General features: G+C 44.4%; 53 protein-coding genes (2 of these 53 only partly in view). 21 read left to right on the forward strand and 32 right to left on the reverse strand.

The genetic code is table 11. The features are described 5' to 3' along the window. From AC3CKG_RS18990 to AC3CKG_RS19015, 6 genes are all read right to left on the reverse strand, one after another. On the reverse strand, positions 1 to 232 hold the 5' portion of the coding sequence (locus tag AC3CKG_RS18990) for an ABC transporter permease subunit (protein WP_488529799.1). It extends 1,505 nt beyond the left edge of the window; 232 of the gene's 1,737 nt are visible here — the first part of the coding sequence; it begins with the start codon at positions 230 to 232; its stop codon lies off the left edge, out of view. A 4-nt stretch (positions 233 to 236) separates the two neighbouring features. Next, positions 237 to 1,748, reverse strand: a complete 1,512-nt coding sequence (locus AC3CKG_RS18995; RefSeq protein ID WP_488529800.1) for an ABC transporter substrate-binding protein — start codon at positions 1,746 to 1,748, stop codon at positions 237 to 239. A gap of 46 nt (positions 1,749 to 1,794) precedes the next feature. Continuing rightward, the gene (locus tag AC3CKG_RS19000; RefSeq protein WP_488529801.1) at positions 1,795 to 2,646 is read right to left on the reverse strand and encodes an ABC transporter ATP-binding protein; all 852 of its coding nucleotides are present in this window, start codon (positions 2,644 to 2,646) and stop codon (positions 1,795 to 1,797) included. Beyond that, positions 2,643 to 3,401 (reverse strand): ATP-binding cassette domain-containing protein, encoded by a 759-nt coding sequence (locus tag AC3CKG_RS19005; RefSeq protein WP_488529802.1) that lies wholly within the window; start codon positions 3,399 to 3,401, stop codon positions 2,643 to 2,645. The genes AC3CKG_RS19000 and AC3CKG_RS19005 overlap by 4 nt, the downstream gene beginning before the upstream one ends. Positions 3,402 to 3,615: 214 nt before the next feature. After that, the gene (locus AC3CKG_RS19010; protein WP_488529803.1) at positions 3,616 to 4,929 is read right to left on the reverse strand and encodes an MATE family efflux transporter; all 1,314 of its coding nucleotides are present in this window, start codon (positions 4,927 to 4,929) and stop codon (positions 3,616 to 3,618) included. A gap of 254 nt (positions 4,930 to 5,183) precedes the next feature. After that, positions 5,184 to 6,053 (reverse strand): AraC family transcriptional regulator, encoded by an 870-nt coding sequence (locus tag AC3CKG_RS19015; protein WP_488529804.1) that lies wholly within the window; start codon positions 6,051 to 6,053, stop codon positions 5,184 to 5,186. 115 nt (positions 6,054 to 6,168) lie between these two features. Here AC3CKG_RS19015 and AC3CKG_RS19020 point away from each other — a divergent pair, with 115 nt between their 5' ends. The 3 genes from AC3CKG_RS19020 to AC3CKG_RS19030 all read left to right on the forward strand — a co-directional run bounded on the left by AC3CKG_RS19020 (position 6,169) and on the right by AC3CKG_RS19030 (position 9,078). Beyond that, positions 6,169 to 7,317, forward strand: a complete 1,149-nt coding sequence (locus AC3CKG_RS19020; protein WP_017111367.1) for an aminotransferase-like domain-containing protein — start codon at positions 6,169 to 6,171, stop codon at positions 7,315 to 7,317. A 312-nt stretch (positions 7,318 to 7,629) separates the two neighbouring features. Further along, positions 7,630 to 8,619, forward strand: coding sequence for an oxygen-dependent tRNA uridine(34) hydroxylase TrhO (gene trhO / locus AC3CKG_RS19025; protein ID WP_065679380.1), 990 nt, complete (start codon positions 7,630 to 7,632; stop codon positions 8,617 to 8,619). Positions 8,620 to 8,820: 201 nt separating this feature from the next. Then, on the forward strand, positions 8,821 to 9,078 hold the full coding sequence (locus AC3CKG_RS19030) for an HP1242/YdcH family protein (RefSeq protein WP_009846137.1): 258 nt from the start codon (positions 8,821 to 8,823) through the stop codon (positions 9,076 to 9,078). 78 nt (positions 9,079 to 9,156) lie between these two features. Here the strand turns inward: AC3CKG_RS19030 and AC3CKG_RS19035 are convergent, their stop codons facing one another. Beyond that, positions 9,157 to 10,428, reverse strand: a complete 1,272-nt coding sequence (locus AC3CKG_RS19035; protein ID WP_372204815.1) for a histidine kinase dimerization/phospho-acceptor domain-containing protein — start codon at positions 10,426 to 10,428, stop codon at positions 9,157 to 9,159. Next, on the reverse strand, positions 10,400 to 11,068 hold the full coding sequence (locus AC3CKG_RS19040; RefSeq protein ID WP_050651245.1) for a response regulator transcription factor: 669 nt from the start codon (positions 11,066 to 11,068) through the stop codon (positions 10,400 to 10,402). The genes AC3CKG_RS19035 and AC3CKG_RS19040 overlap by 29 nt, the downstream gene beginning before the upstream one ends. Positions 11,069 to 11,152: 84 nt before the next feature. Between AC3CKG_RS19040 and AC3CKG_RS19045 the strand changes: the two genes are divergently transcribed. Together AC3CKG_RS19045 and AC3CKG_RS19050 are read left to right on the forward strand one after the other, a co-directional pair. Then, positions 11,153 to 12,331: a DUF5666 domain-containing protein gene (locus tag AC3CKG_RS19045; RefSeq protein WP_488529805.1), complete on the forward strand. Its 1,179-nt coding sequence runs from the start codon at positions 11,153 to 11,155 to the stop codon at positions 12,329 to 12,331. A 167-nt stretch (positions 12,332 to 12,498) separates the two neighbouring features. Beyond that, positions 12,499 to 12,954 carry a GNAT family N-acetyltransferase gene (locus AC3CKG_RS19050; protein ID WP_280620041.1) on the forward strand — a complete coding sequence of 152 codons (456 nt, stop codon included), beginning with the start codon at positions 12,499 to 12,501 and terminating at the stop codon, positions 12,952 to 12,954. Positions 12,955 to 12,998: 44 nt separating this feature from the next. Here the strand turns inward: AC3CKG_RS19050 and AC3CKG_RS19055 are convergent, their stop codons facing one another. The 7 genes from AC3CKG_RS19055 to AC3CKG_RS19085 form a co-directional block, all read right to left on the reverse strand. Further along, on the reverse strand, positions 12,999 to 15,914 hold the full coding sequence (locus AC3CKG_RS19055; protein WP_488529806.1) for an alkaline phosphatase family protein: 2,916 nt from the start codon (positions 15,912 to 15,914) through the stop codon (positions 12,999 to 13,001). Positions 15,915 to 16,116: 202 nt separating this feature from the next. Next, on the reverse strand, positions 16,117 to 17,322 hold the full coding sequence (gene manA, locus AC3CKG_RS19060; protein ID WP_488529807.1) for a mannose-6-phosphate isomerase, class I: 1,206 nt from the start codon (positions 17,320 to 17,322) through the stop codon (positions 16,117 to 16,119). A 267-nt stretch (positions 17,323 to 17,589) separates the two neighbouring features. After that, the gene (gene uhpC / locus AC3CKG_RS19065) at positions 17,590 to 18,930 is read right to left on the reverse strand and encodes an MFS transporter (protein WP_104211338.1); all 1,341 of its coding nucleotides are present in this window, start codon (positions 18,928 to 18,930) and stop codon (positions 17,590 to 17,592) included. Between the two features lie 8 nt (positions 18,931 to 18,938). Continuing rightward, positions 18,939 to 20,435, reverse strand: a complete 1,497-nt coding sequence (gene uhpB / locus AC3CKG_RS19070) for a signal transduction histidine-protein kinase/phosphatase UhpB (RefSeq protein ID WP_065105110.1) — start codon at positions 20,433 to 20,435, stop codon at positions 18,939 to 18,941. After that, entirely contained in the window at positions 20,435 to 21,043 is a 609-nt protein-coding gene (uhpA, locus tag AC3CKG_RS19075) for a response regulator transcription factor UhpA (RefSeq protein WP_065105109.1), read from the reverse strand. The genes uhpB and uhpA overlap by 1 nt, the downstream gene beginning before the upstream one ends. 147 nt (positions 21,044 to 21,190) lie before the next feature. Continuing rightward, positions 21,191 to 22,585 (reverse strand): hexose-6-phosphate:phosphate antiporter UhpT, encoded by a 1,395-nt coding sequence (gene uhpT, locus AC3CKG_RS19080; RefSeq protein WP_099165936.1) that lies wholly within the window; start codon positions 22,583 to 22,585, stop codon positions 21,191 to 21,193. 402 nt (positions 22,586 to 22,987) lie between these two features. Further along, a complete protein-coding gene (locus AC3CKG_RS19085) occupies positions 22,988 to 23,326 on the reverse strand; it encodes a DUF1840 domain-containing protein (protein ID WP_102362737.1) in 339 nt (112 codons plus the stop codon). Between the two features lie 315 nt (positions 23,327 to 23,641). Between AC3CKG_RS19085 and AC3CKG_RS19090 the strand changes: the two genes are divergently transcribed. Next, positions 23,642 to 24,832, forward strand: coding sequence for a GGDEF domain-containing protein (locus AC3CKG_RS19090; protein WP_065111952.1), 1,191 nt, complete (start codon positions 23,642 to 23,644; stop codon positions 24,830 to 24,832). A 28-nt stretch (positions 24,833 to 24,860) separates the two neighbouring features. Here the strand turns inward: AC3CKG_RS19090 and AC3CKG_RS19095 are convergent, their stop codons facing one another. Continuing rightward, complete coding sequence (locus tag AC3CKG_RS19095) at positions 24,861 to 25,142, reverse strand: hypothetical protein (RefSeq protein ID WP_029225699.1); 282 nt, start codon at positions 25,140 to 25,142, stop codon at positions 24,861 to 24,863. A gap of 158 nt (positions 25,143 to 25,300) precedes the next feature. Here AC3CKG_RS19095 and AC3CKG_RS19100 point away from each other — a divergent pair, with 158 nt between their 5' ends. Then, positions 25,301 to 26,173, forward strand: coding sequence for a pirin family protein (locus AC3CKG_RS19100; protein WP_102280219.1), 873 nt, complete (start codon positions 25,301 to 25,303; stop codon positions 26,171 to 26,173). 199 nt (positions 26,174 to 26,372) lie between these two features. Here the strand turns inward: AC3CKG_RS19100 and ppnP are convergent, their stop codons facing one another. Further along, positions 26,373 to 26,654, reverse strand: a complete 282-nt coding sequence (gene ppnP / locus AC3CKG_RS19105) for a pyrimidine/purine nucleoside phosphorylase (RefSeq protein ID WP_102437359.1) — start codon at positions 26,652 to 26,654, stop codon at positions 26,373 to 26,375. Positions 26,655 to 26,963: 309 nt separating this feature from the next. Here ppnP and AC3CKG_RS19110 point away from each other — a divergent pair, with 309 nt between their 5' ends. Further along, the gene (locus tag AC3CKG_RS19110; RefSeq protein WP_488529808.1) at positions 26,964 to 27,428 is read left to right on the forward strand and encodes a DUF2850 domain-containing protein; all 465 of its coding nucleotides are present in this window, start codon (positions 26,964 to 26,966) and stop codon (positions 27,426 to 27,428) included. A 386-nt stretch (positions 27,429 to 27,814) separates the two neighbouring features. Then, positions 27,815 to 30,349: a glycosyl hydrolase family 18 protein gene (locus tag AC3CKG_RS19115; protein ID WP_488529809.1), complete on the forward strand. Its 2,535-nt coding sequence runs from the start codon at positions 27,815 to 27,817 to the stop codon at positions 30,347 to 30,349. A gap of 136 nt (positions 30,350 to 30,485) precedes the next feature. Here the strand turns inward: AC3CKG_RS19115 and AC3CKG_RS19120 are convergent, their stop codons facing one another. Together AC3CKG_RS19120 and AC3CKG_RS19125 are read right to left on the reverse strand one after the other, a co-directional pair. Beyond that, positions 30,486 to 31,334, reverse strand: coding sequence for an alpha/beta hydrolase (locus AC3CKG_RS19120; RefSeq protein WP_488529810.1), 849 nt, complete (start codon positions 31,332 to 31,334; stop codon positions 30,486 to 30,488). 200 nt (positions 31,335 to 31,534) lie between these two features. Then, complete coding sequence (locus AC3CKG_RS19125; protein WP_017082983.1) at positions 31,535 to 32,128, reverse strand: TetR/AcrR family transcriptional regulator; 594 nt, start codon at positions 32,126 to 32,128, stop codon at positions 31,535 to 31,537. Between the two features lie 426 nt (positions 32,129 to 32,554). Here AC3CKG_RS19125 and AC3CKG_RS19130 point away from each other — a divergent pair, with 426 nt between their 5' ends. Both AC3CKG_RS19130 and AC3CKG_RS19135 read left to right on the forward strand, forming a co-directional pair. Then, entirely contained in the window at positions 32,555 to 33,511 is a 957-nt protein-coding gene (locus AC3CKG_RS19130) for an AEC family transporter (RefSeq protein ID WP_099165943.1), read from the forward strand. Between the two features lie 122 nt (positions 33,512 to 33,633). After that, positions 33,634 to 34,674, forward strand: coding sequence for an acyltransferase (locus tag AC3CKG_RS19135; RefSeq protein ID WP_102340375.1), 1,041 nt, complete (start codon positions 33,634 to 33,636; stop codon positions 34,672 to 34,674). 142 nt (positions 34,675 to 34,816) lie between these two features. Here the strand turns inward: AC3CKG_RS19135 and AC3CKG_RS19140 are convergent, their stop codons facing one another. Beyond that, positions 34,817 to 35,695 (reverse strand): 6-pyruvoyl trahydropterin synthase family protein, encoded by an 879-nt coding sequence (locus AC3CKG_RS19140; RefSeq protein WP_102513768.1) that lies wholly within the window; start codon positions 35,693 to 35,695, stop codon positions 34,817 to 34,819. 230 nt (positions 35,696 to 35,925) lie between these two features. Continuing rightward, positions 35,926 to 36,750 (reverse strand): AraC family transcriptional regulator, encoded by an 825-nt coding sequence (locus tag AC3CKG_RS19145; protein WP_017111348.1) that lies wholly within the window; start codon positions 36,748 to 36,750, stop codon positions 35,926 to 35,928. A gap of 110 nt (positions 36,751 to 36,860) precedes the next feature. Here AC3CKG_RS19145 and AC3CKG_RS19150 point away from each other — a divergent pair, with 110 nt between their 5' ends. Together AC3CKG_RS19150 and AC3CKG_RS19155 are read left to right on the forward strand one after the other, a co-directional pair. Beyond that, the gene (locus AC3CKG_RS19150) at positions 36,861 to 37,337 is read left to right on the forward strand and encodes a YHS domain-containing (seleno)protein (RefSeq protein WP_065111758.1); all 477 of its coding nucleotides are present in this window, start codon (positions 36,861 to 36,863) and stop codon (positions 37,335 to 37,337) included. A 247-nt stretch (positions 37,338 to 37,584) separates the two neighbouring features. Beyond that, on the forward strand, positions 37,585 to 38,220 hold the full coding sequence (locus AC3CKG_RS19155; protein WP_017111346.1) for an START domain-containing protein: 636 nt from the start codon (positions 37,585 to 37,587) through the stop codon (positions 38,218 to 38,220). 43 nt (positions 38,221 to 38,263) lie between these two features. Here the strand turns inward: AC3CKG_RS19155 and AC3CKG_RS19160 are convergent, their stop codons facing one another. The 4 genes from AC3CKG_RS19160 to AC3CKG_RS19175 form a co-directional block, all read right to left on the reverse strand. Beyond that, positions 38,264 to 38,794: a DNA mismatch repair protein gene (locus tag AC3CKG_RS19160; protein ID WP_102513766.1), complete on the reverse strand. Its 531-nt coding sequence runs from the start codon at positions 38,792 to 38,794 to the stop codon at positions 38,264 to 38,266. An 8-nt stretch (positions 38,795 to 38,802) separates the two neighbouring features. Beyond that, on the reverse strand, positions 38,803 to 39,189 hold the full coding sequence (locus AC3CKG_RS19165) for an MAPEG family protein (protein ID WP_004732742.1): 387 nt from the start codon (positions 39,187 to 39,189) through the stop codon (positions 38,803 to 38,805). 626 nt (positions 39,190 to 39,815) lie between these two features. Beyond that, positions 39,816 to 40,283 (reverse strand): YjiG family protein, encoded by a 468-nt coding sequence (locus AC3CKG_RS19170; protein WP_004732741.1) that lies wholly within the window; start codon positions 40,281 to 40,283, stop codon positions 39,816 to 39,818. Then, positions 40,283 to 41,020, reverse strand: coding sequence for a nucleoside recognition domain-containing protein (locus AC3CKG_RS19175; RefSeq protein ID WP_004732740.1), 738 nt, complete (start codon positions 41,018 to 41,020; stop codon positions 40,283 to 40,285). The genes AC3CKG_RS19170 and AC3CKG_RS19175 overlap by 1 nt, the downstream gene beginning before the upstream one ends. Positions 41,021 to 41,544: 524 nt before the next feature. On the opposite strand from AC3CKG_RS19175, the gene AC3CKG_RS19180 reads away from it, so the two are divergent. Both AC3CKG_RS19180 and nhaD read left to right on the forward strand, forming a co-directional pair. Beyond that, positions 41,545 to 41,724 (forward strand): hypothetical protein, encoded by a 180-nt coding sequence (locus AC3CKG_RS19180; RefSeq protein ID WP_133146506.1) that lies wholly within the window; start codon positions 41,545 to 41,547, stop codon positions 41,722 to 41,724. Between the two features lie 211 nt (positions 41,725 to 41,935). Continuing rightward, positions 41,936 to 43,375, forward strand: coding sequence for a sodium:proton antiporter NhaD (gene nhaD / locus AC3CKG_RS19185; protein WP_076667343.1), 1,440 nt, complete (start codon positions 41,936 to 41,938; stop codon positions 43,373 to 43,375). Positions 43,376 to 43,403: 28 nt separating this feature from the next. Here the strand turns inward: nhaD and AC3CKG_RS19190 are convergent, their stop codons facing one another. The 3 genes from AC3CKG_RS19190 to AC3CKG_RS19200 all read right to left on the reverse strand — a co-directional run bounded on the left by AC3CKG_RS19190 (position 43,404) and on the right by AC3CKG_RS19200 (position 45,834). Next, on the reverse strand, positions 43,404 to 43,790 hold the full coding sequence (locus tag AC3CKG_RS19190) for a hypothetical protein (RefSeq protein WP_488529811.1): 387 nt from the start codon (positions 43,788 to 43,790) through the stop codon (positions 43,404 to 43,406). 159 nt (positions 43,791 to 43,949) lie between these two features. Beyond that, positions 43,950 to 44,432, reverse strand: a complete 483-nt coding sequence (locus AC3CKG_RS19195; RefSeq protein WP_488529812.1) for a methylated-DNA--[protein]-cysteine S-methyltransferase — start codon at positions 44,430 to 44,432, stop codon at positions 43,950 to 43,952. 25 nt (positions 44,433 to 44,457) lie between these two features. After that, complete coding sequence (locus AC3CKG_RS19200) at positions 44,458 to 45,834, reverse strand: AlkA N-terminal domain-containing protein (RefSeq protein ID WP_488529813.1); 1,377 nt, start codon at positions 45,832 to 45,834, stop codon at positions 44,458 to 44,460. A gap of 234 nt (positions 45,835 to 46,068) precedes the next feature. Here AC3CKG_RS19200 and AC3CKG_RS19205 point away from each other — a divergent pair, with 234 nt between their 5' ends. After that, entirely contained in the window at positions 46,069 to 46,272 is a 204-nt protein-coding gene (locus AC3CKG_RS19205; RefSeq protein WP_065111752.1) for a hypothetical protein, read from the forward strand. A gap of 141 nt (positions 46,273 to 46,413) precedes the next feature. On the opposite strand, the gene AC3CKG_RS19210 is transcribed toward AC3CKG_RS19205, so the two are convergent. Further along, entirely contained in the window at positions 46,414 to 47,304 is an 891-nt protein-coding gene (locus AC3CKG_RS19210; protein WP_029223593.1) for a LysR family transcriptional regulator, read from the reverse strand. A gap of 154 nt (positions 47,305 to 47,458) precedes the next feature. On the opposite strand from AC3CKG_RS19210, the gene AC3CKG_RS19215 reads away from it, so the two are divergent. Together AC3CKG_RS19215 and nagB are read left to right on the forward strand one after the other, a co-directional pair. Continuing rightward, positions 47,459 to 47,812, forward strand: coding sequence for a MaoP family protein (locus AC3CKG_RS19215; protein WP_017107062.1), 354 nt, complete (start codon positions 47,459 to 47,461; stop codon positions 47,810 to 47,812). Positions 47,813 to 48,415: 603 nt separating this feature from the next. Continuing rightward, on the forward strand, positions 48,416 to 49,216 hold the full coding sequence (nagB, locus tag AC3CKG_RS19220) for a glucosamine-6-phosphate deaminase (protein ID WP_017107061.1): 801 nt from the start codon (positions 48,416 to 48,418) through the stop codon (positions 49,214 to 49,216). Between the two features lie 264 nt (positions 49,217 to 49,480). Here nagB and AC3CKG_RS19225 read toward each other — a convergent pair whose 3' ends face one another. The 3 genes from AC3CKG_RS19225 to AC3CKG_RS19235 form a co-directional block, all read right to left on the reverse strand. Continuing rightward, positions 49,481 to 50,017 carry an MltR family transcriptional regulator gene (locus tag AC3CKG_RS19225; protein WP_192852389.1) on the reverse strand — a complete coding sequence of 179 codons (537 nt, stop codon included), beginning with the start codon at positions 50,015 to 50,017 and terminating at the stop codon, positions 49,481 to 49,483. A gap of 50 nt (positions 50,018 to 50,067) precedes the next feature. Further along, positions 50,068 to 51,216, reverse strand: a complete 1,149-nt coding sequence (locus AC3CKG_RS19230) for a mannitol-1-phosphate 5-dehydrogenase (protein WP_488529814.1) — start codon at positions 51,214 to 51,216, stop codon at positions 50,068 to 50,070. A 183-nt stretch (positions 51,217 to 51,399) separates the two neighbouring features. After that, on the reverse strand, positions 51,400 to 53,307 hold the full coding sequence (locus AC3CKG_RS19235) for a PTS mannitol transporter subunit IICBA (protein ID WP_488529815.1): 1,908 nt from the start codon (positions 53,305 to 53,307) through the stop codon (positions 51,400 to 51,402). 565 nt (positions 53,308 to 53,872) lie between these two features. Between AC3CKG_RS19235 and AC3CKG_RS19240 the strand changes: the two genes are divergently transcribed. From AC3CKG_RS19240 to norV, 3 genes are all read left to right on the forward strand, one after another. Further along, positions 53,873 to 54,739 (forward strand): glycerol kinase, encoded by an 867-nt coding sequence (locus AC3CKG_RS19240; protein WP_102280196.1) that lies wholly within the window; start codon positions 53,873 to 53,875, stop codon positions 54,737 to 54,739. Positions 54,740 to 55,062: 323 nt separating this feature from the next. Beyond that, on the forward strand, positions 55,063 to 55,719 hold the full coding sequence (locus AC3CKG_RS19245) for an NAD(P)H-dependent oxidoreductase (protein WP_009846099.1): 657 nt from the start codon (positions 55,063 to 55,065) through the stop codon (positions 55,717 to 55,719). Between the two features lie 547 nt (positions 55,720 to 56,266). After that, positions 56,267 to 57,671, forward strand: the 5' portion of a protein-coding gene (gene norV, locus AC3CKG_RS19250) for an anaerobic nitric oxide reductase flavorubredoxin (protein WP_372149386.1). The gene runs 101 nt beyond the window's last position; the window shows 1,405 of its 1,506 coding nt (coding positions 1-1,405); the start codon lies at positions 56,267 to 56,269; its stop codon lies beyond the right edge, outside the window.

The following is a 57,671-nucleotide window of genomic DNA, read 5'->3' on the forward strand; positions in this document are numbered from 1 at the left end:
GTTCGCTTGCCGAACGGTCAAGCTGAAGGTCAGCTCTCACCGCAGCTAAAGCTTCAGGCGTAAGCAAATGTTGTTGCCCCGCCCTCGCACGCAGAATGGATTGGCTTGGATCGATACCCGCAATGTCAGGCATCAAGCCAACAAGAATCACCACCACAATCAGTGAGGCGATTCTTGATAACCAAGGCGTCAAGAGAAATAAGGTTCGACGCAGAGTCTCAGCAGATAGCATCTATTTAGTTAGCCTGTTTCACTTGTTTGATCTGTGTAGTTTGGTCAACTAAACGGCGCTCACTTGGGTCACGAACCACATTGCTTACGCGCTCGCTTTCACCTTGAATCACACGTTCGTGAAGCAATGGAATCGCAGCAAAGTCATTCAAGATTTTTTGCTCAGCTTCGATGATCGCTTGCTGGCGCTGCGCACCTAGCGGTTGTAGGTCAGCGTGAGCCAGTGCTTTATCTACCTCTTGAGAACAGAATTGACCAAGGTTGAATGAACCCTTACAGCCAAAGTCACTCATCATGTAAGCCACCGGATCACCCGAATCTAGAACCGTTGCGCGAGAAAGGATAAACGCATCAAACTTTCCTGATAGCGCATCGTTTTCTATCTGAGCGTATTCACGGATATCCAGCTCAACCTTAAAACCTACCGCTTCAAGTTGTTGTTTAAGTAGTGCTGCCACTTCTGGAAGCTCAGCTCGGTCAGTAAAGGTACCGATAACAATGCCTTCACCGTTCGCTTTTAGCGTTTTATCAACGGCCTGACCTTCAGGTCGAATTGGCTCAGCCCAAGCAAGCGCAGGGCCTAATAAACCTTGTGCGATATCCGCGTGGTTTTCATATACAGTGCTAACGATCTGTTCTCTGTCTACCGCACCTGCTGCAACCTTACGTAAGTTGATATCGCTGAACACGCCTGACTTGTTGTTCAGGTAAAGCGTATTAGTACGAGGCATCGCTACTTCGTAAAGCAGATCAGGATCAATGGTCGCTATTTGTGAAACAGGTACCGCTTCTACGATGTCTGCCGTACCGGTTCTTAGAGCCGCAGCGCGCGCAAAACCATTCGGAACGTATTCTGCAATCACAGATTCAACCTGTGCTTTTTGACCCCAGTAGCCATCAAAACGTTTCAGTTTCGCGCTTGTTGTGCCGTTAATTTCAGTCAATTCAAATGGACCAGTACCCGCGCCTGTTGGGATAACACGACCATCTTCTTGGTACGCACTTGCTGCAAGAATCGCTAATTGAGGGCTTGATAAACGACTTGGTAGAAGAGGGTCATCAAAGCTGGTTTTGATCTCTACGCGGTAGTTGTCCATCGCTTTCACTTCTAGATCTACACCATCTAGAATGCGTGGCTTAGGTGCTGCTTCAAGCGCTTTTTGTAGAGAGTTCACCACAGAGTTTGCCGTTAACGTCGAACCATCGTGGAATTTAACGCCTTTGCGAACCGTAAATTGCCAAGTCAATGGATCAACCTGTTTCCAGTCCGTTGCCAGCATCGGCTGTGCTACCGAAGTAGGACTCAAGTTAACCAGTGTTTCAGCCGTGCTCCAACGAGATAACTTAAAAGCGTCATCGGAAAGTGGTGACAAGCCGGTTCTTGGCGGTTGCATCATCGCAACACGGATTTCAGATTTGACGGCGGCATCGCTCGACTCTGGTTGAGAGTCAAAACACCCCGTTAAAGGCAGAGCCAGCGCTAGAGCACAAGCCAGTTTGATTGAATTAAAACGCATAGTTATTTTTCTCTGTAAGCTGTATTTCGTAATAAATAAGGTTGTGTTAACAAGTAGATTTCGACAGTGGCTGAGATTCGATCAGCAACTGAGTCGCAGGATGAGCAGGTGTACCCATCACTTGTTCGGTCGGTCCAAACTCCACCATTTCGCCATGGTCAAGAACCAAAACTTCTTCACAAAGCGCTTTTGCTGCGCCTAGGTCGTGTGTCACCAAAATAAGGCGCATATCGCGCTTTTTTTTCAATGAATTCAATAAGTCCAATAACCTTTGACGATTCACCGGATCAAGGCTGCTGGTTGGCTCATCGGCGACTAAAACTGCGGGTCTAACGACAAGAGCCCGAGCAATGGCCACACGTTGAGCTTGGCCTGTAGAGAGCTGATTAGATTTCAGTGATAACAAAGTGGCTGGCAAGCCAACGTCCGATAGACTCTCTTCAATGATGCTTTCATGATTACCAGAAACATCTAGGTTGCTTAGCGGCTCGGCTAAGATCTGTCGAACGGTATAGTAAGGATTGAGGCTGGTGTGGGGTTCTTGAGGCACCAATTGAATCAAGCGACACACCGCGGCTTGTACTTTGCTATTACGAATTGGCAGCGAATGACCAAACAAGCTGATTCGCCCCACCGTCGGCTCTTTAAGGCCAAACAGCAGTTCAATCAGCGTAGATTTACCGGCACCAGAACGCCCAACAATGGCTAAACTTTTCTCTTCAACATTGAGGTCGATGTTTTGCAGCGCTTTGAACGCCTTGCCACCCAACCAACTTGGGATTGAGTAATAGTGAACACCGACATTCTCGAACTTAATCTCGATCGGAGTTTGTGTTTCTAAATCAATCACTGGCATTAACGGCGAGACTTCTGAATTTAATAATAAGGTCGATCTCATGCGATTAGGTCTCTCAATGAACAGCAGAAAGCGTGAGAGCTTGATTCAAGCGCGTGTTTTGGTGCGCCATAAGCCACCACTCCGCCATCATCGATCACCAACAACTTGTCACACGCGAGTGCGCTGTGCAGGTCATGAGTAATAAGCAGACCACCGATTTGTCGCTGCTTAACATTGTCGCGAATCAGCTTGAGTATCTCTTGCTCTGTCACCGGATCTAACGCACTGGTTGGTTCATCTGCAATGATGAGGTCGGCATTACTCAACAAGCCAATCGCAATACACACTCGTTGGCGTTGCCCTCCAGAAATTTGGCTCGGGTATAACGGCAAGATAGTTTCAGGATTAGGGAAACCAAGTTGTACTAGCAATTCGATGAGCTTGATTTTGTCTTGTGATTTGGGCTTAGTGCGAGTCCCCGTCAATGCCAAACTAAGTTGACCTTCGATTGAAACCAGAGGGTTTAAGGCTTGAAGGGCATCTTGGAAGATGACCGTAGGTCGTTGTGCTGCGGTTCTTTGCAGCATAGGCAAACCACATACGATCTCACCAGACAGAGAAATATGACCTTCAACCTCAACCGTTTCTGGCAGAAAACCCGCAATCGCGCGTGAAAGCATCGACTTACCAATACCTGATGGGCCCATGACCGCCAACAGCTCACCTCGATACACATCGAAGTGGATATCTTGGAAAAGTGTTCTCGAAGAGGTTTTGATCGTTAATTGGTCAACAGACAAAAGTGGGGCATTCACACAGGTACTCATAAGTAGATGTTATAACATAACAACTCTATCATTAAGCCTGTATGATGAAAAGCGGACATTGAGCCGGATCGCAAAAAATTTGCCTATGAAACCATCTATGGTCACAATCCGTTAGATACAAAAAAGCGCCTAACTACAAGAAACAGTCAGGCGCTTTCGTAATGATTCTATATGCCCTCAGCTTTGTGGTCGCTGTTATTACTTATGTCATTGGAAGGCATTTCCGCTTAACTTGAGCGATGAACGGATACAAGAATGCAATACGCCCAAGATAGAACAAAGTAAACGCCAACCACAGACCATGATTGCCCCACAAATCGACCGAAAACGCCTGTACAGCCAAGAATACCGCCAAGGTAGCGATGCTAGAGTCTCGAACCGGACGTGTAGTTCCTGTTCCAGTAAAGATGCCGTAAACCGTTAAACCAAAGCCAGCCACCAGCGGGAACACAATCAACCACGGTGCCATCTCTTGGTATAGCGCAACAAGCGTTGGGATATCGGTAAACAAGAAAACAATGTTGTCTTTAAATACCAAGGTCAATAACGTTAACGCAGCAATAAAACCGGCTGTCCATTGGAAATTGAGCCTTAACACACAGTCCAACATTGAAGGATTCTTCTGTCCTACCGCTTTGCCCGCGAACACACTCGATGCATTGGCAATACCATCAAACATGTAACTCACAATAAAGGTTACTTGCATTAAGATTGCGTTAGCAGCCAGAACATCGGTACCCAGTTTAGAGCCAGTACGCGCCATCATGTTGAAGAACACCAAGATACAAATTGTACGTAACAATAAGTCGGTATTCGAAGAGATGATTGTCGCCAGGTCTTTCTTGGTCATCTTCGAGCCTTGCAGGAACTCAGAGATCGAGATGTTGCTGGTCTTCATCACCAGCGTCATACCAATTGCAAAAGTAGTGATTTGTGCAATCAAGCTTGCGTAAGCGACACCAGCCACACCCAAGTCGAAATAGAGTACGAACACCGCATCCAAAACAATATTCAACACGTTACCAAACACTTGTGTGTATAAGACTTCTTTAGCTTTCGCTTGCCCCATCAACCAACCGATAATGGTGTAGTTGAGCAGCACAAAAGGCGCGCCATAAATCAAAATACTGAAGTAGATGCGCGCGTGCTCAGCCACGTTCGCTTCAGGTTCTATCACCCACATCGCACCTTGCCAGATGAGCGGTTGTATCAAAATGAAGATCAAGCCCACCAAACCAGATAGTACAAATGGACGCATCAAGCTGCCCGCTAACTCAGAGCGATTGCCCTTACCCAAGGCCATCGCACTTTGCCCTGTCGTACTTACACGGAAAAAGCCAAACAACCAATACATGGTGTTCATAATGATGGTGCCGATCGCCACACCACCGATCAGTTCAGCAATGCCAAGCTGTCCAATCACGGCGGTATCTACGGCACCAAGCAGAGGCTGAGTCACCGTTGAGATGATGAAAGGGAAAGCGATTTTTAGATAATCTTTGTGGGTAGTGGTCATATTCTAACGAGTGATATTAAGAACTATTTGCAATTAGAAGGGGATGCTATCGTTTAATCCGTACGTTGTCATCATCTACTGGGGTAAATTATCAACAAAGCGCTTTTCTGTTAATTCACCTACATAGAAATGCTTGTTGTCATTGGCACTGCTAATTCGTCTCAACAAAAGAGCAAAGCTTAATTCAAGAAAACACCACAACCATCGATTAAGTGAATTTGCGCTAGCGAGCCAAATAGGTAACTTTAGGTCGGTTAGTAGAAACTCACCGGAAGATAAAAATCGAGTTCAAACACTTCATCACTGTTGAGAAAATGATTCTGATGATAATGCACATACGCAGGAGTTGAGCGCTGTTTAAAGCCAGACGTAGGTAGCCACTTTTCTAACACCATACTGATCTGTGGTAGCAGCTCACCATAACGGCCATTGAGTCGAAACACCGCATGTAAACCACCCGGAATCACCATCTGGTTCACAACACTGCGATACTTAATCGGCTCATCAATCGCGATACACGCCACATAGCGACACTGATCCATTTCAACCCAAGCAGGGTTTGAGTGATGCAAACCAAATTGACTCGAAAAGTCGCGCTGTTCTGAGTTCGCCCACGCTTTCAATATCAGCCACGCGTTGCGAATAGAGCGGTTATAGCCCGTATGTCGAACATAAGCCGCCATGCGCTCCGGTGTTTCAACGATCTTCGGTTCGGGAAACACTCGCTGCGCCACGTTCAAATAGCCCGCCGCGACTTCGGGATCTTTCAAATAGGGTTTTTCTGCTATCTGTAAGTCGTGTTTACGCCATTCTCCCGGTGACATGTTAAAGGTCGCTTTGAATGCTCGGCTGAAAGATGACACCGAACTAAAGCCACATTTGCTAGCAATCTCTACCACTGACGACGTGGTATCGAACATCAATTGATTGGCCGCATACTCCATTCGAGTGCGTCGAATGTACTGATGTAGTGACTCCCCAACCACGCTTTTAAAGGTGCGGTGGAAGTGTTGCTCTGAATAAGCCGCGATCTCAGAAAGCGCTTTTGCCGACAAAGGCTGACTGATGTCTTGGTGAATATGGAACAAAACATCATTGATTCGGGATATGTGTTGTCGTGACATTTTTCAAATAGCATAAATGGACATGTTTATGAGCATAAACGGACACGCTTGTTTTTACAATTGCCGTGTAATATCAAGCGATAGAATAAAAACGAAAAACGACGAGACACAACACATGGAAATCGCACAGTCATTACAACAGATTCAATCTTCATACATTCGAGAAATCCTCGCAGCCGCAAGCGATCCAAATGTCATTTCATTAGCCGGTGGTTTACCGGATGAGAAAACATTTCCTATCGATTTGATGAAGCCAACGCTAGAAAACCTAGCGAACATGCCTGAAGTTTTCCAATACGGTTCGACCGCGGGTTACGGCCCGTTGCTTGATCACCTTACGCAAAGCTACCAATTGCCAGAGACTCACACAGCAATGATCTGTACCGGTTCTCAGCAAGGTTTGGATTTGATTGCACGAGCGTATGTTGATCCGAATGATGTGGTTGTGATGGAAGCACCAAGCTACTTGGGTGCGATGCAAGTATTTGGCTTAGTTCAAGCAAACATTGTGACTGTGTCTCAAACAGAATTTGGCCCAAACCTAGATGAACTAGAGACGTGCTTTGCAGAGCAATCACCGAAAATGTTCTACGCCGTACCAGATTTCCATAACCCAACAGGTGTGTGCTGGGCAACAGAAACTCGTCAAAAAGTGGCTGAACTGTGTATCAAATACAACGTGGCATTCATTGAAGATGCACCATACCGAGAGCTACGCTTTACAGGCACTGAGCTGCCAATGGTTTCTTCGTTCTGCCCTGATAACTCTATCGTTCTTCGTTCATTCTCTAAGATTGCATCGCCAGGTCTACGTATTGGCGCGGTAACAGGCAAACGCAGCTACCTTGAGCCACTGATCAAAGTGAAACAAGGCGCGGACTTACACTCAAGTGTACCGATGCAAGCGCTGCTTGTTGGTCTTCTAAAACATGAAGATTTCAACCTGCACATGGAAAACATTCGCACCCTTTACAAGTCTCGTTATGAAGTGCTGTTTTCAGAACTAGAAAAACAATTGCCTGCTGACTGTGTATTAAAATCCGTTGATGGCGGAATGTTCATTTGGGTAGAAATCCCAGAGTGCGACACCTTCGAGCTGGCTAAGACTCTGCTATCGAATGGCGTAGCGGTAGTACCAAGCCCAGTATTCTATCCAAAGGCTGATGAAGCGAAAGCTGCACTGCGCTTAAACTTCACCAACGCCAACCCAGAAGAATTAACAGAAGCGGTAAAACGTTTAGCGGAAGTACTTAACCAAGCGTAATCACCGATTAAGCAAAACGGACTAGATACCAAGGCCCTGCTGTATTTTTACAGCTGGGCCTTTTTGGTTTGGGAATACGTGTTGTAATTCGAAGTAGATAAACGGTTTCATTGCATTTCCTAGCCCATAAACCACACAAATAGAAATGATAAATAGCCCTACTTTTGGTTGGTTTTTGTCCATCCTTGGCTTGGTTATACTGCGGCGGATTTTAATAAGCCAATATGAGCAAACCTGAGTGAATCAAACTCAGTCTGTATCATAAAAGGCAACGCTCTGGATTTACGTTCCAGCTCGCAGAAAGGAAAAACCATGTCTCAATATGTTGTATGTGCTTTGTATAAATTCGTAGCACTTGATGATTACCAAGAAATTCGCCAGCCACTCACTGACGTGTTAGAAGCTAACCAAATCCGCGGTACTTTGCTACTTGCAAGCGAAGGTATCAACGGTACTGTTGCAGGTAAGCGCGAATCTATCGACGCTCTTCTTAAATGGTTCAAACAAGATTCTCGTTTGGCTGATGTTGTTTACAAAGAGTCGTTCAACGAAGAACAACCATTCAACCGCACCAAGGTTAAGCTTAAGAAAGAGATCGTAACCATGGGCGTTGAGGGTATCGACCCACGCCACGTTGTCGGCACTTACGTGAAACCAAACGAGTGGAACGCTCTGATTTCTGATCCTGATGTAATTCTGGTTGATACCCGTAACGACTACGAAGTGGACATCGGCACATTCAAAAATGCTGTAAACCCAAACACAGAAACCTTCCGTGAATTCCCTCAATACGTTGAAGAAAATCTCGATCCTAAGAAGCACAAGAAAGTCGCAATGTTCTGTACTGGCGGTATTCGTTGCGAAAAATCAACAGCCTACATGAAAGAGCAAGGCTTTGATGAGGTTTACCACCTTGAAGGCGGCATTCTTAAGTACCTAGAAGAAGTACCAGAAGAAGAGAGCATGTGGGAAGGCGACTGCTACGTATTTGATGGTCGTGTTGCAGTTAACCACCAGCTAGAGAAGAGCGGCTACGATGTGTGTAATGCTTGTCGCCTGCCAATCACAGACGAAGACAAAGCGTCTGAGCACTTTGAGAAAGGCGTAAGCTGCCCTAAGTGTGTTGATAAGCACAGCGACGAGCAGAAAGCGCGTTTCCGCGAACGTGAAAAGCAAGTTCAACTGTCGAATGCTCGTGGCGAAACCCACGTAGGCGGCGATGCTGCTCACCTTATCGATCAACGTAAGAAAGAGAAGCTTGCACACAAAGAGCAGCAACGTTCTGGTAAGAAAGCGAAGTAAGCTTTCTACTTTCAACACGCATAGTTCCAAACATATAACTATAAATAGTTAGCTATATACACAAAAAAGGGCGCAAGTTCGAAGATGATTCCTCGAGTTTGTGCCCTTTTTTGATCGCTTTACGGCTTTGTGTTTTGAACCACATTTCTTTCGATAAATTGCTTCTATACTGTTAATAATTCGACTAGAGAGGAAGTGCCAATGCTCAATGAAAACCATGCCTTTATCTTAGATTTCCCAGATCTTAAATTAGACATTGTTCAGCTCAACCACGACGACGAAAAATTCAAAGCAGACATGCAGAAATACCACCAACTCGACTACGACATCCGTCAGCTAGAAATCTCTGGCAGCCCTATCGATGACGACAGCATGCACAACCTCAAAGTAGAACGCATGGAGCTAAAAGACTCGCTACACAAACAGCTCACGCGCCATCACGCGCTTAAGATCGTATAACAACTCATTATGCTAGTGTGGCTGACTTGGCCACACTACTCACCTTCTCATCGGTTTCTTTTATAATGAAACTACCGGTTACCCTGCTTGCTTATCCGCTGAGAAATCCAAGTAAGTACTGAATCGAAGCCCATCATCTTGAGTTTCAAAACTCCAACCCATTCGCTCACAAATTCGTTGCACAATCACTAGGCCACAACCATAGCCAGCATTGTAAGTCTCATTGCCATCATGACGGTTAGTGATCACTAATTGAGAACCTGTCACCACAATTCCAACATCGCCAACACTGTAGCTAAACGCATTTTTGATTAAGTTATTTAATACAATAGTAATAAAGCTCTCTGGCGCATACACAGTGACAGTCCCTTTTACGTCTAGGTTATAACTCGCATCCTGCTTGGCAAACAAAGGCGCCATTTCAAGCAGCTGATTCCGAACTTCGACTTCCAGGTCATAGTGACCGAAATGGTGCTCATCGATACTCTCTTTACCAAGCAGCAAAAACATTTCAGTCAGCACTCGCATCTGTTCACTCGCTTCTTGCAGGCGATTAATCGCTTTTAACGCAACAGGAGGTTGATTGGGTACCTTAGTTAGCAGATCAGCCGATCCTTTTATCACCATTATCGGGGTTCTAAGTTCATGAGAGGCAAATCGATTGAACTCCTCTTCCCGCTGAAAAAATCCTGAAATGTGATTCTTTGAATCTAAAAGCGTTTGCTCAATGTGTCGTGTTTCAGAGTAAGACGTCTCGACTTCAAAACTTGGCTGCTCAGGGTGCATTTGCCCAATTTTCTTTTCTATCTGATTGAGTGGCTTCGACAGCGATCGCACAACATAGATTCCATACAAAACCATAAAAATGGACGTTAAACCGCCAAGTATGAGGGTGTAATTGTGGAGACTCCATTCATACTCGTCGAGGTAGTCGTCGGCGTCATCTTGAAACAAGATATACATTAACCCTTCGCCTGATGGGTGCTCAAAGACATAAAAGTGTTTATCTTCCGTACCTAGCAAGTGTTCATAGAAACCGGGCTCTTTGTAGCGAGCTAACCAAATGGGCAATTCACTTTCACTCCAATAGGTTGAAAACTCATTTTCATTCGGCAACAACGCATCTTCGCCAAGCAACTGATATTCAGACGTATAACGATTAGCTTCGGTGTCTAGCCAGTGGTGCAGGCTGATCACTTCCATCTGGTTTTCAGCGATATAAATAACTGTCCAGAAAAGGCCAAACATGACCAAAGTCATCAAACCAAAGCTGCGACGGATTTTTCGGTAGATGCTCGGGTAATCGCCGTGGCTTAAACCGTTATGCTTTGAGTCGGTAACCTTGTCCATGAATAGTCTCTAATCGTGAATGTTCAAACCCTTTATCGAGCGCGTTACGCAGGCCATAGATATGACTTCGAAGTGCATCACTGCTTGGCGATTCATCACCCCAAACGGAATCAATAACTTCAGTTCTTGAAACAATTGATGGCGCATGACGCATAAGGACTTTTAGTATTTTTAACTGGATTCGACTCAACTTAATAAGCCTCCCTTCTCGATAAACCTCGTCGGTCTGCGAGTTGAGAGTAATATCAGCAAAACTCAGCTTTCCGATATCTTGGCGTGGTCCTCGGCTTGCCAATGCGTTGAGCCTTAAACTGAGCTCTTGCATGGCGAAAGGCTTAACCAAGTAATCATCTCCGCCCGCTTGAAAAGCCGCAATTTTGTCGTCCAACCTATCTTTAGCGGTTAAAAATAGAATTGGCGTAGGGCACTGCACCTCTTCTCTTAACTTTCTAACTGCGGAGATGCCGTCTAATTTAGGCATCATGATATCCATGATAATCACGTCATAATAATTATCAGATGCTAACTTCAACGCCGCTTCACCATGATAAGCACAATCGATCACCATCCCTTCTAACTCTAGGTAATCGGCAATGGTTTCTGCAACATTGTGGCTGTCATCAACGATCAAAACTTTCATCGATTTATTTCACCTTTCTTCACGAGTGCTTCACGTTTGAGTTTATAAGATACACCCTCAATAAACTAAATAAAGAGTATATAGATGAAAAAGTTAGCGCTGATTTCGGTTGTCGGTTTAATTCTAACTGGCTGTGGCGGTAGTGACAGTAATAGCAATGGAAGCAACGATAACAACACGCAAGCTCCATCAGCAGTTCAAGGTACTATTGACTCTGTTTCTAGCAACACCATTGTTGTAAATGGCTATAGCTATCAAGTAGACAGTGCGAACTATGCAGGCGAAGACGTGGCAATTGCAGACCTAGAAAAAAACATGATGGTCTCTATTTCATCTATTGCTCGTAGCGCTTCAACTCACACTGGCGGGACTCAAGTTGGTCTTGAGCCGACCATCGTTGGTCTTATTTCAGACACCAACCACAATAATGGCACATTTAAAGTCAATGGCATCGAATTGACCTTTACAGATCTGTCACGTGAAATTGAAAATGGTGATTGGGTGATGGTTTCTTCTTTACCGACAGCGAATGCAGGTTACAAAGTATTGTCTGTAGTGAAATTCGAGCACTCTAACTTAACAGCGTCGGTTGAAGTTGAAGGTTTGATTAGCGAGTTAGACAGCAACGCGAAAACATTCAAACTTGGCGCAAACTTAAGCGTTGATTATTCAAATGCCCACATCGATAACGATGGGAGCAACAATGGATTATCTAATGGCCTATGGGTTGAAGTGACAGGCTCAATGGCAGACTCTGTACTAACGGCCAATGAAGTGGAAGTCGAAGACTTTAACGAAGTAAGCAATGACACGGAAATAGAAGGCATTATTACTTGGGTGGCCAATGACAAATTATCATTTGATTTAAGCTACAAAGGTCGCTTTCTTGTCAATGACAATACTCGTTACGAAGATGGTAACCAATCAAGTTTGACCGTAGGTACAGAAGTCGAAGTAACAACGAAACAAGCTAACGGCGAAAATGTCGCTACCGAAATCGAATTTGAACACGACGATGATTCACAAGATTGGAATGATAATGACGTTGATTTTGAGGGTGAAGTTCAGAGTACAGATGATGAAACATTGAGCTTTACCATTAAGACAACCTCAGGCAATGAAACCGTCTACGTTAACCAAAACACTCGTTATGAAGATGGCCTAAGTTTCGATACTTTACATGGTCAACGTATTGAGGCTGAAGCTTACAAGGTTAATAACCAGTACATCGCAAGCGAAATCGAAGCAGAAGACAACGACTAACGCATAGAATATCCTTGCTATTAAGTTAAAAAGCCATGCACTACACATGGCTTTTTGATTTAAAGACAATTGAACTTCTAAGCTGATTCGGCTTCTTCAATTATGTTACTGTTTGCTTATTCAAAAGCGTTTAATAAGGAAGCTGAGTGACAATAAAAGAAGAGGATATACAATTCCAGCTCGTTTCAAATTCTGAATTCGAAGAACTGTTTGCGTTTGTTAAACAAGGGCTTTTCATACACGTCGATAGCGTTTTCGGCTGGGATGACGACTTCCAACGTAAGCGACTTTTAAACGACTACCATCCCTCTTGGTTTCATTGGGTATACCGAGGAAAAGAGAGGATTGGACTTGTGTGTTTTAAGCCTTATGACAACGCATACCATATTCATCTGCTGATCATTTCCCCTCAATACCAAGGTCATTCGCTAGGTAAACAAGTCATGTGCCTCATACATAAGAGAGCCACGGAAGAGCGACGTGAGCAAGTCACCTTGTCGAGCTTTAGAAGTAACACTCGCGCCATTAGCTTTTATCGTTCACTTGGCTACCGAGTTGTTGATGAAGGAGATGATGATTTTGTGGGATTGGCTCTCAACCTAGCTAACTCTCAGCCTCGCTAACCATAGAGAAAATACAGATAGCGAGTAGGTAGAGAGCGTTTACGTTAGCGCGCGCTTGAAATATCTAATTTCTCAATCAACGACGGGAAACCCCAACCGTTCTCGCCTTCGACCACAGGTTCTCCGGTCAAATACTCAAACAGCGTTGGCGCTAAAGATCCGTTGGCTTCGATTTTCAATTGCTGAGAGTTATCGCCAATTGGCGATCCCCAGAATCCGATAAAGGCATCTTTCTCTAAGTAATCCTCACCAGCATGACGCCCCGGTACCTTGGTGTTGTAGCCAATTCCCGCTTTAGGGAACAAGTTAACCGTGCCAGCCCTATCTTCAAGGTAGATATTAGCCAGTTGATTTACTGAATCTGGTCGAGGTGTTGGTTGCGTCAATGAAGTCCACTCAGCACTGCTACACCACGTTGTCACATCCGCCTTAACCGCTCGGTTAATACACTTTTCTACTAATTGAGAGTACTGTGAAAAATCAGCTTCGCTTGGTGATGCTAGGTATGGATTTAACCTTTGTGTATTAAGCAAAATCGGCGCTCGGTTGTCTTCCAATGACTCATAGAAAAGCTTGTCACCTTCACGTGTGATCAATTCATCGACCCGTTTTAAATCACGATTGCCAATCACACGAACAGCGCAGCGTTGTTGATCACATGTACTTTCTCTTACGACCATATAATCAAGACTTTCAGGCAAGCGTTGCGCTATCTGATTGATGATGTCGATATTCTGACCAGCTGTCGCCGCAATCGGAGACCACTGCGTGAGTTCTTGGTAAACCGGCTGAACCTGCCACCCGTGAGCCGAATTAAAGAAGTCCATCATGAAATTACCACCAGCAGTCGAGGCAACCACCACATCCAATGCCTTCGAGCTTGGGTAGCTTAGCGCATTGGTGATTTTAGGCCCTTCACCCTCGTCTGAAGATATCTTCTTAACCACAATTGGATACTCTAGCTCTGCTTGTAAGCCTTCAAATACCTGCTTTTCTGGGTTGAGCGCGTAGAACACGGGCGTTAAACCATGATCCCCAGCCATGCCCCATAGCGTTTTATCGTAAACGCCGGCACTGCGGTAGGTCGCTTCAATCTGGCGAATCCAATAGTCCAGTCGGTTGAGCTCTCCAGTAGGCATCAGAATTTCGTCACTAAAAGGACCGGTAAAGTGTGCGAAGTGATCCGGCCATGGGTTATACACCAAGGTGTAGTCTGGCATCCCTTTGCCATCTAACTCGGCAAACTGAGTAATCGACTGTTTAACCTGAGCCTTCTTTGAAAACTTAGTGAAAAAATCAAAGCCAGATATAGTCTGATACGCTTCAATATCTTCAATCAAGGCTTGACGCTTTTCTTGCAAAACCACTTCGACTTCTGAACGTTCTTGAAGCTCTTTCACGCAGCGTTTCTCACCATAATCACGCAGTGACTCACCCAATCCTAGATTTACTAACCCATCGTAAGTGGTGTGAGTATTCCAATCATATTGAGCGTTACAGTTCAGCGTTTTAAGGTAATCAAGGCGATCAAACATGGTTTGCACCTTGTTGTCTGCCATCAACACATCCAACTGAAGGGCATCATTGCCGAAGAAGTAATAAGCTCGGTCGATCTCTCGGTCAACAAAGTGGAAATTAGGGATACCCGTACCACCATTACCAGACACTTTTGCGCCCGTTTTAATAATCGGTAGGTTACGTACGCTGATTGTGGGAGTTGAAGAGATACCCACTCGGCTAATATTGTCTCGATGCTCTTGATAGAGTTTTTTGAAGAACGGAAGATAATTCGGATCACGGTAGGTTTGTTCAGACAGAACTTCCATGAACCTCACTTGTTGTTGATGCTCAGGCTCAATCACCGTTTCTAACTGAGGTTTGTATTGCGTTCGGTTTTTATGATTTTGGTAAGCCACTGAAATGAAAGGCGCATTCTCATCGACCAAACCTTCGATCAATCCTTGCTGTAAACCATCGACCGTCACTTGAACCGCAAAACGTTTGTGCTGTTGGGAATCTAAGAACTGAATGAGCGCATCAGGCTGGTCACTGAACGCTTGCTGCATCCAATCATCGAGCGCTGCTGCGCGTTCTTCTTTAAACACAAACTGTCGGTAAGCTTTAAGCAAGTTTAAGCGCACAAAATCAATAAGCGTGATGGTAAGTGCTTGTGCTTTGTTATTCGGCTTATCAGCATTTTCTGGTTTACCATCTTCTGCAATCGCCAACATTGCAGACTTCATGTCGCCGTCATCCATTCCCAATGCCGCTTTACCGATCAAATCAACGATGATCGGTTGAATCTGAGCGATGATCGCTAGATCTTCAGGGCTATTGGTTAAGTATGTGTAATTCGCAGGGAGCGTGTCCATATCCTGCCAGACACCAATTTCGAATAACGCATCGTAGATAACCACCATGTTGGCAATGAACTGTTCATCGATACGAATACCTTCATGATGTCCCGTTGCTTCAGTCGAGGTATCTGGCTCGTGATGCTCTGAGGTTGGCTTATCTCCAACATGATAGAGACTATGTTCAAAGCCCTTTAGCGCCTGCTTATCATAAACCGTCGACAAGTAAGATTTGAACACATCTTCACTGCCCAAGCCTGAATAGCGGTCGTAATAACTATAGAGAAAATAACCCAAAGGAATTGAGTACATCGGGTTAGATAACTGAGCAACGACTCTGGCTTTTGTTTTGACATCTAAAGGAAGTGCGAGAATATACGCATCTAATGTAACGCCACCAATGGTGAAAAGTGCTGCATCGCGAGTGAGTTTGGCAGAATAACTTAGGCTTGAAAGCACCTGATTTTTCAACACTTCACTGGAGCTAAACACGCCACCAATGACGGGCGTTGTTGATATATCAGCCGCACTCGGAGCTGACGCAAGCGCCAACGATAAGGCACTGAATAAACTAGCGTAACTGCGAACGTGAGAATAAGAGCTCATCAAATTTCCTTTAGATCAACACACTTCTATAAATGCAGCGTATTGTTTCAGTTTGCATTTATTAGTCAACCTATGAAAACGTTTGTTTTCTGATTCGAAGAGCTCTTATTGTTATGAAATGTTCATTCTTGCTAATATCTCTAAGACTTTACCGCATACCCAAAGCCCGAAAGCTTTCTAGTGTAATACGACAGTTATTCCCCTAGTTAAACGCTCTGGCCACTCTGCCGTTGCTACTCAATTCGTAATGACCAATATAGGCTGGGATAAACACCGATTGCCCTTTAGTAAGTGTTAAGTGCTCGCCTTTCTGACTCACTAGCGTTAGATCAGCGTCTATTGCCATTAATATTTCAGCGCCGCTTGTGATGACTTCTTCTTGATGAGGGCGATGAAAGATATTGAAATCAAAATCACTGACCGGGATATCATAGCTATCACATTGACCCAGTTTTGAGGGTGCTAATAATAAGCGTTCGAACGGGATTGGCGTAAACTCTGTACACGCAACTAACTCAGCGACATCAATGTGTTTTGGTGTTAAACCTGCTCTCAGCACGTTGTCTGAATTTGCCATGATCTCGAGCCCGGTTCCCTTGATGTAAGCATGCGGAGTGTTCGCATTCAAATACATCGCTTCACCTGGCTTTAGTGTGATCAAATTAAGCAGCAGAACACAAAATAGTCCGATATCGTTCGGGTACTGATGGCTAAGCTCAGTAACCAAAGCAAACTCAGCTTGGTCTCGATGAGACTCTGCGTAAGTCAGAAGTTGCTCTAATGCTCGGTGTTTACGTTGGTCATCTAGCGTTAGCAGATCGCGGAAAAACACTTCTAAGCCTAGAGAATCAAGGTTGTTGCCAAACTCTTCAACTAAACCAGCCAGCTCGCTCAAATCCAACTTTCTGAACAAAACTAATATTTCATTGAATTCTCGAAAGCCATTCATTGCTTGATATTCAGTGATCGCGTAAACCAATTCTGGTTTATGGTTCGAATCCTTGTAATTACGGTGTCCTGCGGTCAAAGGAATGCTGGCTTGCTCTTCTCTCGCAAAGCCAATTTCAGCTTGGCGCTTGTTTGGGTGGACCTGAACCGATAGTGCCTTTTCTGCTGCCAAGATCTTAAACAAGAACGGCAGTTCACCGAACTCCTGCGCAATATCAGTAGATAGATAGGCCGGTTTATTCTTGTTAATCAGCTCAGAGAGAGGCACCAAATGTTGGTCTAGCTTGACCATTGAACAACCTTTCGGATGCGCTCCCATCCAAACTTCCGCTTGCGGCTCTTGTGACTCATTCTTAAAGCCAAACAGTTCACGTATCGAAGAAATACTCCCCCATGCATAATTTTGGATGGTGTTTTCCATTGGGAAAAATGAGTGTTCTGAGAAGTGGCTGAGTGACATGGCGTTTTCCGTAGTGAGCCCTTTGAACACAATTCAGAGAGCTGATTTCTAATAACGTAAATAATTAGAAAGACTACAGAGAGCAGCTAGAACCCACATGAGATGAGGTCTTAGACGCAATAGGAAAAATTCTTAGAAACAGGTGAGAACCATGAAAAGCGTGAAAAGAGTCACATTTGAATGCTACGTATAAAAAACGCTGAATATAAGATAGCTGCCCAATAACCAGAGGACTATTAGCAGCTATCTTATTGACGAAGAAACCCCTTAAAAACCAGAGCGAGCCTCTGCACTTTTCTGAGGTGATTGAGCTTGTAGGAAAGGCAGTAGCAGTAACCCGATGACCGCAGCACAAGTAGAGATGGTAATGAAGAACCCACTCCAGCCATAAGTTTCTAGAACGAGCGCTAATGGGTAACCAGAGAGAGCTGCACCCATGTAAGCAAACAAGCCAACAAAGCCGGTTGCCGCCCCGGCAGAGTCTTTATGTGAGCATTCCGCGGCAGCCATGCCTATTAGCATTTGAGGGCCAAAAACAAAGAAGCCAACACAAAATAGCCCTGCAGCTTGAAACACAAAATTAGTTAATGGCATAAGCCATAAAGCAGATACCGAGAGGAAAATACCAATCGCAAACAGGATGTTCATCGGGCCACGGTTACCACCAAACAGTCTATCCGATCCCCACCCTGCAACAAGTGAACCAACGAAGCCACCAATCTCAAACAGAGATAAAGCAGCATTTGCGTTGATCAAACTGTAATGGTGTTCTTCGGTGAGATATAAATTCCCCCAATCGTTGACGGCCGTTCTTACGATGTAAACCAACACATAACTAAAAGCGAGCAACCAAATGTACTTGTTGCTGAACACGTAAGTTTTCAAGATCTCTCGATAACTTAACCCTTGCCCATGGCTCTCTTGCGCCAATTCTAGATGGTCATTGCGCCACTTCCCTACCGTCGGAAGCCCCATGGTGGTGGGCTTATCACGTAAGCGCCAACAGACGATAAGACCAATAAAAACACCAATCACACCCGGCCATATAAACCCTGATCGCCAACTGTATTGGAGAGTTAGATAGCCCACGAGAATAGGAATCAATGCCCCACCAACGTTATGTGCTGTATTCCAGATTGCCCAACGGAATCCTCTTTCAGAGCGAGAATACCAAGTAGTGAGTAGTTTAGAACATGAAGGCCAACCCCAGCCTTGGAACCATGCATTGAGCACCCAAAGTGAAATGAAAGCCGTCAACGAGCTTGAAAAGCCAAACGCGATATTGATCAAGCCTGTCGCGATTAGGCCAAGACCCATAAAGTAGCGCGGGTTTGAACGATCCGATATTGTCCCTGAGATAAATTTCGATAAGCCATAAGAAAGATAAAAGAGCGTACCAATTAAGCCGATATCGCCTTTGTCCAAACCAAGATCGGTGATCATTGCAGGCGCCGCGTAATTAAAGGTTTTACGAGTGAAGTAAAAACCGGCATAACCAACATACATACCTATCATGATGTGAAGGCGCCAGTAGCGGTAACTCTGATTGACCTCATCATCACTTAGAGTATGACGATTTGACGTTGTTGAGCGCAGAAATCCAAACATACTCGTTCTCACACTTTAGGTAATGTAACGCTGATATTGGTGCCCGAAGAGGAACCATTAGCATTGATTATCATCTTGCCACCGAGCGCCTGAACACGCTCTTGCATACCACGAACCCCCATCCCCTTGAGAAGATCTTGCGCTGTAAAACCAACGCCATTATCTGATATCTGAAGATAAGCCTGATCATCCAAAATCAGTTCAATTTTAATCTCGCTCGCACCGGCGTATTTATGGGCATTGTTTAAGGATTCTTGGCACAGTCGGAAGAGAGTGACCTTAAGCGTGTCACTCAAACATGAATAATCACCTTGCCAATTTAGCTGGATATCAACGCCGTGATCTGAAAACTCCATTTCCCGTATGAGCTGTTCAACGGAGTCCTTTAGGTCAAGGTCATCCAACATTTTAGGTCTTAGTTTTGTGAGTAGACGTTTAGTGGTGTCATAAACATTCAAAGACAATGACTCAATCGTGCCCGCACAACGAACACTCATTTCAGCGGCATCAACACGCTTAATAATGTTTGCTTGAGTGCGAATCGCCGTGATGTTCTGGCCGATTTCATCGTGTAGCTCACGAGCAATGTCACGACGAACCGATTCTTCAGCCGTGATTAACTGACGTGAAAGATTTTGATTTCTGGAGAGCTCACTGCGCAATTTCGAATTGAGATCTTTTTGCTTTTGAACCGCAAGACCCAGCAATATGCCAGTGATGGTTTGAGCAGAAAGAGATAAGAGTAAATCGGTAATTTCGAGTTTGGACGTTCCACTGTGGGCAGCTATCAGCGCAACACTGTTTAATAGAGTCGCCAGTAATGCGCCCTGCCACCCGTAGCGAACCGCCAACAAGATAATAGGAATCGCCATACAAAATGGGGCGAAGCGTCTGAGTTCATCTGGCAGGCTAGTCTGTATCAAGATACTGGCCACCAGCAATACGCTGTATAAGGCAATATGCCGAATTTTAAACTCAACAGCATTGTGAATTAAGTAAGAGCTCAACGGTGCCCACTTATTTTGAAATAGATAGTTCCAAACTAGATAACACATAGGAACGAGCATTAACCCGCCTGTGATGCTCACCAACCACACCATATAAGTTGCAGGCACATGAGAACCGACGACAGCAACATTGATCAGTGAGGTCACCATTATAATGCTGGCCATGACCAATAAGTGCCGATTTTGGTCACCGTAGTAATACCGTTTGGCAAATAGAGTAGCTGGAATGCTTAATCCGCTGGCGATTAAAACGGTTAACCATTGGGGTTCATCCAGTAATAGAGCCAAAGCGATCGCGAGCCCCCACTCTGCAACGTAAATGGCAGGCCAATATTGTGTACGAGTGTGCAGCGTCATTCCCAATCGAAGCGAGAATGGGAAAAGCAGAATGGCTAACTCAGGGTCATTAATAAAATAGAAAGCGATAACCCACAAACAAAACCATGCGCAACCCGCCATAAAAACCCCGCACAAGGAGGTGGCTAGGTAAGAGCGCATTAGTACTGTTCTTGAGTGAATAGTTTGGCTAGCTCAACGTTGTTTTTAACATTAAGTTTGTCCATGGCATTGGCACGGTGCACATGTACCGTTTTATGGCTAACCCCTAACTCGACAGCAATAGACTTTACATCGAGCCCTGTCGCCAATAATTGGCACACTTCGCTTTCTCTGCGGGTTAACTGATTTAAAGAGGCCTTATTCTTTAGTGGTGTCGCAAGCTTTATTGCGATATCTGGCGTAAGGTAACAGCCGCCATTTGCGCTCGTGTGTACGGCTTGAATTAACTCATCAGGACTGCAGCGCTTGCTCAGATAACCTTTAGCTCCTAACTCTAACGACTTTTCAACCATCGCTGGAGAGTCATGTACGCTCAACATGATGCTGGCAATGCCTGATGGAATCTCTTCCAACAAACTCAGGCCACTTTCATCTTGCATTGAAATATCCAAGATAACGACATCTGGGTGACAACTTGGTAGTCCGAGGCGCGCTTCTGCCGCAGAGCTGAATTCACCCACGACCGTAATATCAGTTTCAAGACTGAGTAATTGAGCAAAGCCAGATCGAACAATGACGTGGTCATCAACAAGCGCAACATTAATCATGATATCAACCAAAATTAAGAGTAAGAAAGAAAAATAGCCCCGATAGGAGCTATACAAAATTAAGTTTATTGATAGAGATGATACTGAATCGAACTAACGATTGGTATGATCTCACGTGCCTTAATCAAATAAAGCACGCGAGACTAATTACGCGTTTTGAGCCGCTAGGTGCATCTTCTTCGCGTGACGAATTTTCTTCTCTTCCGCAACCGCAACGAATAGCAATAACACGATACAAATGGCAGCTGACGTATCGAGTGCTGCGAATGTCCCCTTCCAACCCGTTAAGCCGAAAATTGGCGTTCCGTCTGCAATCATACCTAGACCAAGTTTGGCAAAGCTGTCACCAATTAGGTAAGCAAATGTGCCTTTCACGCCGTCAGCAACACTGATTGCTTTCTTGGGTACAAAACCTACCGCAGCAACACCAATCAGCAGTTGAGGACCGAACACTAGGAAGCCAAGTATGAACAGTGACGCTAGGTACATGAACTCGCTCGTTGCATTTTGGTAGAACTCTAGAGAGACAATAATCAATCCAAGCGATACACAAGCAACTAAAGCACGACGTCCGTTCGCAAGGTCTGATAAATAACCCCACATCAATGTGCCAACCAGAGCACCGACTTCAAACAGAGTAAAGCCTGAAATAGCCGTTTCTTTTGATAGGCCGAGCTCTTGATACGCGTAAACGGTAGACCATTGATCGATACCGATACGAACAATGTATAAAAAGATATTCGCGAAGCAGAGCAACCAGATCACTTTGTTTTTAAGAATGTACTCAACAAAGATCTCTTTTTTGGTCATTTGATTCTCTTCAGCAGCTGTATCTTCTTCGCTGATTTCTTCATCAAATAACTCTTCAACTGTACCTAAGCCGTATGCTTCTGGAGAGTCGTTACCAAAGCGCATACCAATAAAACCAACCACAATCGCGATGATAGATGGGAAAACAAACATACCAATTACGTTGCCATCAAATAGGTAGTTTGCGCCAAACAGAGCAACACCAGCTGCACCCGCACCACCCACGTTATGTGACATATTCCAAAGACCTAAATATGAACCACGCTTATTGCGAGGCGTCCATTTAGTGATCGTTGAGTAACTTGAAGGGCCACCCGTACTTTGGAAAAAACCACTCAGTGCGTAGAAGGCAACCATCATGAATAAGCTAGCGCTGCCGCCACCCATACTGAAGCTGAAGCCCAACATGGCAATACCCGAAAGGACAAGCATGAATGGCAGGAACTGCTTGGTGTTTTTACCATCGGCGTAATAGGAAACGACGGTTTTACCAATACCATAAGTAATTGAGAAACCAAGACCGATAAGACCTAGATCGGTCATTGATAACCCATAAGTAGAAATCATGTCGTTTTGCGCGACATTGAAGTTCTTACGGATTAAATACATGGTTAGATAACCAATGAACACGACTAGGTACGATTGCAGGAATGGTTTAAACCACATTTTTCTTCTAGTTTCGACCGGAAGATCCAGCGTCGGTTTTCTAACCTGATCTAGGAACTTTAACATTGTGAACTCTCTTATTTTTTGTGAGGTCTGCACGGCATAATTGCGACCATGCATTCTTTGTTAGTTGACCGTGAAATAATAAGGAGTCTAAAAATCGACCGCATGAGAGAGGGTCTTAGAATAACTAGGAAAAATTCTTAGTTCGGAATTGGGAGTCAAGAAACCGTGAACAGCATCACTTTGTTTACGGTGTGTTATCTATTGATATTACGATAACAAAAGTCGCTCATTTCAAGGCTGACGAACCTTGTAAATAAACAGAAACAAGTGAAACACTTCGCCTAAATAAAACGCCAGTATCGGTTCATCGCCATCAAACTCCATGGCGTGCCCGATACTGGCTCAACATTCATTCCTATTAAAATAGATTCGATAGGCTTGTTACGTTTTGCGCGAATCGAACTACAGTCGTTTACCGCTGCCGTCTTCCCACATTACTTCGCACTCTTCTTTGATAGCGGCTTTCAACAGTTCAACCAACGGAAAAGCTCGGCTACCGATATTGACAGGCACTTCAACAACTTCTTCTTCATTGTCGTCATCAGCATTTTCTTGCTCGACTGGTTTGCTCTGCTCTGCAGCGATCGCAGTACGTAAATTATCCAGAGCTTGAGGAACGTCTGGAGCATCAATGGCTCCCGGGATCGCACCACTATGCCCAAGCATCTTAATGAACTGAAGACCGACCTCACCAAACATCGTGACGCTAGCATGAGCCTTGCAACTAAAAGTAATTAACATAATGAGCCTCTATCAAATTTAGGTATCTACAAACTATGTTGAGTAAATCATTGGAAAGCAAGTACATAATAATCAAATCATCCCTACCAAGCTGATCTTTGAGTACCACACTCTAGAGGCGACCTGCACCGTCGGTGACGTACATCACTATTTATAATGATTTGAATATTCTTTCATATGAAAGATTGATTACAGTCACACTAAATAGCTATCTAAGTCTCCGCGTAGCTTATTATTTAATCTACTATTAATACCATTATCAAAATCTTTGGCACAAATCACATGAAAAGGCTCGTCGGCAGACACCTAGAAGAAATGGCGGACATACGATCCACCCGCAAGCAAAAAATCGTTCACTCCTTTTCACTGACTGCCGCGGCGCTATTCATTTTTTACACTTGGGCTTATTTCCAAGGCCAACATTACACGCTGTCGGTTTTCGAACTGTGTTTTGCACTTATCGCTATCTCCAATGCATTTTACGTAAGAAAAGTCATTAACCCTGAGTATTCAGAATTGATCCTGAGCGGTGTTTTGCTGGTTCAAGGGGTCATCCTATTTTTGTACAGTCACGCCATTCCTGACCGAATTCTTTGGCTCTACCCTATTCTGGCGGCGGTGATTTTTATCAATGACTTCAGAATTGGAATCATCTTTAGTACCTCATTTTGTTTGTTTATCAGCACCCTGATTACGGCAATGCCCAATAACTTTTCTTTGCCATTTAACAGCACACATCGGTTTATTCTTAGCCTGTTTACCATGAGTTTGGTGTGTCATACATCGGCCTATTACTACACAAAAGCCGTTAGCTATATTCAACGCCTCTACAAAGAAGGCATTGAAGATCTGGCCTATCGAGACCAACTTACAGGCTTGGCCAATCGTTGGAGTTTTGAACGTTGGGCGGTCGAGAAGTTAGCCACCGTGGATAGCAAACGCTCCCTCACCGCATTGGTGTTTCTGGATATCGATGATTTCAAAAGTATCAATGACAGCTATGGCCATGATGTGGGCGATAGTGTCTTGCAGCATTTTGCCAATCGCTTGAGTAACAACATTCGAACTAGAGATCGAAAGAATCATGAATACGATTATTCCATCGCACGCTTTGCTGGAGATGAGTTCGTTCTGATGCTTTATGACATTCCAACTCGAAAAGACCTCGATGGTATTCTCGATAGAATATGTGGTTTATTTGAGAGCGGCTGTCAGACTAACGAAAGAATCAAAGAGCTGACGCTCAGTGTTGGGGTTTCTTTGTATCCGCAAGATGCGACGGAATTGCATGAGTTAACAAGATGCGCTGATAAAGCGATGTATGTGGCGAAACATTCAGGAAAAAACCGATACGCTTATTATCACGACAACCCAGTATCGACCTTGATAGAAGAATTACCTGCAAACCTCTCCTGTTCAGAATCTGATTCTTCTGAACTTGAAGATTGTCTTGAAGCGAAGGTGGAAGGGAATAATGTTACGCTATTAAAAACGCGTCAACGCTAGCCATTAATATCGCTTACAATTAAGCGTACTAACCAGCCATATACATAAGCCAAAGGCTCACTAACCCGATAACAATGATCCATACAACTTGTCGTGTTCGGTTTGGGTTATTGCCTCTAGGTCTCACTACCGTTTTAAAAGCGGCTTGCTTGGCCGACTGAAGAAACGGGGCTTCAATCTCACGTTTTTTTACGCGACGTTTAACAGCGCTATTCGCAACCTCGGTAAAACGTTGGCTTTGCTCCGTTGTAAAGTCGTTATCAAAGCCCATCCGACCATGCCTTTCGCCATGTTTTTGCTGAACTGCCATAGCGTCCTCCTTGGCGGTCTACTCTATATTCAAGTATAGACATAATTTCATATTCTTACCTGTTCAAGATTTTCGAATAAGACACTCAACGCTATGCCATCTTCTTTTGAAATCAAATTACATAAACTACAGCTATTCCAGTTTATGAGGGTTTCAAAATGACGAATGTAAGAGCAGTAGATCATGTGATTGCAGCACATGCCACTTCCGATGGTGATGGCGTCAAAATCCAAAGACTCGCTGGTTTCAATAACACGCGTTTCTCTCCATTTTTGATGGTCGACGAACTTAAATCGGATGAAAGCAAGGACTATGTTGGTGGCTTTCCTCCTCACCCTCACCGTGGGATAGAAACGCTGACTTACATGCTTAAAGGTCACTTCCAACACAAGGACCACATGGGGAATGTCGGTGAACTTCGCAGCGGTGGCGCACAATGGATGGCCGCGGGTCGTGGTGTGATTCACAGTGAGATGCCGATGATGGAAGAAGGCGCATTGCACGGTTTTCAGATTTGGATAAACCAACCAGCAACACACAAAATGCAACCAGCGCAATACCATGATTTCCAGAGTGAAAGCATTGCAGAACATCAAGATGAACAAAGCGGTTTATTACGAGTGATTGCAGGTGGATTTGAGCTGTATAACCAAACTGACGATGATTCAGAGGCTTTGCGAGCGCAGGGTCCATTACAAACAACAGGTGTGCCGTTAAGCGTTGCGGATTGGCGAGCGAATTCAGGGCAAAAAGTGACGTTAGGGACTAATGTTAATCACAATGCCATGACTTACGTGTACCGAGGCAGTATTAAGATCGGCGACAAAGTCATCAACCAAGGTCAACTTGCCCTACTTACCAAGGCTGAATTGTTGTCTTTAGAAAGCCTAGAAGATTCAGGTGTACTGATTTTTTCTGGTCAGCCGATTAATGAACCTGTCGTGCACTATGGTCCGTTTGTCATGAACTCGATGGAAGAGATTGAACAGACGATTCAGGATTACAACAACGGCGTATTTGAGACTTACTGATTTACAGATGTCTGTCTTTAAGCTTTGAGATTTGAGAATTGAAGATTGAAGATATTTTGCAACGAACAACGAATTTTGGTCGTCCATTTGATGACTGTAAAAACAAGTGACACTATCCACTGCCGGTTACTATCACTTATTTAACCACGCTCTTAGAGCGTGGTTTTTTCTTATTAGTCAGAAACTAAAACACAACTTCTTATAAGTACTCACACAAATAAGCCGTTGCTTCTTTTACCTGTAGGTCGAAAGAAGAATCGCCCGCAACGTCAAAAGACTCACCAGATTGATATGTTGTCCAATCTTCATCACCAACACGCTTCACAATTAGAGCACCCTTTACAACGGTCATCTTTTCTGGAGCTGCAGTACCGAATGTGTATTCACCAGCAGCCATCACACCAACACTCACATCAGCACCTGACTGATTAAACGCTAACGACTTAACGCCACCATCAAAGTATGTATTCTCTTTAATCATTGTACTTCCTTGTTATCTTCAAATTGCAATTATTGGGCTTCAATGAATCAGCCTATGCGTAAATTCACGTGATAATTGTTTTAACCAATTCACGACATTCCTACAAGAAATAAATACGCATAGCTTAAGTCTTTTCTACAATAGAGATGCATTGACTGAACGAATGTCATCAGAAAAACTTAAAATTCGTCAAAGCAACCCATTTCTCTAGAACATTCGATCCTGCTTCTAACTCTCGCAACTATCTTTGCAAACTAAGGTTTTAATTTATAGTATTTAAGGCAGTATGAGTAAGGAAAAGACGAGAACATGGCGAAAAAGAGCACCAAAATAGCAGATCTATTTGCTAACTCGTTACGTTACATTTTCTTATTGGTTGCCGCTATTATTGCTCTCTCCGCAGGGTATTTCGCCTATCAAACCCACCAGCAATCCGTCAGTCCAAGTAATGTGTACGGCACATGGATAGAGATTGGCGCTCCACCTTACAAAACCGACATCCTGACTCTTTCCGACAATGGTGTGATGATGAACCATCGCTTCATCAGTACTTCATTTGATTTTGATGGCAAAGTTGTCACCATCAATACAGGTTCTGGGTCAACGGTTTATACGATAAGTGGTACCTACGATTCCCCTCGTTTAAAACGACTCGTTCCGAGCGTCCCTTCACAACAGTTCATTAAAGAGGGCTATGAAGACACAGCCGCGGGTGATACCCACAGTGTTATGCAGCAACGACGCGCTTCATTAGCGGAGCAATTCAAACGATAAACCCCTTATTTTTTTGAATAAGCACCGTATTTATCACGCAACCTATCTCAGCTCCATACATCCAACTCTGTGACTCCCCTTCAAATGACGATATTTTCTTATAGTTTGTCGCATCTTTTCATAACTTCATGTCGCGTAATTTCACTTATGAGATTTTCATTCTGAAGGATGTTTTATTTTATAAAACATGGACTCAGCCTCTCACTCATTAAGCAACAGAATTGTAACGAAACAATATTTTTTAGTTGTCCATCGAAAACGGATTTATTTTCAGTTATAAAATTAAAACTCTCTCGAATACTGACTGGGAAGCTCCTTCAAAACTGATTGGAGCCGTTTATGGGGCCATTTGGTTCTCGTAACCTTCAAGGAATGAGAGAAATAGTATGATTCGTATTAATACCTGTGCGGCAAGCATTGCTCTAGCGCTATCAGGTACAGCATTAGCTGCACCAACAGCACCTAGCATCGACATGTACGGTTCCAACAACCTACAGTTTTCTAAAATTGAACTCGCGATGGAAACGACTTCTGGCTATAACCAGATGGTTAAATATCACGACAAAGCAAAGGTCGACGTTAAATTCAACCAATGGAGCGGAACGTCAGGAAACACTTACAACATCTACTTTGATGGCGTTAAAGTGGCCACTGGCCCTATAACTGGCAGCCAAACGACAGCTTCATTCGAATACGGCCAAGGCGGCTTATTTCAGATGGAAATCGAAGCGTGTGACGAAACAGGCTGTGCCAAGAGTGCACCCGCTCAGATCACAATCGCAGATACCGATGGCTCACACTTAGCGCCACTTGCGATGAATGTGGACCCGAACAACAAGTCATACAACACAGATCCAAACACGGTAGTAGGTACTTACTTTGTTGAGTGGGGCATCTATGGCCGTGATTACACAGTCGATAACCTACCCGCTGACAACTTGACCCATATCCTTTACGGCTTCATCCCAATTTGTGGTCCTAATGAATCAGTAAAATCAGTAGGCGGTAACAGCTACAACGCACTCATGACAGCGTGTCAGGGCGTTAACGATTACGAAGTGGTGATTCATGACCCTTGGGCTGCTTTCCAGAAGAGTTTCCCTCAAGCAGGACACGAATACAGCTCACCTATCAAGGGTAACTACGCGATGATGATGGCGCTAAAACAGCGCAATCCAGACTTAAAAATCATTCCATCGATTGGTGGTTGGACGCTATCTGACCCGTTCTTCGATTTCACAACCAAAGCGAACCGCGACACGTTCGTCGCATCGGTTAAGAAATTCCTTAACACATGGAAATTCTACGACGGTGTAGATATCGATTGGGAATTCCCTGGTGGCGGCGGTGCTGCTCCCGATCTTGGTGACCCTGTGAATGACGGCCCTGCTTACATTGCATTGATGGCAGAACTGCGCGTTATGTTGGATGAGCTAGAAGCTGAGAACAGCCGTACTTACGAGCTAACATCAGCGATCGGTGTTGGTCACGATAAGATTGAAGACGTGAACTACGGCGATGCTATCCAATACATGGATTACATCTTCGCAATGACTTACGACTTCTACGGCGGTTGGAACAACGTGTTAGGTCACCAAACAGCACTCAACTGCGGTAACTTCATGCGCCCTGGTCAATGTGATGGCACAGGCCTTGATGAAAATGGCGAACAGTACACTGGCCCAGCTTACACCACTGACAACGGCATCCAATTGCTGCTTGAGCAAGGTGTTCCAGCGAACAAACTTGTGGTTGGTACAGCGATGTACGGTCGTGGTTGGGAAGGCGTATTACCATCATCACTTTCAGATCCAAGCGACCCGATGACTGGCGTAGGTAATGGCAAACTGACCGGCAGCTCTGCTCAGGGTGTATGGGAAGATGGCGTTATCGATTACAAAGGCATTAAAGCGAACATGCTTGGTGCAAACAACCAAGGCATCAACGGCTTTGAGTATGGCTACGACGAAATGGCAGAAGCGCCTTACGTTTGGAACCGTACTTCAGGTCAGCTAATCACATTTGATGATGACCGCTCAGTAAAAGCAAAAGGCGCATACGTTCGTAGCCTTGGCCTTGCGGGTCTATTCTCTTGGGAAATTGATGCGGATAACGGCGATATCCTGAACGCGATGCATGAAGGTCTTGCAGGTGGAACTACTGATCCTGTAAACCGTAAACCAACCGCAGCAGCGGGCGCAGACCTCTCGGTTGAAGGCCCAGCTTCTGTTTCTCTAGACGGTAGCGCTTCAAAAGACAGCGACGGTACGATTGCGAGCTATGCTTGGTCACAAGTAAGCGGAACAGCCGTAACTCTGGCCAACGCGAATGCGGCTGTTGCAAGCTTCGATGTGGTTGAAGTCGCTCAACAAGAAGTACTCACGTTCAGCCTAACGGTAACTGATAACGAAGGTGCTACTGCAACTGACACCGTTGTTGTAACGGTAACTCCTAAAGACACAGGCCCAGTCAATACAGCACCAGTTGCTGTGGTTACGGCTCCGGCTGAAGTGAATGCGGGTGATGTAGTCGTGGTTGATGCTTCGGCTTCGAGCGATGCTGACCAAGACACATTGACCTTCACGTGGGATGTACCTGCTGGTATTGATGCAACGGTTCAAGGTTCTTCAGTAAGCTTTGTGGCGGCGGAATACACGCAAGATACAACGCTGAACTTCTCTGTAACAGTCAGCGATGGCACAGAGACATCAGTCGCGGCTACTTCAATAAAAGTGCTTAAGAAAACTACTGGCGGCGGTACGTGTACTAACGCTTGGGATTCAAGTGCAGTCTACACTGGCGGCGACCAAGTGACTCAAGGCGGTAAGGTTTGGGAAGCGAAATGGTGGACAACAGGTGAAGATCCAACAACGACAGGCCAATGGGGTGTGTGGAAAGAGATCGGTCCTGCAAGCTGCTAACTAAAAATAGTGCTTAGTTAAATACTGACTAAGCATCAACTAAATCCCTAAAGCAAAGGCCAACCAGAGAATGTCTGGTTGGCCTTTTTATTATTTATTTTCTTAACTGGCGTTCTACTGACTACGCTCGTTAGGCTTAGCTAATCAAGTTATCAAAGCTCTCGAATACTTGTGGGCACTTCATTACTCGCCCATGGCCTTGGCCTTGAGTGGCAATCAAGGTAACGCGACCCATTTCATTAGCGGCACGCTGAGACACACCAAACTTAGTAAACTTGTCTTGCTCATCATGAACAATGATCGTCTGAGACTCACGAAGCGCTAGCTTTCCATAGGGATCAACAGACTGAATTGGGTAGTTAAACTGCTCTTCCACTTCACCCACGACCGCCTCAAACAACTTCATTGAGTAACCAGAACGAGCCACGCTACCAAATAGGTTTTCTAGATAATCCAACACAGGTGCAATGAGCAACAAAGGTCTGTTTTCTAATTTAACGTGCTTACACTCCAACGCAGAAGCCGTGCCCATACTGTGACCGACCAAACCTGCTACCTCACCCACTGAATCGAGAATGGCTTCAAGGCCGTTCACAAACGCAGGGATATGACCATGTACGCCATCGCTGCCACCATGAGCAGGATGATCGTAAGCCAAGGCCGTAAATCCTTTCGCGGCGATGTGTTCCATTAAAGGAAAGAACTGACTCGCGGTGCCTGACCAACCGTGGGTAAGCACCCAAACTGGACCAGTACCCAAAGAATACGTTTTTAAGACGCCATCACGACCTTTGATTTCACTCTTGATAAGCCCTTGGGGATCGGCATTTTTCTGCTCAGTACGCATTGGAGTGAGCAGCAGTTTACGTGCCGTTTTCTTTGCGTGGCTCGGCGCTAAGATGTAATGCAGATTGGTTGTAGCCCCAATTAGACTGCGCTTGAAGCTGAACTTGTTCGATGTATTAAAATAGATTTTGTCACTCATGACCGTTCCTTGTATCGCCATCATAATCTGGCGGATCGAGCTCGGCCCTAAAATCGAACGACCGTGCTATTTGTTGATATAAAAAATGGCGCTGCTGCTACTTATAGAAGTTTATCGTAGCTTTCCGCCATTTCTCTTAAAATTATTTGTCACTGTCACCTAGCTAAACTTACCTAAGCAATGCTCCGCTTAAAAACGAATTAAGCGACTTTCCAACTGGCGATTAAGCGTTGTACACCACTCCAAAAGTGGGTGTGGCTCGCTTGTTGGCCTCGTAACGAGTAGAACAAGTTCGCACTCAAATAAAGGCCATATAATTCAAAGGTTGCCTGTTTTGGATCTAAATCGGCCCTGAACTGTTTGCTCTCAACCGCTTTTGCTACCTGAATCGTCAAGTAATCAATCCACACTGAAATGGTTTTCTGCAGTGCCTTCTGAATCACAGAGGTTTCACTGCCAGCGTCTTTCCAAGCATCAATAAACATGCAGCTGCCTTGGAATGAATGATTCCAACCCAGCCAGTTATCGAGCAGTTGTTTAAGCTTGGCTTCAATATCACCGTCGCCCAACTCTCTCGCCGGAATGATGACTCTTTCAGTGAATATGGCGTTGGAATATTCGAGTACAGAGAGTTGCAGGTTCTCTTTAGAGTTGAAGTGCGCAAACAATCCACTCTTAGACATACCACACTGCTTGGCTAATTCGCCAATCGTCAAACTCTCGAGACCATTCTCACTCGCAAGCGCAAATGCATGGCTCAAAATATACTCTTTGGTTATCTTTCCTTTGCTCATTATTCACCAATAATAAATATGATGCTTTATTTTTAGCACGTTCGTACTTTTTTTCAAGTTTTTTACTTAACCCTTGGTATTCATTTTGTCTTATCTAGGGCGTGTTGACCTTTCGCGGTAAAATTTTGTTCGAGATAAAAGCGTTTTAATCGCGGCGAGGGGGAAGTAGCCTAGTCATTCTAAGCAAATCCCCCTCAACAAAGAGTAAAACGCTTTTAGCCGAACCCTTCGGGCAGCGTTTGCTGGTCATTTCTACTGCGTTATCGGCCTTTCATGTAGGCTAGCTACACATCAAAGCCTCTGCCTTGTAGACATACCCAGCAATTCGCTGCAAAAATTAGCTCGAAAGGTCCACATGCCCTAATAACTGTGGAAAAATGCGACAGTATTCAAAGGAAATTGAAATCGACTAACAAAGGAAAAACAATGAACACACTTTGGGAACAGTTTGCGTTTTCGGCGTCAGTAACAGGCCCTATCTGTTTAATGCTGTTTCTTGGTGTGATGCTCAAGCGAATTGGCTTAATCAATGACAACTTCATCGATGTCGCATCCAAGGTGGTGTTTCAAGTCACCCTACCCGCGATGCTATTTCTGAGTATTGTTCAATCGAATCACAACTTTTCAGCCAGTAGCGCGTTAGTTGCGTTTGGCGTCATCGCTAACTTTGTCTTTTTCTTGTTTACTATTTTCTCGACCAAATTGGTATTCAAAGGTTCGAAAGATCAAGGTGTGATTGTCCAAGGTGGATTCCGCGCTAATACCGCGATCATCGGCCTCGCCTATGTGGCCAATATCTATGGCAACCAAGGCGTAGCATTGGCGGCTATCTATGTCGCATCCCTAACCGTGCTGTATAACATTCAAGCCGTGATTGCACTAACACCCAAAGGCAAAGACACCGGCGCTAAAGCCATTAAAGTGATCGCCAAGTCCATCACCAAAAACCCGTTAATCATCGCTATCTTCTTAGCGGTCGTCTTCTATGCACTTTCAATTCCCATTCCAAAAATGGTGACTGACGCTGGGCAATACTTTGCCAATATGACTTTGCCTTTGGCTCTGCTCTGTACTGGTGGCTCTCTAGATATTAGTTCGCTAAAACAAGAAAAGTTGTCTACGTGGTTCGCCTCTAGCTACAAGTTAATTGCCTCACCGCTACTAATTACATTGGCTGCTTGGTACATAGGGTTTGAAGGGCTCGATCTAGGGCTTATCTTCTTGATGAGCGCAGCACCAACGGCAGCGGCAAGCTATGTTATGGCGCGTGCGATGGGCGGAAACTCAACGTTAGCAGCCAATATAATCGCGCTAACCACTGTCGTTTCACTTATCACTTGCACGCTTGGTATATTTGCATTGACTGCAATGGATTTAATATAGCTGCGACAGGCTTCAAAAAATCAATATAAGCCTTAAATCAAAGGCCTTCAGCTTTGATTTAGGACTAACTGATTCCACATAAAGACTGTTAGATTTTACGAAATTTTTCTTAGAGATCTGATATGTCTTCCGTTCAACATACGCCTTCACAACGCATCGCCAGTATCGAGTTGGGTCGAGTGATTGCTATCTTGGCGATCATTGGCTTACACGGCCAGATGGCACTTACTTATTGGCAAATCGATGAAGTGCCATGGATTGGTTATGTGCTCAACCAAACCGCTCGCTTCGCCGTGCCTCTGTTCTTCCTTATTTCCGGCTATCTGATTCAACCTAAGCTCACAGCGTCGCCTTGGACAACCTTCATTAACTACTCCAAACCACTACTTAAAGTTTGGTTAGCGTGGAGCATCATTTGTCTAGTCATGCCATTCAACCTCGCTAAGGTTGAAGAATTGGGTTACTTGGGCGAACGACAGGGTTACTGGGGCTTCCTAATGAATACCCCGCTCAACTCTTTCTTAGAGGGTGGACTGGTTCACTTATGGTTCATTCCCGCTTTGGTGTGCGCGGTTTTGATCATCGCCTTAATGGTCGAGATGAAACTCGATAAGCTTCTACTTCCAGCGGCCATTCTGCTTTACGTCTATGGTGTATTGGCGGGCAGCTACACAAGCTTAACCGACCTTAGTGCCCCTTTCTTCACACGTAACGGTCCGTTCTTCAGCACGTTAATGGTGACCTTAGGTTTCCTCATTCGTCAGCATCAATGGAAAGTGTCCTCAGCTAAGGCATTAGGGTTATTGGCGTTAGGCATGTTGATCCACTTTGCTGAGGCAGCATGGCTAACCACCTTTGACATCGCATTCAACATGAATGATTTCTTATTTGGTACAGCGTTATGGGGAATGGGCGTGTTTATGTGGCTTCTAGCTAATCCAAACATCGGTGATTACGCGTGGGTTCGTGCTATTTCGAATCGCATGCTAGGTATCTACGTTTGCCATCTGCTGATCATTATCGTGCTGTTCAATGTTTGCGGAGTCTTGGGCATTACGGAATTGGCAAAAGACGTTACAGTATTTTTTGGCACTGTATTATTGAGCTTCGGGTTGGTTGTTGGGATCGAGAAAACGCCACTACGACGCGTGCTACTGCGTTAGTGTTTGTGTTTGTGTTTGTGTTTGTGCCTAAAACTATCCGCTAAATCAGTTTTAAAAAGCCACAAAAAAGAAAGGCAAGATAACTTAATATCTTGCCTTTCTTTCATAATATTGGAACTGAGGTTATCTCACTCGTGAGGTGTTATAAGAACGCCATCGCGCCTTTACCTACCCCTTCATAAGCCACGATTTGTAATGACTGGTTTTCTGCCAAGCTTGGAGCCACTTGATCCGCGATATAGCCCGCAAGTAATTCTACCGTGGTATCGGTTGGTAAGATTTCCGTTTCGCTCTTAGCAATCGCTAGCTCAAATTCGCCTTGAGGTGCGGTGTAGCGGAAACCATAGTGGCTTTCATCATTAACGCTTTGCGCGTGTTCACTCAGGTTAAGTGATGAAACTGAAACTTGGTCTTCTTTAGAACCTAAGTAAATGTCTTCCCAACGCTGAGCAAATGCTTGTTCGCGTTGCTCGTCGCGCTGACCATCAACCACGATTTCTACTGGAGAACGATGACCATGGGCGATGCGTTGGCAGTTGCCATCATGCTTTTTCAAACCATGGGTGTAGTGGTAAAACGCGCCATTAATATTCTCATGACGAAGGGTGATTTCTAACCCTGTGACGTTACATGGTAGGTGATCGCGCAGAATATGATAAACGTGTGCGGTCACGCTCTCGATGGTGATCGCTTCTGCATCAATCAAGCAATATGCTTCGTCAGGGCAATGTAGGTGAAGACTCTTGTCACCACGCAATACATCAACCTTAGAGTAGCCCGCTTTGCTAGCTTGAAGAACAATTGCAGCGCTTTGCATTGGCAGCAGCAAACGGTGATCAACGTGCTGATCGACAAGCTGTTTGATCTGCTTTTTGACCTTGCTAAAATCCAGCACCATGCTCATTTCATTCAGTTCACCAGACATGGTGACATCTAAAATCCAACTATCTCCTACGACCCCTCTGTGTTCACAGATATATGAAGAATCGATAACGGTAAGGTCTCTTACAAATAGGTTCAAGTTAAACTCCTTAGTGCTTTAATGAGATACGGGAGGCTGAATAATGTTCAGCAGGCACTTCGTCTCATTGATGTCTGATAAAATAGGACGGGCAGAATGTTACAACGCGCTTATAAAGTCCACCTTTTTACACCGTCAGTTGAGAATTGAACAAACTACGCTCAATTTCCGCTAAAACATAGACTAGCCTCATGCTAATAGCCACATTTCAGTTAGGGTTGCCCAGCGATTCACGACACATTTTGCTTTAGCCACAAACGCGGCGACATTCCCGTAACGTGCTGAAAAGCTCGAGAGAAGCCAGAATAGCTGTTGTACCCCACTTCATCCGCCACCCAATTGATCGGCTTATTTTGTAGCAGCAACGACTGAGCAACAGACACCCGCCACTTTTGTACATAGTCACCTGGGGTTTCACCGACTTCACGCTTGAACGCTTCTATAAACTGAGTTCGAGACATCGCTGCCAATGAAGCCATTTGCTCTATCGAAAAGTGGCGAGCAGGCATTAGGTGAATCGCAGTAACGACCGGAGCAAGCCGCGGATGAGCAAGCGCAGAAAATACGCCTTGATCGATCTGCTGTTGTTCAATGAGGTGGCGGAAAATCAAAGCCATCAAGGCGTCACTCAACTTGTCCATTAGATATTGTTGCCCCGATGAATCTTGGCTCGACTCTCGAAATAGCACCTCTATCACTGGCATTAAGTTAGGTGCATCCGCAAACGGAATGACTATCACGTCAGGCAAAGCAGACAATAAAGGATTCATCTGCCCTGAACGATATTCGACATTCGCACACACGACCTCAGCACCTTCTCCCACGCCTTCAATCACATGTGGTGTGCTGTTCGGAAGGTAAATAATGCAGGGCTGTGACAGTTGCCTGTACTCCGTGTGCGCACTAGACAAAGTCAATTCACCCGCGCTCAATACATGAAGGTGCCCTTCTTTACCTTGTTGCGGCTTAAATGACGACACTCCACACAAATTGCCAGAATAGAAAACACCGGTACGTATCGAGAAGTGTTCCATTAGTTGTGAAAGCAGATCCATGTATCCTCCGAACGATTCGCTTACTTTTAAGTTCTTTTGTCCCTCTATAGACCGGACGAGTGGGCTAAATTACTTCAAACAAGATAACCAACACTGACAAGGAACTTGATATGTCACACATGAAATCGACCAGTCAAAAAATCACTCTATTGGCCGCGTTACTAGGAACCAGCTTTTCGTTAATGGCAGCAGACCTTGATATGAGTGTCGACAAAAATGATCTCGCCATTAAAGGTTATGACCCTGTCGCCTACTTTGCCAATCAAGGGCCAGTTAAAGGCACCTCTGAATTCACGGCGACTTATAAGAATGCGATTTATAACTTTGCGAGCAGTGAAAACAGAGATGAATTTCGAGCTAACCCAGCAGCCTATGCACCTCAGTATGGCGGTTACTGCGCCTTCGGTGTAGCAATGGGTAAGAAATTTGAAACTGACCCTCTCGCTTGGAAAGTAGAAGATGGGAAGTTGTACTTGAACTTAGACAAGTCAGTTCAAAAACGTTGGTTGGAGAACACACAAGAGTTCATCCAAGATGCCAACAGCAACTGGACGACGATAAAAACCGTCGAAGCCTACAAGCTCTAGGTTCTAAGTTCTAAGTTCTAGCATTCAACGTTTATCCATTGCCCACTAACAAAACGGAAGCGACCGAACGCTTCCGTTTTTCTTTATGACCTCCCAACTAGAGATAAACCTAAAGTTATTTGTCTCACCACAATAAACAACGATATGTCGCTCAAGCTTATGAAAAATCAATAAGTCCTCAGTACGAATCAAATCCATTTTTATTCTATACTCCTAAAAGATAAGCTTTTCTTTTCATGGAAGAATAATGATATTACCTAGGATTTTTGCACTCGGACTTTGCGCCTTATCAACACTGACTTATGCCAACCCGTGGCAGTTCGTCAAAAGTGAAGATGGCATCATCATTGATAAGAGACCTCACACTGAAGGCTTGGTAGAGATACGAGCACAAATGCAAACGCCCACCACTTATTCTGGTTTTTTGCTGTTATTGGAAGACAGTGAGAACGTGCCAAACTGGATAGATAACGTATCGGAAAGTCGTGTCTTGATGCAGATATCTGAGGATGAAAATATCGTCTATACCCAATTCAAAGCGCCATGGCCTGCTAGAGATCGCGATATGGTGACCTACTCAAAATACAGCATTGAGGATGGCCAGTTTGTCTTGTCGATTAAAGATGCATCTAACTATTTGGCGAAAGAGTCGGGGTATATTCGAATTTACGATGTAGACGCACTTTGGACGCTGCAACCGCTCACCAATGGCAATACTTACATTACCTACACCGCGTATGCGAACGCAGGTGGGATCTTGCCAAATTGGTTGATGAATAAGTTATCGATTGGCAGTGCACTGAGCACGTTTAAAGGATTGAAAGAACAACTACCAAAGTACCAAGACCAACAGCACCCTAACCTGCCAAGCGAATCTCGTTAGCTATACAGATAATTCCAGTCGCAAGCCGAAAAAGCCAGAGAAGCTATGGTCTTCTGGCTAGATCGCGAGCTAAGATAAGTGCTAAACCAAACACCTGAAGAAACAGGGCAATATTCTTGTAGAAAGCCATTTTCTCATCGAGCCTTTGGATTAATTCAACCAAGGTCAGATTATCCAAATAGTAGTCATCGATTCGTGCTCGTTGCGACTCTTGGGCACTGTTTATCAGCATCATAAGCTTGGGTAAATTAGCCAACGAGATGGCCGGCACCTCATCGCTCACCCAACTCCGGAGTTGGCCGCGGAGCGCTTCATCGAGGATGGTGGCAGGTTGAGCGGTTTCTGTTGAGGGTTTATCTAGGTGGATCAGAATGGCTTCACGCTTGCGCTCTAAGGTTTCGATCGTGTTCCAGGCCAGTTGTATTGAGTACACATTGCCGTATTTACGATCGTTGTATTCCGCTTTCTCCGCTTCAATTTTGTCTAACACCAAACTCGACATGACAATCGCCATGACGTTCAGTATGAGACCTGCAAGGACAATCGCCCAAGCAGGAGGAAGGCGCAATGCCATAATGCTCCCTAGAACATTTTATCAAAAGGTAGGTAAGCTAAGTTTAGGACAATCAAAGAGATCATGCAGATAAGCGTTAACACCATCCCCACTTTGCGGCCTTTAAAGTTTTTCGCCAAGATCCCTTTTGCATGAATCACTCGCCCCAGAATGAACGCCACACCAATGACATGAATAAGCCAAACACCAGCCCCATTCATCTCTAACAACCCCATCAAAATCACTGTGATTGGGATGTAGTCCATAGCGTTACTTTGTGCCGAACGTGCTATCTGTAACGACTCAACACCGCCATCGGCATGAGCAACAAGATTGATTCGCCTCTGTTTAATCACCTCAATCGCCAACCAAATCATTACGACTGTCAGCAAAGCTGCGTAAAGTGCTGTTACCATTATTTTTCCCTATTGCTTGGAGTTTGTTGGGCATGTTTTACCTCTAGACTAACGGATGAAGTCAACATAGAAGGATATTCACGCCCGAACACTTGTAAGAGATCTCTCACACCGAACGTAAGAGATCACAATCAAGCTTCGCAGAAAATTCCTAAAACACAAACTCAACCCCTTGTTTTATATGAATCCGCGCATATTTCTTTCGGTTAGCGAGTGCATTTATTTTTTCAGGTGGATTGTGAGTAAAGCCTCTGCAGTGTTTAATACACATGTCGACAGGGAGTTGGCAGGAACAGGAAAAAGCCTAACGGATTAGGTATCTTCAGGATGAAGATTTGATGGCTTAGGATGAGTTATCAGCAAGGAAGTTATGCTCTAGGATAGAGTCACTTATCAGGATGATGAGTTAGCAAGGACACCGCTAGGACGGCGACGAATTGGATAGGTTAAAGGATTTAGCCACGTCAAGGAACGATGCAGGGAGCACCAGTTACCTATTGAAAGATAAGTAACGCGCAGTAGCAGGATGGCTACGAAAAGAATAGACCCCGTTTGGTGAAAGCCAAACGGGGTTTCCTTTTTTGTAACGTCTAAAAGCTGTTAGCAGCTAACCGTTAAAAGTCACGTTACAAAATAATGTTCATCAAGAACATTGCACCAAAGGCATTCAACACTGAAATCGCGATCATCACCGGGATGTAACGGCCTTCAGTACCAATCGGGCCCATGATACGCCCCATGTATTGCACCTGAGAGCCCATCAAGTAGATAGCTGGCGCCAAAATAGCAATATGAGTGCCATTCAGAATACCTTGGTCAAACAGCGTGATAACCACGCCCACTGCACCGCCCATCGACATCCACGCGCCAATCAATACCGCTGCCGCTTCGCCAGGTAAACCAAACACCGCCATGATAGGTGCAAACACACTGCCCATCAGATCCAGCGCACCCGTGATTTGTAATGCTTTGATGATGACGAATGCCATTAGAACATTCGGTACCGTAGAGGTAGTCGCAATGACCCAGCCTTTCTTAGCACCTTCAACGAAAATATCAGTAACCATTGGTTTCTTTGCTTTAACTTCGCTCATTATGCTACTTCCTCTTCCAGTTTTTGTTCTTTATCTGCTTTTGGTTTGTCTTCTTTGCCTTCAGTAATATTGAGGTAGATACGGAATAGGTTCGCACCGACAAATTTGAAAACAAACATCACCGCAACCGCTAAGCCAATAGACGAAGTCACAGCAAGAGAACCGTCCATCGCCGTCAACGTGAACAGCACCGCACCTGAAGAGAAGAAATTAACGATAGCCGCACCCGCCGTGAACTGGAACATGGTGAAAACATCGGTTTCACGCTTAGTCAGATGTCCTTCATCTTTGAGCTGACGTGTCATTGCGGCACCCGCATCGGTACTTTGCAGAGAAGCGATCAGTGCCAAGCCTGAGTTGCCCGGAATACCCATCAAAGGACGAAGTAGTGGAGTGAGTAGTTTACGAGCTGCATCCAATGCGCCGTAATGCTCAAGAACGTTGATCATACCTAGCGCAAACATCACGGTCGGAATAAGTGTCAAAGCAAAAATGAAACCGTCGCGAGCACCGCTACCGCCTTTACCTCGCAATGAAGTAGTAGCAGCTTGGATACCATCGGCAGTTTCACTCACATCGTAAGCGACCTTGCCAAATGAACCATTAAGCGTCGTAAAATCTAATACGCCATACCATTCGTTGGACTGCATTAAACCTGAAAAGAACACAACCGCGAAAGCGAGTGCGATGTAACTGCCGATCGTGACTTTACGATCGGTTTTGGTTGGATTAGTCATAAGGACCTCTATACATCTCGTTTATGTGGAACAGAACACGTATAGATAGTGCAAACTAATGAGCAAAAGGTTACTGACCAAAATCAAATAGCGTATCGGTTTGAATAAAAGAACAACAGCAACATATAAAACTGTGATTTGGATTTAAAACTAGAAGCTATTGCTAAAAAGTTTAGAATATTTCACATACAAAACTAATCCAAATTCGCTTCAACAACGCAACCGAAAACACACACAGTCGCCACACAAATCAAGCTTCAGGCAAGAATCCCACACACAAGCCGATCTCTGATAATCTCGTGAGAGATCTCTTACAAGGCTTTTTGTGCTCAATTTGAATTTTATTATAATACAAATACTTAAAAAGTGATTTCGCTTCTAGAATACAACCGTTTGCCTCCAGTTGATTGGATTTTAAGCCGAGCGGAAACGATGAGCTATTTTATAAAGGATTTGAGCTAAATTCGAAATTCCAGCAAATAGAGGTGCTATAGACTTCGCGCTGCCAATATTGAAGGAGAGCAGTGGTTAATATGGAAATGAAAACACTTAAGTATCAAGTAATGGGTAAAGGTATGTGGATCACAGCAACGGTTTCTCGCGCGGTTGCGGACCAACTTGCGATGGAATACCAATCCTACGGCTGGCCTGTTGAGGTATGTGCTGTAGAGCAAACAATGACGTTTACTCAGAATGCAGCATAATGTTGGCGATTTAGAAGAAGCTCTATCGGCATAGTGTTCGATAGAGCTTTTTCACTTCATCTCTATTTTCCAATGATCTAAGCTTTCCATCATAGTTTCTGGTTTTCAACATAATCTATTGAATTATTAAGATATCTATCACGCTCCACATGGTTATTTAGGTCTACGCTTTTACCCGTGTTAATGACTTATTAACTTCGGAGCGTAATCCATGCTAGGTATCCAGCTTTCAGTTGTTCTCTCTTTTTTGTTTTTTTCTACTACGGCAGGCGCTGCTACTGCTCAGTTGGGAGAACCTCTCAAACTCACCAACTCATTTGTTGGCTACCTATCCCTAACCATTTTCGTTGTCGCGTACATCGTTGTGATGATGGAAGAGTATTTAAAGCTGCGGAAATCGAAGCCAGTTTTACTTGCTGCAGGCCTTATCTGGATCATCATTGGCTTCACCTACCAAGAACACAACCTCACTGAGGTAGCGAAACAAGCACTCGAACACAACCTACTCGAATACGCCGAATTACTGCTTTTCCTATTGGTCGCGATGACGTACATCAGCGCTATGGAAGAAAGAAGACTGTTTGATGCGCTTCAGGCTTGGATGGTGGGTAAAGGCTTTAACTTCCGTTCTCTGTTCTGGTTAACCGGTATTCTGGCCTTCTTTATCTCTCCGATTGCCGACAACCTCACCACCGCTTTATTAATGTGTGCAGTGGTCCTCAAGGTAGCAGGATCAAACCCAAAATTCGTAAACCTTGCTTGTGTGAATATCGTAATTGCAGCTAATGCTGGCGGCGCATTCAGTCCATTCGGGGACATCACAACGCTGATGGTATGGCAGGCTGGCTACGTAAGTTTTAGCGAGTTTCTTCCCCTATTTATCCCTTCAGTCATGAACTACATTGTTCCAGCCCTGATCATGTCTTACTTTGTCCCGACGACTCAACCCGACACGGTGCATCAACATATTGAACTTAAACGAGGCGCAAGACGCATCGTATTTTTGTTCATCATGACGATTGCCACAGCTGTCGCTTTCCACGCCGTGATTCACTTCCCTCCTGTAATGGGCATGATGATGGGGCTCGCCTATCTGCAGTTCTTTGGTTATTACTTGCGTAAGACCTTACCCAACTCACTCGCTAAGAAAAAAGCGGTGGCGATTGCCAATAACGATGAGGGCGCATTGAAGCGACTCGGCTCAGTCGTACCCTTTGATGTATTTCGAAGAGTTTCGCATGCCGAGTGGGACACACTGCTGTTCTTCTATGGTGTTGTAATGTGCGTCGGTGGTTTGAGTCTGCTTGGGTATTTGGAACTTGCGTCTGGGGTGATGTACAGCCAATGGGATCCAATTTGGGCCAACATCATGGTGGGGATCTTGTCTGCAATTGTCGATAACATCCCGGTTATGTTTGCGGTGTTATCGATGGAGCCTCAAATGTCGATTGGTAACTGGTTGTTGATTACCTTAACGGCAGGTGTGGGCGGTAGCTTATTGTCGATTGGTAGCGCAGCAGGTGTGGCATTAATGGGGGCGGCACACGGCAAATATACTTTCTTTGGTCACCTGAAATGGATGCCGGTGATCATGATTGGTTACGTGGTGAGTATCGCTGCCCACCTTTGGTTGAACGGTGACCTTTTTTAATAAGACTCTGTTTTGATAGAGTCTTATTCTAGAGAGTAGAATCATCTAATGGTTTTTCGACTCGTGTCCAGATATTGCTTAACTGCATAGCTGGACACTGATTGCACGTTAGCATGGCACCTTCATGATGAATTCGCATTACCAACCCAGGCCCCTCGCGGCTATTCCCTGAATTCAGCTCAATGTTGATCAGGTCATCTTCGACATGATAACTGCGGGTAACACTGCTGTTTGCTGATTGATAAATGACTTGTCCTGACTCGAATTCGAGATAACTTTCATTATCTGCGTTCTCGTACATACCACTGAATAAAACAAGCCGAGGGACTTCGAAGGGACGGGTGGTATCCGTTAAGCATCCTGTTAGTAACAGTGCGCTACTGCAGCCAATTATTAGAGAGTGATGGCTATTCATTTGGGCATCCTTGCCTAGAGAACATGGTTAAAGGATATGCAACCAAATAAATATTTTCCAGAAAGCAGCCACTTTTATTGCGAAGTCACACTTTAGAAATCTCAACGTTCATCGGTAATCAATACGTAATCTTCAACAGAAAACCGGCAGAAAGACTCTCTACTCCTCGATTCTGCCCTCAATCGCTAACAAGCGCTGTTTGCGTTCTACACCGCCCGCATACCCGGTCAGCTTGCCATTTTTACCAATCACACGGTGACATGGCACAATCACTGACACCGGATTTTTTCCATTCGCTAAACCCACTGCACGCACCGCCTTTGGGTTACCAATCGCATCAGCCAGTTGTGCATAGCTCCATGTTTCCCCGTAAGGAATCGTTGTGAGTGCTTGCCAAACCGATTGCTGAAATGGCGTGCCCTTTGCCGCGATTGGCACAGAAAACTGGATAACCTCACCAGAAAAGTAGAGATTGAGTTGGTCAGTGACCAATTCAAAGATCGGAAAGCCATCATCTCGAACACCTAATTCTTCAGGCTTGGTGGTGTATATTTCAAACCATAGACCTAACAGCCCTTCATCGTTCGCCTGTAAAGTCACTGTGCCCAGAGGGCTCTCGTAGTAAGTAAAACGGTTAGCCATAATATCTCCTAGCTTAGTATTCCGATTAAGATTGATTCCAACAATGGAATGTGGCGTAGCTTCCCCAAGGTGAAACGCTCTCTGCATTAATAGCAGGACGATGCTCGATGAACTTCTTCACCACCAAATCGCCTACGAGCAAATGGTTAGGTTCACTTAGCCCACGCAGCAGCGCATATTGGATCGTCCAAGGACCAATACCTTTGAGGTCAATCCACTTAGAAGGATGCTCAGCTTCGTTATCGACCATGTATTGGGCAAAACGCTTTAAGGTTTCCTTGCGACTTCCTGGCATTCTCAAGAAGCTAACATCCGCCTCAGCTATCTGTTTAGGCGTTGGGAAGCTGGCTTTCTCATGCTCACCAGAAAGCTCTTTGACCAATAAGTTGAGCTGACCAATCGCCGCCGTTACCGAAACTTGTTGGCCCAGAATCGCTCTTACTCCGGCTTCCCAAGCACTCCACACACCAGGGATGCGAATACCACTCTTAGCAACCAAGTTGGGATCAATGGTGGTAAAGAAATCTTCAACTTTGCTGATATCAACATCAAGGTCGAACATACGTCTAATATTGGCGATCAAGCTTCTTAATTGGCTCATATCATCCAACTCAAACTCAATATCCAAGCTGCTCTCTTTGGCTAAAGTCGCCTTGAACCAGCCTTTCGAACCATTCACGTTCACTGTGCGTTGGTAGTAGCCGTCGCCCACCTCTTCTAAGCCTTCAATCATTCGTCGTCGATAAAAGGCCAGCAAGTGATCCCAGTCCAACGGACCATGGAAACTGAGTTGGATATGATTACTTAGGTTGTTACTTGGCTTAGCTCTTCGGATTTGACTTGGCGAAAGCTGCAGCTCTTTTTGAAAGGCATCATTGAAACGGCGCGTGCTGTTAAAACCACTCGCAAAGCCTACGTCTGTAATACTCATGCTGCTGGTATGCAGTAACTGCTTGGCAAACATCAACTGGCTATAAAGGCTATATTGCTTCGGTGACACCCCGATGTAATTGTCGAACAAGGTTCGTAAATAACGATCTGAGATGCCTAGTCGGGTCGCAAGGTCGACAATCGAACCCGAATTCAGCGCGCCGTTATCGATTAATTGCATAGCTCGCAGAAAGGTAGTTTCAACCCCTTTCCAAGCTGGAGAGAAAGGCGCGCTGTCTGGACGACAACGTAAACAAGGGCGATAACCCGCTTTCAAAGCCTGAGCTTGATGAGAAAAGTATTCGACATTTTCTTCTTTGGGTGGGCTCGCTGGGCAAATAGGTCGACAAAAAATGCCCGTCGTTTTCACCGCAGTAAAAAACATCCCATCAAAACGAGCATCTCGTGCATAACGAGCTAAATGGCACTGCTCACTCGTCAACGTACTGTTGTGATGAATACTTTTCGACATGTCGTGCTCTTCCCTTTGATCATAACCTTCATTCTGATAACTAAAAGTTTACCGTTAACTTCCATTGTCGCTAGCCATTTTCGGAAGCGAAGGTCAGATAAATCACAAAAAAGGTGTTAATTTTACTCAATTCGGCTAAATTTAACCTAGAGAAGGTGCTCTTCTCACAACGTCAACGATAGGTACTTAGCACGCCAAGATGCAGAGACCTATTGAATAATAAGGAAAAAGGCTATGGTTTTACACACGTGTCGTATTGTTTTATCAAACCAACAAGTTCTCACCAGTCAATCAGTCGAACAATCTCTCAGCTTTCTTGAAGATAAAGCGAGCAACGGGATTTCTAAGATTGAAATAGACGCAACCGATGGGCATCAGATCCATTCATATCTATCTCACTCTCTTGAAGAGTCCATTGAGAACTTAATGAACCTATAACTCTTTCAAAAATAACACTTTGAAAATCGGTTACAGATACCAGGCTTAAACTGGTTTAAAAACAAAAATGGCTCCCTTGGGAGCCATTTTTTATCGAATCAACTTTTTACTTCATCAGCACCATAGTGATAACGAATACCACTATTCTGGTGCTTGCTCAGCGGCTTGTTGCAACGTGTAAGCAGTCGATGGGTCAATCTCGTTAACCAACTTCTCAACTTGAATAATCGCGTCAACCGAGGTGCTGCTTTTACGGTAGCTGAGGTAAATAGGGCGATACCAATCTTCAACACCTTTCACCTTATGAAGCTGACCTGAGTCGATAAAAGGCTCAACCATAGAAACAGGTAAATACGCACTGCCACCTTTCTCTAAGATAAAATCTAAAGCGATACGAGCCGTTGAGGTACGTAGATACGGCGCGGGCACTTTTGGGTGACGCTCGGCATGTTCAGAACCAAAACGCGTTCCCCAATCGACATAAACGTATTTATGTTGGAATACAGATTCCAGATCATCTTGTTGCGTTGATACCAACACCAAAACCAAATCAGCGACTTTTTTACAGTTCAGCTCTTCCGCTTTGATCTGATCGAACGCAAAAGCCATATCTAAGGTTCGTTCTAACAAATTACGGTTCAGTTGCTCGCGCCCCATCACCTCTGCCATGAAGCCGTAGCCGCCGAAAGAATCGGTCACTACGCTCAAACAGTTTTGCAGATACGCATCCCAAATATTCGGGGTGCCACCCAGTGTTAACTGCAGGGCTTTGCCACTTTCCAACGACAGCTCAAATTTGGCTTGTTGTAAGGTAGACACCATCACTTCAGCATAACCAATCAAACGTTCACCGGAAGAGGTGAGCTTGATGTTATTGCGGTCACGAATGAAGAGCTGAGTATCAAAATAGCCTTCAAGCTGTTTGATTCGCGCACTCACCGCCGCTTGTGTTAAATACAAGTTTTCAGCTGCACGCCCAAAATGGCGCACCCTTGCAACCTCAAGAAAGGTTCTAAATACTTTCACATCCATCAAATACATCTCTGTAATAAATCTGCTAACTAGCCGATCTAGGATTGTTTATCGTAAAGGCAAAAACGTTTTGTTTCCTATTTTAGCCTTTTAACAATATTTTCGCGTGAGCAATAAACACTAATTTCTATCTAACCACATTACTGAGGCTGATATGTCTGAGACCGAATTCCGACACGGAAAAAAACGTTTTTATGACACCATTAAATTCCCACGAGGGTTCGCTAAGTCAGGTAATTTTACTCTGTCAGAAGAGGAAATCCTAACCTTGTTTGGTGACACTATGCTTGCACTTGAGACTGGTGAACTAACACCAATCAATGCAGAAGAAAAACACTTCATCAAAGTGTTGTCTCACCCTCATAAGGCAAAGTCCAAGTTAGACCTTGTCTGGTTGAAATACATTCAACTAGCTCGTGGACGCCGCCGCTTTCATACCCTAAACGGCTGCAAACGCGGTGAAGTGCCAAGGGAAGAATACGAAAGTGAGTTAGTGTTAGAAGATTAGTAAAATAGCTCAAAGTGATACATCATCGCTTTGGGCTTTTTTTTGCTTCAAATACACTTTTACGTCGTAAGTTATAAGTCTAGCTAAAGTACACCTTTTTACCAATATGTATATAAAATTCATAATGATAGAATGGCTAATCGTGACTAAAATGTGATTATCTTACACTGTACTTATTCACTAATTCCGTTCCACTTATCATCATAGGCTTAAGCCCCCTTCATCACCTTTCCTTTCAGCTATACTCATTTATCCGTAATCACGAGACCAGAACCTCCTAACCTAAACATAGCTCTATTGTGATAAATACCTCGTTATCACGACTGACCTAGACTCGAATAAGCTAACGCAATTTTCAGGGCAGGATTGATGTCTTCAGCGACTGTATTAGATTGACGTGACGATATATGACAAACGTATTAATCTTGTTTAACGACACCAAATATCCATACAAAAAATGTGCAATTTTGAGAGTTCTAGTCACAGATACCATTAAAAAAGTAAAAACTTGACCTAAAACAATAGCGGAAGTGGATAACTTATTTTATAATGCGAATTAATGTTTCAGAACACTATAAAATTTAATTTCTAGGGGCAAAATCAATGAGACTTATTCCTTTAAGCAACAAAGCAAAAGTAGGTAAATGGGCTGCTCGTCACATCGCAGATTCTATCAAAAAATTCGCTCCAACGGCTGAGCGTCCATTTGTTCTAGGTCTTCCTACTGGTAGCACACCTCTAACTACTTATGCTGAGCTAATTGAACTTTACAAAGCGGGCGAAGTGAGCTTCAAGCACGTTGTAACATTCAACATGGATGAGTACGTTGGTATCGAACCTAACCACCCAGAGTCTTACCGCACATTCATGCACGAGAACTTCTTCAACCACGTTGATATTCAAGCAGAAAACATCAACCTGCTAGACGGCAAAGCTGAAGACATCGATGCTCACTGTGCAGCATACGAAGAGAAAATCCGTTCATACGGTAAAATCAACCTGTTCATGGGCGGCGTAGGCATCGACGGTCACATCGCATTCAACGAACCAGGTTCTTCTCTATCTTCACGCACTCGTATCAAAACGTTGACTGAAGACACTCGTATCGCGAACTCTCGTTTCTTCGATGGCGACATCAACCAAGTTCCTAAATACGCACTAACTATCGGTGTTGCTACTCTTCTAGATTCTGAAGAAGTAATGATCCTTTCTCTAGGCCACAACAAAGCGCAAGCGCTTCAAATGGCTATCGAAGGTTCTGTAAACCACATGTGGACTGTTACAGCTCTACAGATGCACCGTAAAGCTATCATCGTTGCTGATGAGCCAGCTCAACAAGAGCTAAAAGTTAAGACTCTACGCTACTTCCAAGAGCTAGAAGCTGAGAACATCCAAGACCTATAATCCCCATAGTCTTGGATAGAAGGGCGTTTTTAATAAAGAGAGCGTCTTGAATAGAAAAAGCCACTGAATGTGGCTTTTTTTGTGTCTGCTGCTTTTGTGTTTAATGGGAAAAGAGGTTTCGGGTATTTTTTATAGGCACAAAAACAACAAAGCGATTTCTCCAACGAGAGAAACCGCCATCATTTTAAACTTTGTATTGATACGAACGAACAGCTACAAGATATGTAGGATGCGAAACAAGTTAAGCAGGGCTGTAAACTAAAGCTAAGAGCTCAGCGCGTTATCTCGGCATAAGGTCGTAATAATGTCAGTGATAGCCAATATGATCGTCGACTTCACCTTTTGATTATGTCGCCCCAAGAACATTTCAAGCATTGGGCCAGACATAGTTTCCACCATCTCTGCGTCATATTCGATCGGCATAATACGCTGAATCGCGTGCACCTTGTTGAGCTCAAATATCACATCAACTTCTGTAAAGCTGGTGTCTTCGCCCTGTATTTTCGCCCACTCTTTCAAGGTAACGAAAACCTCTAGATCGTCGTAGAGTTCTTTACTGATCACACCAAGCCCGAGTAGCAACTTAGCACGAATCATGATCTCGCCTAACGGCCCACCACTGTTGAGAAGTGGTTCTACAACGAACTTAATTGCCGTGTCGTCTTTCTTAAAGATGTTTTTTAATACGGCATCTACTGTGTCATCCAATGCATCGTAAGCAGCCATTAGGCAGGCGCTAGCACTCTCAGCTTCCGAAAGGGCTTCGAGTAATTCAGTTTCATGGCTAGTTTGTATTGGCATAACGGCTCGACAATAAGAAAGTGCCACTGGTGTGGCACTTTGATGGTTTATCATTTCAATGCTAGATAAGCTTCTTCCGCTAGTTTAACAACTTCTGAGTCACTATTCAGCTCAGAATAATGCGCTAATGTCTCAGCAAAACCTTTTTCTGCGAACATTGCCTGAAGTTCAACCGCTTGAGGGTCATCTTCATTTTTGTAATGGAACGCAGCTGCGATCGCTTTTACTAGATTAGCATTTGGTAGTCCGTATTCTAGCGTACCGTTCAATGGCTTGACTAGGCGATCTTGAGGGCTCAGCTTACGAATAGGTTGACGACCAACACGATCCACTTCATCACGTAGGAACGGGTTAGCAAAACGACCAAGAATTTTTTGGATGTATGCCGCGTGCGCTTCTGGATCAAAGCCGTAACGCTTAATTAGAACAGCGCCACTTTCTTCCATCGTTGCTGTTACTTCAGCACGGATTACGTCATCTTCGATAGAGTCTTTAATTGTCTCGTGACCAGCAAGTACACCAAGGTATGCCGTTACCAAGTGACCCGTGTTTAGCGTGAACAATTTACGCTCAACGAAAGCCATTAGGTTATCAGTGCATTCCATTCCTGGGATGTTTGGAATCTCACCCTTAAATTGTGTTTGGTCTACGATCCACTCGCTGAACGTTTCAACCGTTACCGCTAGAGGGTCTGTTTCACCTGCTTCTGCCGGTGGAACAATACGGTCGACCGCTGAATCAACAAAACCAATGTGCTCTTCAGTGAACGCCTTCATTTCATCAGAAAGGTGCTCTAAAACTGCTGCTTTTAATTGGCTAGTACCGCGAACCATGTTCTCAGCCGCGATGATGTTCATTGGTGCCGTGTTGTTTGCTGCTGCACGCTTTTCAATGCCTTGAGCAATAGACTTAGAGATGATTTTTAGAACTGTAGGTCCTACCGCTGTTGTCACAATATCAGACTCAGCAATGCAATCTACTACAGCACCTGTTGCTGAATTTACCGCTGTCACATTCTTAACAACTTCAACAACACACTCTTCGCCAACAATCTTAACTGGGTATTCTTGACGTTCAATTAACGCATTTACAACCGTTTCATTTACGTCAGCAAACGTAACCTTCATACCAGCGTCAGAAAGAAGCTTACCAATGAAACCACGACCGATATTACCTGCACCAAAATGTAACGCTTTCATAATTTTGACCTTATCAATATTTAAATCTAGATAGCTAACCACTCAACAACATGCCTTGACGATGTGTCCTAGGCATCAAGCAGTAAGCTATTCAGACTGAATCTTCTTAGAGGAGATTAGACCGAAAATGAGGCCAGTAGGGGGATACTGGCCTCCTTCACTCAGGAGCTTGACTAGAGCTTGTTAGTTTCCGTTGAGAATACGTAGAACATCAGCAGGGTTTGTTGTGTTCTGTAGGCATTCCACAGCTTCTTCATCGTCGAGTGAATTGGTAATAGCCATTAGCACCATGTTGTGCTCATCGCCTTGTGCGGCAATACCGATAACCATCTTAGCGATATCATCTTCATCTTCGCCCCACTGAATACCTTCAGGGTACTGACAGAAAACGATGCCAGTTTTTTGTACGTATTTTTTCGCTTCGATTGTGCCGTGTGGTACTGCGATAGACTCACCTAGGTACGTAGAGACAAGCTCTTCACGAGCAAACATGCCTTCTACATATTCTGGTGATACGTTGCCCAATTTGACCAGTTTCTCACCAGCGAACCTGATAGCGTCTTCTTTTTGAGTCGCTTTAAGGCCAAGGAAGATGCTGTCATCAGTCAGTGCAAGCTTGTTACCTTCTTGTGCTGGAGCTGCTGCAGGAGCCGGAGCTTCTACTTTCGCTTCACCACTTTGAGCATTCGTAGTCTGAGCTTCTGTTAACTCAGCAACTAGCTGGTCGTAGACACCGCCGTCTAGGAAGTTGCTTAGAGACATGTGCATTGCACCTGGTACGGTGTTACGAGCACGGTCTGTTAAGTCTTTATGCGTGATAACAATTTGCGAATCAGCCGGTAGGTTGTTGATTGCGTAGTTTGTTACCTCAATATCTAGGCCTGCTGCTGCTACCTTTTTACGAAGTAGACCAGCACCCATTGCACTCGAACCCATACCTGCATCACAAGCCACATAGACAGCTTTAACATCCGCTAGGTTTACGCCAGCTTCTGAAGCTGCACCTTTAGAAGACGCTTTCATGTCTTTCATTTGAGCCGATGCTTTTTCTAGTGAATCTTCGTCATCACCTTGAGCTGAAGTCTTAAGTAGGATTGAAGCTACGATGAAAGACACAGCCGTTGCAGCGATTACAGAAAGTACAACACCGATGTAAGAGCCTTTTGGCGTCATCAATAAGATAGCGAAGATAGAACCTGGTGATGCTGGAGAGATAAGGCCAGAATCGAACACTACGTTAGTGAATACACCCGCCATACCACCCGCGATTACAGCAAGGATTAGACGTGGGTTCATTAGAACGTAAGGGAAGTAAATTTCGTGGATACCACCTAGGAAGTGGATGATAGATGCACCAGCCGCAGACTGCTTCGCGCTACCTTTACCAAACACCATGTAAGCAAGTAGAAGACCAAGACCTGGACCTGGGTTCGCTTCGATTAGGAAGAAGATTGAACGACCAATTTCTTCAGATTGCTGGATACCGAGTGGAGAGAAGATGCCGTGGTTGATTGCGTTATTTAAGAATAGGATTTTCGCAGGTTCAACAAAGATAGAGGCAAGAGGCAATGCACCCGCTTCAACCATTACGTTAACACCAGCCGCTAAACCAGAAGACAGAACTTTAACCGCAGGGCCAATCACGATGAACGCGATGATCGCGCAGATCATGCCGATGATGCCCGCAGAGAAGTTGTTCACTAGCATTTCGAAACCACTCTTCACTTTACCGTGAACAGCTTCATCGAATTTCTTAATTGCGATACCACCCAGTGGACCTACAATCATTGCACCCATGAACATTGGGATATCAGTACCAACGATAACACCCATTGTTGTGATAGCACCCACTACGGCACCGCGGTCGCCACCAACCATTTTACCACCGGTATAACCGATCAATAGTGGTAGTAGGTATGTGATCATTGGACCAACCATTGATGCTAACGTTTCGTTAGGCCACCAACCCGTTGGAATGAATAGTGCAGTAATGAAACCCCACGCAATGAATGCGCCGATGTTTGGCATTACCATATTGGATAAGAAACGACCAAAGTTTTGAACCTTAATCTTTGCTTCTGGTGATAACATAGGTAGAACCCCGTAATGTATTGGTTGGTCAAATGACCGAAAGTGTGTACTCAAAAGTCGATTAAAATGTATCACAACATTTTCAAAATGCACCTCAGCCCAACTTTCGTGATAACCATCACGCGCAAAAAACACTTTCGGGTTAACGAGTACACCTTAGATCACAAAAACATCATGAATTTAAATTACAAAGCCAAATTAATGAGAATAGATATCATTAACGTAAGATCTAGATCACATTTTATTTTGTAATACTTAAAAATAAATAGTGATACAAATCACACTTAATAAAATATAGCATCTGAGATCTATATAACCCGTATAAAAGAACATCGTGTCACGAATAATAAATATGCACCAAGATGGGTAAAAGCCCTAAAACTGTAATTTAATTACAAATTAGACGATATTTTGCTTAACATTCAAAATGAGAGCGAATACTCACTAAAAACATGGACCAGTGAACTGCAGTTAGTATCAACAGTTGTGTTATTGTATTTCCCTATTCTATACAACAGCCCCTCAACATTAATCAGCAGTTCTACTGCTAATTGAGAAACAGACTATGCCAGACAAGATTTCCACATCAGCACTAGCCAAACAAAAAGGGATAGAAGCAAAGGCTCTATTCAGTGATTTGAAAACAGCTGGCTATATCGTGCGTTCACAGGAGCGTTGGGTACTCACAGAACGAGGCGAAAGCTTTGGTGGGGAGTATGTCGAACACAAGAAGTTTGGTGTCTTTATTGTCTGGCCAGAAAAACTACTCATCGACCTAGATTCTTTCTCTGGAAAAACGCTAACGGCAACTCAACTAGGCAGTGCCTTTCAACTTAGCGCAAAAAAAATTAACCTGTTGCTCAGCGAGCTTGGTTGGATAACACGTGAAGAAGATGGTTGGCATGTCACCTCAACAGGCTTAAAAGCAGGCGGTGAGCAAAGGGAAGATAAAGCGACTCAAAACCTATTTGTGGTGTGGCACGATTCGTTGGTTCGCAACAAACGTTTGAAGCAGTCTGTTATCGAATTTCTAGGGCATGATGCTGAAAGCCACTCTACCGATGTCTCGTTTTCTAGCTTTCGTCAGAAATTTGAGGCGAAACATCGAACCTTAGACGGACATTATGTACGTTCAAAGGGAGAGCTGATCATCGATAACTGGCTTTATATGGCGGGAGTGGTTCATGCCTATGAACGTCCGCTCCCAATATCAAAAGAAGTAATGAGCGATTTCTACCTGCCAAGCGGCAAGGTATACATTCAGTTCTGGGGAACAGATTCAGGCCCTATAGAAGAAGACAAACGAAATGCGACCAAGAAAGTTTACCAAGAGCACGGTTTTAGCTTGATTGAACTTAACCCTGAAGATATCCCAAACCTCGACAGCGTACTTCCCTCTTTGTTACGCCAATATGGAATCAAAGCCTACTAACTGGCTGATTTTCGAAAACCAACACACATCCAGATCACACTAATCAAATCATTATGGACATTATTAACCATAGTGATTTGATGTGTTCGCTATTTTTCCCAAGCCAATCTTCTATTATCTTACACCCATCGACTTGAGCTACCGCAGATACTCGATTTATTGGGGCATGTTCGATAGCCATTTAAGCGTTCAGTCTTTTAGAGGCTGGCTGTTCTAGATACGACTTCTATAGAGATATAGCCTAAATGCGTTATCCGTTTATTGTTGACGTTACCGAACATAAAACCCTACAACATTTATATTGATAGATATTAGGATTCAACATGACTCATCCAATCATTTCAGATCTAAACACTCGCTACACAGCTAAAAAATACGATGCAGAAAAGCGCATCTCTGCGGAAGACATGGAAGTAATCAAAGAAGCACTTCGTTTGTCAGCTTCTTCTATCAACTCTCAGCCTTGGAAATTCATCATCATTGAGAGTGACGCAGCAAAACAACGCTTCCACAATACTTTCGAGAACATGTTCCAGTTTAACCAACCGCATGCGAAAGAAGCGTCACATACGATCCTGTTTGCTCACGATCCTAAGTACACTAAAGAGAAATTCGCAAAGCGTGCTGACACAGAAGTAAGCTCTGGTCACCTACCCGCTGAAATGTACGAGCAGTTCTTAGGGGCTTACGCATTCGCAGAAATGAACACAGACGAAACAGGTTTCAACGGTAACTGGACTAAGTCTCAAGTGTACATCGCGCTAGGTAACACAATGCACACACTGGCTCGTCTTGGTATTGCTTCAACACCGATGGAAGGCGTAGATGCCGCTATGATCGGTGAAGAGTTTGCTGACGAACTAGACGGTCACGTTGTTGATGTAGCGCTAGCAATCGGCTACCACAAAGACGGCGAAGACTATAACCACGGTAAACCAAAAGCACGTCTAGCTCTTGATGAAATCGTGACGACGCTTTAACTCGTTAATTAAGATGACGAATGAATCAACAGCTATAACACGTTAAACAGTTACAACGCTTAACTGCTACAACGCTTTAATTTTTAAAACGCTTTTTCGTTTTACAAAATATAGTTTCAACAGCACTTCAGACTGTTAAATTACACTGCCTTGTTTTGGCCAGACACTCGTCTGGCCTTTTTCATGTCTGTATTTCGCATCCATCCTTTCTATCTCAGCTTTAGCCATTCCAGCCGCTTTTTAGATCACCAATACTTGATCAATCCACGTGTTCTAATTCGCGAAGCGCAGGAGTTACGCTATAATCCCCTTTGTTGAAACATGTTCCTCACCCTGCTCTTTCTGAGCAAACATCATTAATTTTCTTGCCAAACCGCTACAAAGTCATAAAGACATCTAAGATTCATTTTAACCATAAAACTCAGCACGTCAAAATGACTCACCAGACAGCATAAACTCCAAACAAACATATTGAAAACAGGCACTTAAAAACATGGCACAACTAGTGCAATGATGACCTTAGATATTTAAATAAGGTATTATCATTATGACTATTCACGTTAAATCAAATGTTCACTGGGTTGGCGTCCACGATTGGGAAACAGAACACTTCCATGGTAAGGAATACCACATGAACAAAGGTACCAGCTATAACTCGTACCTGATTCGTGAAGAGAAAACGGTGCTTGTTGATACCGTTGATCATCGCTTTACTGAACAATTCCTTGCAAACCTTGAGATGGAAATCGACATCAATGAGATCGACTACATCATTTGTCAGCATGCTGAAGAAGACCACTCAGGTGCCCTTTCGGCACTATTAGCCAAAATTCCAAACACACCCGTCTACTGCACAGAAGCTGGCGTTAACTCTATTGTTGGCCATCACCATCAGCCTGACTGGAACTTCCGAACCGTTAAAACAGGCGACACGCTCGATGTCGGTAACGGTAAGCAACTCATCTTTGTTGAGATGAAAATGCTGCACTGGCCAGACTCAATGGCAACATACCTCACTGGTGACGAGATCCTGTTCAGTAACGATGCGTTCGGTCAGCACTATTGTGATGAAAACCTATTCAACGATCAGCTAGACCAAGTCGAGCTTCATGATCAATGTCTGCGTTACTTCTCGAACATCCTCACACCTTTCGCGCCTTTGGTGAAAGCGAAGATAGAAGAAGTGCTCAGCTTAGGTGTGCCTATCGATGTTATCGCCACCTCTCATGGTTGTATTTGGCGCGACAACGCGACGCAAATTGTTGAGCAATACTACGAGTGGTCTAAAGCCTACAAAGAAGATCGTATCACCATTGTTTACGACACCATGTCGAACAACACTCGCATGATGGCTGACGCAATCGCAAAAGGTATCCGTAAAGGCAGCCCAGAAACAGCAATCAAAGTCTTTAATATCTCTAAGCACGATAAGAATGACATCCTTGCCAATATCTTCCGTTCAAAGGGTGTGCTTGTTGGTTCATCGACCATGAACAATGTGATGATGCCGCAAATCGCTGCACTACTAGAAGAGATCCACGGCTTACGTTTTGCAGGTAAAAGAGCCGCGGCATTTGGTTCTTCAGGTTGGACAGGTGGCGCAGTAAAACGTATCGACGCTCGCCTACGTGAAGCAAACTTCGAGGTGAGTGCTCCGCAACACATTCATTGGAAACCAGACACAGACGCGCTTCGCCAATGTATCGATTACGGCATGACACTGGCCGAGGTTTGGCGTGTAGAAGCAGATGAAGTGAGCACACCGAAACAAGTATCACGAAATGTAACACCGCTTGAAGCCACACCAGCACCGGCAAACACCAATGCCGAGCTCAAAGACACAACAGAGCAGAAGCCAGAAGAAGCGCAAGATAAGCCAGTACACAGTGCAGACTGCACTTGCTGGCGTTGCACAGTGTGTGAATGGGTGTACGACCCACAAATGGGCGAAC

It is taken from the genome of Vibrio sp. QJM3NY_15 (assembly GCF_057785995.1).

Bases quoted from the DNA above. Each gene is read 5' to 3' on its own strand.
- AC3CKG_RS18995 (WP_488529800.1), bottom strand. From the start codon at position 1,748: ATGCGTTTTAATTCAATCAAACTGGCTTGTGCTCTAGCGCTGGCTCTG.
- AC3CKG_RS19000 (WP_488529801.1), bottom strand. From the start codon at position 2,646: ATGAGATCGACCTTATTATTAAATTCAGAAGTCTCGCCGTTAATGCCA.
- AC3CKG_RS19010 (WP_488529803.1), bottom strand. From the start codon at position 4,929: ATGACCACTACCCACAAAGATTATCTAAAAATCGCTTTCCCTTTCATC.
- AC3CKG_RS19015 (WP_488529804.1), bottom strand. From the start codon at position 6,053: ATGTCACGACAACACATATCCCGAATCAATGATGTTTTGTTCCATATT.
- AC3CKG_RS19020 (WP_017111367.1), top strand. From the start codon at position 6,169: ATGGAAATCGCACAGTCATTACAACAGATTCAATCTTCATACATTCGA.
- trhO (WP_065679380.1), top strand. From the start codon at position 7,630: ATGTCTCAATATGTTGTATGTGCTTTGTATAAATTCGTAGCACTTGAT.
- AC3CKG_RS19030 (WP_009846137.1), top strand. From the start codon at position 8,821: ATGCTCAATGAAAACCATGCCTTTATCTTAGATTTCCCAGATCTTAAA.
- AC3CKG_RS19035 (WP_372204815.1), bottom strand. From the start codon at position 10,428: ATGGACAAGGTTACCGACTCAAAGCATAACGGTTTAAGCCACGGCGAT.
- AC3CKG_RS19040 (WP_050651245.1), bottom strand. From the start codon at position 11,068: ATGAAAGTTTTGATCGTTGATGACAGCCACAATGTTGCAGAAACCATT.
- AC3CKG_RS19045 (WP_488529805.1), top strand. From the start codon at position 11,153: ATGAAAAAGTTAGCGCTGATTTCGGTTGTCGGTTTAATTCTAACTGGC.
- AC3CKG_RS19055 (WP_488529806.1), bottom strand. From the start codon at position 15,914: ATGAGCTCTTATTCTCACGTTCGCAGTTACGCTAGTTTATTCAGTGCC.
- manA (WP_488529807.1), bottom strand. From the start codon at position 17,322: ATGTCACTCAGCCACTTCTCAGAACACTCATTTTTCCCAATGGAAAAC.
- uhpC (WP_104211338.1), bottom strand. From the start codon at position 18,930: ATGTTTGGATTTCTGCGCTCAACAACGTCAAATCGTCATACTCTAAGT.
- uhpB (WP_065105110.1), bottom strand. From the start codon at position 20,435: ATGCGCTCTTACCTAGCCACCTCCTTGTGCGGGGTTTTTATGGCGGGT.
- uhpA (WP_065105109.1), bottom strand. From the start codon at position 21,043: ATGATTAATGTTGCGCTTGTTGATGACCACGTCATTGTTCGATCTGGC.
- uhpT (WP_099165936.1), bottom strand. From the start codon at position 22,585: ATGTTAAAGTTCCTAGATCAGGTTAGAAAACCGACGCTGGATCTTCCG.
- AC3CKG_RS19085 (WP_102362737.1), bottom strand. From the start codon at position 23,326: ATGTTAATTACTTTTAGTTGCAAGGCTCATGCTAGCGTCACGATGTTT.
- AC3CKG_RS19090 (WP_065111952.1), top strand. From the start codon at position 23,642: ATGGCGGACATACGATCCACCCGCAAGCAAAAAATCGTTCACTCCTTT.
- AC3CKG_RS19095 (WP_029225699.1), bottom strand. From the start codon at position 25,142: ATGGCAGTTCAGCAAAAACATGGCGAAAGGCATGGTCGGATGGGCTTT.
- AC3CKG_RS19100 (WP_102280219.1), top strand. From the start codon at position 25,301: ATGACGAATGTAAGAGCAGTAGATCATGTGATTGCAGCACATGCCACT.
- ppnP (WP_102437359.1), bottom strand. From the start codon at position 26,654: ATGATTAAAGAGAATACATACTTTGATGGTGGCGTTAAGTCGTTAGCG.
- AC3CKG_RS19110 (WP_488529808.1), top strand. From the start codon at position 26,964: ATGGCGAAAAAGAGCACCAAAATAGCAGATCTATTTGCTAACTCGTTA.
- AC3CKG_RS19115 (WP_488529809.1), top strand. From the start codon at position 27,815: ATGATTCGTATTAATACCTGTGCGGCAAGCATTGCTCTAGCGCTATCA.
- AC3CKG_RS19120 (WP_488529810.1), bottom strand. From the start codon at position 31,334: ATGAGTGACAAAATCTATTTTAATACATCGAACAAGTTCAGCTTCAAG.
- AC3CKG_RS19125 (WP_017082983.1), bottom strand. From the start codon at position 32,128: ATGAGCAAAGGAAAGATAACCAAAGAGTATATTTTGAGCCATGCATTT.
- AC3CKG_RS19130 (WP_099165943.1), top strand. From the start codon at position 32,555: ATGAACACACTTTGGGAACAGTTTGCGTTTTCGGCGTCAGTAACAGGC.
- AC3CKG_RS19135 (WP_102340375.1), top strand. From the start codon at position 33,634: ATGTCTTCCGTTCAACATACGCCTTCACAACGCATCGCCAGTATCGAG.
- AC3CKG_RS19145 (WP_017111348.1), bottom strand. From the start codon at position 36,750: ATGGATCTGCTTTCACAACTAATGGAACACTTCTCGATACGTACCGGT.
- AC3CKG_RS19150 (WP_065111758.1), top strand. From the start codon at position 36,861: ATGTCACACATGAAATCGACCAGTCAAAAAATCACTCTATTGGCCGCG.
- AC3CKG_RS19155 (WP_017111346.1), top strand. From the start codon at position 37,585: ATGATATTACCTAGGATTTTTGCACTCGGACTTTGCGCCTTATCAACA.
- AC3CKG_RS19160 (WP_102513766.1), bottom strand. From the start codon at position 38,794: ATGGCATTGCGCCTTCCTCCTGCTTGGGCGATTGTCCTTGCAGGTCTC.
- AC3CKG_RS19165 (WP_004732742.1), bottom strand. From the start codon at position 39,189: ATGGTAACAGCACTTTACGCAGCTTTGCTGACAGTCGTAATGATTTGG.
- AC3CKG_RS19170 (WP_004732741.1), bottom strand. From the start codon at position 40,283: ATGAGCGAAGTTAAAGCAAAGAAACCAATGGTTACTGATATTTTCGTT.
- AC3CKG_RS19175 (WP_004732740.1), bottom strand. From the start codon at position 41,020: ATGACTAATCCAACCAAAACCGATCGTAAAGTCACGATCGGCAGTTAC.
- nhaD (WP_076667343.1), top strand. From the start codon at position 41,936: ATGCTAGGTATCCAGCTTTCAGTTGTTCTCTCTTTTTTGTTTTTTTCT.
- AC3CKG_RS19190 (WP_488529811.1), bottom strand. From the start codon at position 43,790: ATGAATAGCCATCACTCTCTAATAATTGGCTGCAGTAGCGCACTGTTA.
- AC3CKG_RS19195 (WP_488529812.1), bottom strand. From the start codon at position 44,432: ATGGCTAACCGTTTTACTTACTACGAGAGCCCTCTGGGCACAGTGACT.
- AC3CKG_RS19200 (WP_488529813.1), bottom strand. From the start codon at position 45,834: ATGTCGAAAAGTATTCATCACAACAGTACGTTGACGAGTGAGCAGTGC.
- AC3CKG_RS19205 (WP_065111752.1), top strand. From the start codon at position 46,069: ATGGTTTTACACACGTGTCGTATTGTTTTATCAAACCAACAAGTTCTC.
- AC3CKG_RS19210 (WP_029223593.1), bottom strand. From the start codon at position 47,304: ATGGATGTGAAAGTATTTAGAACCTTTCTTGAGGTTGCAAGGGTGCGC.
- AC3CKG_RS19215 (WP_017107062.1), top strand. From the start codon at position 47,459: ATGTCTGAGACCGAATTCCGACACGGAAAAAAACGTTTTTATGACACC.
- nagB (WP_017107061.1), top strand. From the start codon at position 48,416: ATGAGACTTATTCCTTTAAGCAACAAAGCAAAAGTAGGTAAATGGGCT.
- AC3CKG_RS19225 (WP_192852389.1), bottom strand. From the start codon at position 50,017: ATGCCAATACAAACTAGCCATGAAACTGAATTACTCGAAGCCCTTTCG.
- AC3CKG_RS19230 (WP_488529814.1), bottom strand. From the start codon at position 51,216: ATGAAAGCGTTACATTTTGGTGCAGGTAATATCGGTCGTGGTTTCATT.
- AC3CKG_RS19235 (WP_488529815.1), bottom strand. From the start codon at position 53,307: ATGTTATCACCAGAAGCAAAGATTAAGGTTCAAAACTTTGGTCGTTTC.
- AC3CKG_RS19240 (WP_102280196.1), top strand. From the start codon at position 53,873: ATGCCAGACAAGATTTCCACATCAGCACTAGCCAAACAAAAAGGGATA.
- AC3CKG_RS19245 (WP_009846099.1), top strand. From the start codon at position 55,063: ATGACTCATCCAATCATTTCAGATCTAAACACTCGCTACACAGCTAAA.